Below are 41,845 nucleotides of genomic sequence, written 5' to 3' on the forward strand. Positions count from 1 at the left end.
GCGCGGGAGCCGGGGCCGGCGCGGCGACGCGCTTACGGACAGCGGCCTTCGCAGCGGGCTGCTTCGCGGCAGGCTTCTTGACCGGGGCCTTCTTGGCCGCGGGCTTCTTGACGGCGACCGGCTTCTTCGCGGCCGTCTTGCTGACGGCGGCCTTCCTCGAGGCGGTCTTCTTGGGCGCGGCCGCCTTCGCGGCGGGCTTGCGGGCAGCGGTCTTCTTCGCGGCGGGCTTCTTGGCAGCCGTCTTCTTCACGGCCGGCTTCTTCGCCGCGGCCTTCTTCGCGGCCGGCGCCTTCGCGGTGGTCTTCTTGGCGACCGGCTTCTTGGCCGCCGTCTTCTTGGCGGCCGGCGCCTTGGCGACGGTCTTCTTGGTCGCCGCGCTCTTGGTCGCGGCGGCCTTGGCGGGCTTCGCGGCGGACTTGGCGGCAGGCTTCTTCGATTTGGCCTTCGGCGCGGCCTTCTTCGCGGTCTTTGCCATGTGGGATGCTCCCGATCTCGACTGGGCTCGACGTTACGGCAACGGAATGGCCAGGATCATCGAACACCGAGAAGAACCGTGCGGGGACGCGGACGACGTCGCGGCGCTCCTGTCGGGCACACCGGATTCGACCATTCCGCGATGCTCCATGGCCATCGGCGCTGAACCCCGATCGTCCGACCGAGGCGACTGCTCGGTGTGCGCGACCGGGAGTGCGAAGCCCGCGGCGATCCGTGGATCCTGGGAAGGAGCCGACCTCGTCGGCAGATGACCGCATCGGGCGCGTTCTTCTCGATAGTCACGATCTTGCGCTCGCGCAACCGATTCGCCAACCGAGCCGCACGCTTTTCATGTCATGTCGGACGTGAGCTGACGGCAGCGCGCGCTCCATCTTTCACGACGACACCGCGCTTGCAACGCCTTTCGTGCGACGTCTCGCCCGCTCCGTCGCGTTCGCGACCATCACGTCCGCGGCGATGCGTCGCCGTCGCCGATGGCGGCGAGCGCCGCCGGGCGCGGGCCGCCGGTCGCCCAGTCGACGAGCGTGACCGGATGCACGACCGGGATCGCCGTCGCGCCCGCGAGCTGCGTGATGCAGCCGATGTTGCCGGCCGCGATGACGTCCGGCGCGAGCCCCTCGAGGGCGGCGATCTTGCGATCGCGCAGACGGTCCGACAGGTCGGGCTGGAGGATGTTGTAGGTGCCGGCCGAGCCGCAGCACAGGTGCCCCTCGGGCACGTCGCGCATCGTGAAGCCGAGCCGTGCCAGCACCTCCTTGGGCTGCCGCACGACCTTCTGGCCGTGCTGCAGCGAGCACGGCGCCTGATAGGCGACCGTGAGGGCCGGCACCGGCGCCCGCTTCATGTCGACCAGACCGTGCAGCACCTCCGACACGTCGCGCACCTTGGCGGCGACCCGCGCCGCCGTGTCGGCGAAGGCCGGGTCGGTGCGCAGCATGAAGCCGTAGTCCTTCATCGTGGTGCCGCAGCCGGACGCGGTCGAGACGATCGCGTCCAACCCCGCGCCGTCGAGCTCCGCCGCGAAGGCCGTCACGTTGGCGCGCGCCGCGGCGAGCGCGTGATCCTCGTCGCCCATGTGATGCGTGACCGAGCCGCAGCAGCCCTCGCCGGCCGGCAGCACCACGTCGTAGCCGTGCCGGGTCAGCACCCGGACGGCGGCGGCGTTGATGTCGGGCGACAGCACCCGCTGGACGCAGCCGGACAGGAGCCCGACGCGGCCGCGCCGCGGCCCCTCCGCCGGAAACACCCGGCCCGACGGCGTCGGTGCCGGCAGCAGGCGCGCCGGCGCGAGCCGCAGCATGGCGGCGAGCCGCGAAAACCCGGCGCGGGCGAGCAGCGGCGCCAGCGGCTTGCCGAGCGTCGCGGCGGCACTCGCCAGGCGGAACAGCCGCGGGTTCGGAATGCTGCGGGCGAGCAGCATGCGGAGCAGCCGGTCGTGCCACGGCCGCCGATAGGTCTCGGCGATGTGGGTGCGGGCGTGGTCGACGAGGTGCATGTAGTGCACGCCCGACGGGCAGGTGGTCATGCAGGAGAGGCACGAGAGGCAGCGATCGATGTGCTTCGCCTCCTCGGGCCCCGCCGGCCGGTCGGCCTCCAGCATGTCCTTGATCAGGTAGATGCGGCCGCGCGGGCTATCGAGCTCGTCGCCGAGCAGCACATAGGTCGGGCAGGTCGCCGTGCAGAAGCCGCAATGGACGCAGGCCCGCAGGATCTTGTCGGCCTCGGCGATGGCCGGGTCGGCCAGTTGGGCGAGAGAGAACTCGGTCCTCATGACGCGCTCACACCCCCGCCCACATCCGCCCGGGGCACAGCACGCCGCGGGGATCGAAGCTCTCCTTGACCCGCCTGGTCAGCACCGCGAGCGGTCCCGGCTGCGGCTCGAACACGTCGACCACGGCGCGCACCGCCGCGGGCGCACGGATCAAGGTCGCGTGGCCGCCGCAGCGCGCCGTCGCGGCCCGCACGGCCGCCGCACCCGCGTCGGCCGACGGCGCGACCGCCGCCCACACCAGACCGCCGGCCCAGTCGAGCAGCACCTCGGCCTCGGTCGCGGCGGCGATCAGGGCGGCGACCTCGGCGCCGCGCGACGGCGCCGTCGAGATGCGCCACACCGGCCGGTCAGTGTCCGGTGAACCGGAGGAGCGGAACGGCGTGACGTCTCGCACGGTCGTCCAGAGCGCGCGCGAGGCGTCGACGGCGAGACATTCGCAGGCCCCGTGCGCGGCGAGGAGACGCAAGAGTCCGTCGCGGCGATGGGCCACCGAAGGTCCGACTCCTTCCAGCCGGAGCGCCGTGACGGCGCGACCGTCCGGCAGGCCGGCGACGCCGGTGCGCCCCGCGACGCCGGCCGGCAGATGCGCGGCGGCCGACACCTCGAAGGGCGAGCCCATCGCGGCCGCCATGGCGGCGACGGCCGCCTCGGGCGACAGCCCGAGGACCAGCACGCTCGCCTCGGTCTCAGCCCGCGGCAGGGTCTTGATGGTCACGTCGGTCAGCGCCGCGAGCGTGCCGAACGAGCCGGCCATCAACTTGGAGAGGTCGTAGCCGGTGACGTTCTTCACCACCCGGCCGCCGGCCTTGAACGTCTCGCCGCGCCCCGACACGGCGGCGAAGCCGAGGAAATGGTCGCGCGCCGCCCCGGCCTTGATGCGTCGCGGGCCGGACAGGTTCGTCGCCAGAACACCGCCGAGCGAGCCAGCGCCGGGCTCGCCGCCGAGCAGCGCCGAAAAGTCCATCGGCTCGAAGGCGAGTTCCTGATTGTTCTCGGCGACCAGCGTCTGCACGGCGGCGATGGGGGTTCCGGCGCGGGCCGAGAGCACCAGCTCCTTCGGCTCGTAGAGCGTGATGCCGGCGAGGCCGGACAGGTCGAGGGTGGCGTCGGTCTGGGCCGGCCGCCCGAGCGCGCGCTTGGAGCCGCGCCCGACCACCTCGAGCGTCTTGCCGGCCGACACGGCCCAGCGCACGGCCTCCTCGGCCTCGGCGGCATCGCGGGGAGCGAGGGGGGCGGTCATGGTGCTTCCACCTTCATCGATTCCGGCGGGCGCTCGATTCCGGCGTCCGTCATGGCCGGGCTTGTCCCGGCCATCCACGTCCTTGTCCGGGGCGCGCGTACAAGCAGGCGGCATCCGCCCGCATCGTGGATGCCCGGCACGAGGCCGGGCATGACGCCGAATGTCAGGGCCGACGCCGAGAACATCACGGTGGGCATCAGAACCTCGGGATGTCGGGGAACGGCAGCTTGCCGCCGGAGACGTGCATGCGGCCGAGCTCGGCGCAGCTGGACAGCTCCGGAAACACCTTGCCGGGGTTGAGCAGGCCCTTCTGGTCGAAGGCACATTTGAGCCGCTGCTGGTGGTCGAGATCGACCGTGGAGAACATGGTCGGCATCAGGTCGCGCTTCTCGACGCCGACGCCGTGCTCGCCGGTCAGGACCCCGCCGACCTCGACGCAAAGGCGCAGGATGTCGGCCCCGAACGCCTCGGCCCTCGCGAGCTCGCCGGCATCGTTGGCGTCGTAGAGGATCAGCGGGTGGAGGTTGCCGTCGCCGGCGTGGAACACGTTGGCGCAGCGCAGCCCGTACTTTTCCGACAGCTCGCGGGTGCGCTGCAGGACATAGGGGAGCTTGGCGCGCGGGATCGTGCCGTCCATGCAGTAGTAGTCGGGCGAGATGCGGCCGACCGCCGGGAACGCCGCCTTGCGGCCCGCCCAGAACAGGAGCCGCTCCTCCTCCGACGCCGACACCCGTACCGTGACGGCGCCGCAGTCGCGGGCGATGCCCGACACGGTCTCGACCAGGTGGTCGCACTCGGCCCGCGGCCCGTCGAGCTCGACGATCAGGATCGCCTCGACGTCGAGCGGGTAGCCGGCGTGGACGAACTCCTCCACGGCCGCGGTGGCGAGCCGGTCCATCATCTCCATGCCGCCCGGGATGATCCCGGCCGCGATGATCTTGCCGACACAGTCGCCGGCCGCCTCCGGGGTCTCGAAGCCGATGAGCAACGCGCGCGCCGTCTCCGGCTTCTGCAGGATGCGCACCGTGACCTCCGTCACCACACCCAGAAGTCCTTCGGAGCCGGTCACGACGCCCAAGAGGTCGTAGCCGCCGGCGTCGAGATGGGCGCCGCCGAGCCGCACCACCTCGCCGGTCATCAGCACCATCTCGCAGCCGAGCACGTTGTTGGTGGTGAGGCCGTATTTGAGGCAGTGCACGCCGCCCGAGTTCTCGGCGATGTTGCCGCCGATCGTGCAGGCGATCTGCGAGGACGGGTCGGGCGCGTAATAGAAGCCGGCGTGCTCGACCGCCTTGGTGATGGCGAGGTTGGTGACGCCCGGCTCGACCACGGCGACGCGGTCGGAAAAGTCGATCCGCCGGACCTTGCTGAACTTGCCCATGCCGAGCAGCACGCCGTCGCCGAGCGGCAGGGCGCCGCCCGACAGCGAGGTGCCGGCGCCGCGCGGCACCACCTTGACGCCGTTGTCGAAGCAGAAGCGCAGCACCTGCGAGACCTGCTCGGTGGTGCTCGGCAGGACGACGACGAGGGGGAGCTGGCGATAGGCGGTGAGCCCGTCCGATTCGTAGGGCCGCATCTCGCGCTCGGTCGCGATCACGCCCTCGCCCGGCACGATGCGCCGGAGCGCCGCGACGATCTCGTCGCGCCGCGCGAGCACGGCCGCGTCGGGCGCCGGCATCCGCACGCTCATGGGGATCCTCCCGGTGATCCTTGTTCTCGTTGCATCCACTCTACAGCCAATTGACCGGCGGCGAACAGGACCGGCATGATCGCACCGGCCGCGCCCTGGCGCCGGCCGTGCAGTCTTCCGATCTCGTGTCTCGCCCGGCACCGGACCTCATCGGCCGTCCCGGGCACCCGTTCATTCAGGAGTAGAACTTTGGAAATCCGTTCGATCATGGTGGCGATGGCCGCCTCCGCGGCCCTCGTCGCGGCGACCACGGTGGCGCCGGCCCAGGAGGCCCCGAAGGCCTTCGCCCAGTGCAAGGCGTGCCACAAGGTGGAGGCCGGCAAGAACGGCGTCGGTCCGTCGCTGTTCGGCATCTACGGCAGCAAGCTCGGCCAGGTGGCCGGCTTCAAGTATTCCGACGCCCACCTGAAGTTTTCCCAGCAGACCGTCGACGAGGCGTTCCTGACCAAGTACCTGGCCGACCCCAAGGGCACCATCCCGGGCAACAAGATGGTCTTCGCGGGCCTGAAGAACCCGGACGACGTCAACGCGGTGATCGCCTATCTCAAGACCGTGAAGTAATGCGACGAGGCTGCCGCGGCCGGCGCCGACCGGTGCCGGCCGCGGCGCCACGCGATCGAGGGGCGCGCCGCCGCCGCGCGGGTGACGCTCCGAACGCGAGCGCCGCCACGGCCCTCGGAGGCGCCCAGCCCCCGATTGATGGTCGCGGCGTGCCGTCCTAGGCTCGGGGGCGAAGGGCTTTGACCCCCGTCAACACCGGCCCCTGCCCGCCTTCTAGCATCGACCCCTGCAACGAGAGGACGCCGGCCGGCCGGGACCGGTCCGCGCGTCACGGGAGTGAAGCATGATCAAGGACATCGTCGTGAACCTCGCGCTCGTCGGCGACCGCGATCCGGCCGCGAGCTACGCGATCTCGATCGGGCGCGCCTTCGGGGCGCACGTCACCGGCGTGGTGTTCGTCTACGACCCGGTGATCTCGCCGAGCATCATGGACGGGGTCTCGGCCGAGTGGATCGACGCCCAGCGCGACGAGAGCCGCACCATCGCCCAGACCGCGATCGAGCGATTCGAGCGGGCCGCCGAGCTCGCCGGCGTCCAGTCCGGCCACCGGGTGATCGAGGCGACGCTCGGCGGCGCCACCGACATGTTCGGCCGCATCGCGCGGCGCTTCGACCTCGCCGTCGTGGGCCAGCGCGAGCCCGACCGGATGTCGCCGGCCGACCTGTTCGCCGAGGGCGCGCTGTTCGAGTCCGGCCGGCCGGTCGTTATGGTGCCCTACATCCAGAAGGCCGGCCTCGCACTCGACCGCGTGCTGATGTGCTGGGACGGCAGCCGCACGGCGGCCCGCGCGATGGGCGACGCCCTGCCCTTCCTGTCGCGCGCCGCCCAGGTCGACGTGGTGATCGTCGCGACCGGGCGCTCGAAGAGCGACGAGATCCCCGGCGCCGATGTCGGCCACCATCTCGCCCGCCACGGCATCAAAGTTGACGTCAAGCGCATCGTCGCCGAGGACGTCGACGTGCCGAACACGATCCTGTCCTATGCGGCCGACGTCTCGGCCGATCTCATGGTGATGGGCGGCTACGGCCACTCGCGGCTGCGCGAGTTCGTGCTCGGCGGCGCGACGCGCGGCATCCTCGGCTCGATGACCGTGCCGGTGCTGATGTCGCATTGAGGCCGACGCGCCCTGCGCCGGTCGCGATCCTCGTGCCCCGGACGAGGCCCGTCAGGCCGCAGGCCTGATGGGCCGAAGAGTCGGGGCCCAGGGCCGCGGGTTCCGCGCCGGCTCTAAAACGAATGCCCGGCCGCGAGGCCGGGCATGGCGGTCGGTGCGGGCAAACGCGCTCAGTGCACCGTGTGGCGGCGCGGCGGCAGGACGGCCTGGTCGAGGGCGAGGCCGTCGAGGCGCTCGGCATAGGGGCAGAAGGCGGGCGCCCGGCTGACCGCGACCGGTGCGCGGGCCAGCCAGTCGCTGCACAGCTCGGCCGAGCGGCAGGCCTGGCAGGAACGGATGACGCTGCCCAGCGCGCGGCCGAAATAGCTGTCGACCTCCTCGTCGCACTCGATCCCCAACCGTTCCATCATCTCGCCGATGTTGGCGGAAAATCGGTCGAATCTGTCGAAATCGCGCATTGTCGTCTCCGCGGCGCGGCATCGTCCGGCCGGCACCGTGGGGATACTGGATTGTCCGGACTCGACCGTCCTTGATCTTTGGCAACCGGGTTTTTGATCTGCAGCAAACGCCCTGCCGTCACCCGCTGCGGTATCCCGGGACGGAGGGCTCAGGCGGCGTCCTCGGCCGGCCACGGCGCCTGGACCACGAGGCCGCGGGCGCGCGCATCGACCACGCCGAGCGCCCGCAGCACCAGGAGCACCACGGCCTGGACGGCGTCGCGCTGCTTCGCCGGATCCGCGTCGACCGAGGCGGCCGGGCCGATCAGCGCCTCGACGAGCGCGCCGAGAATCGCGTCGGCGGCGATGCGCACGTCCTGCTCGGGCAGCCGTCCGGTGGCGATCGCGGTCTTGATGCAGCCCTCGATCACGCCCGTGATGGCGCGCCGGCAGGCGAGCCGCTGCGCCTCGATCTCCGGCTCGACCGGCTCGGCCAGCACGGCGAAGACGAGGCGGCGCTGGCGCAGCGCCCGGCCGGCGAAGCTCGTCACCGCGGCGGCGAGCCCGGAGAGCGGCCCCGGCGCGGCGCCGGCCGCCTTGGCCATGGCGGCGACCTCCTGCTCGCTCACCTGCTCCAGCAGCGCGGCGACGAGATCGGCCTTGGCCGGGAAGTAGCGATAGACCGTGCCGGCCGCGATGCCGGCGCGCTCGGCGACCGGCACGATCTGCACGCCGGCCAGCCCCTGAGCGCTGGCGACGGCGCGGGCCGAGGCGAGAATGTCGTCGCGCCGGGCGGCGAGGCGCTCGATGACCCGTTCGGTGCGGCGGTAAGGCATGGTGTCGGGTCTCGGCGATGATTTTTCGTAAACAAGATATGAGTCGAGATTCAGACCCTGCCGCGCCGCGCCCCGTCATGCAAGCGAAACCGCGCCGCCCGCCACCGTCGCCGGGATGGCACCGAGACGGTGGCGGGCCGGCCGAGAGCCCGCGGCTATGCGCCCTGCGCCGCCAGCGCCTTTGCGCGGATGCCCGCGAGCGTCGCGGTCGGCGTGATCGCCTCCGGGTCGATCTTCAGGTGCAGGATCGCCGGCAGCCCGGAGTCTTGCGCGGCCCGGAAGGCCGGGGCGAAATCTGCCGTCGTCGCGACCGTCGCGCCGAATCCGCCGAACGCCCGCGCATAGGCGGCGAAGTCGGGATTCTTCAACGTCGTCGCCGAGACACGGCCCGGATACTCGCGCTCCTGATGCATCCGGATGGTGCCGTAGATGCCGTTGTCGCAGACCAGCACGATCACCGGCAGGCCGTACTGGACGGCAGTGGCGAGCTCCTGCCCGTTCATCAGGAAATCGCCGTCGCCGTTGATCGAGACGACGGTGCGGTCCGGATGCAGCCGCTTCATCGCGACGGCGGCCGGCACCGCGTAGCCCATCGAGCCCGAGATCGGCGCCACCTGGGTGGCGAAGCGGCGGAACCGGTAGAAGCGGTGAATCCAGCCCGCATAGTTGCCGGCCCCGTTGGTGACGAACGAGTCGGGCGGCAGATTGTCCCGCAGCCACAGCATCACCTGGCCGAGATTGACGCCGCCCGGCACCTCGGTCGGCGTCTCGGACCAGGCGATGTAATCGGCATGCGCGGTCGCGGCGGCGCCGGCCCACGGCACACGATCGAGCGGCGCGAGCCCGGCCGCGGCCGTCGCGAAGGCCACCGGCGTCGCGTTGATGGCGAGATGCGGCCGATAGACCTTGCCGAGCTCCTGCACGCCCGGATGGACGTGCACGAAGCTCATCTGCGGACCCGGGATGTCGATCAGCTCGTAGCCCTGCGACGGCAGCTCGCCGAGCCGCCCGCCGACCAGCAGCACCAGGTCGGCATCCTTCACCCGCGCCAGCAGCTTCGGGTTCGGCCCGATGCCGAGATCGCCGGCGTAGCAGGGATGCAGCGCGTCGAAGAGATGGGCGCGGCGGAACGTGGTGGCGACCGGCAGGTCGAAGCGCGACGCGAAGTCGGCGATCGCCCGGCAGCCCTCGTCGGTCCACCGGCTGCCGCCGAGCAGCATCACGGGGCGCTGCGCGCCCGCGAGCATCTCGCGCAGCCGCGCGAGGTCGGCGGCACCGGCTGCGATGTCGACGGGCGCGAAGGCCGGTGCCGGCGGCGCCTCGATGCGCTCGACCAGCACGTCCTGCGGCAGCGCCACGACCACGGGGCCGGGCCGGCCCGCGGTCGCCTCGTAGAAGGCGCGCGAGACGAGCTCCGGCATGCGGGCCGGATCCGTGATCTCGACCACCCACTTCGCCATGCCGCCGAACATCGCCCGGTAGTCGACCTCCTGGAACGCCTCGCGCTCCTTCTGATCGCGCCCGACCTGGCCGATGAACAGGATCATCGGGCTCGAGTCCTGCTGGGCGATGTGGATGCCGGGCGAGGCGTTGGTGGCGCCGGGACCACGCGTCACGAAGCACACGCCGGGCCGCCCCGTCGTCTTGCCGACCGCCTCGGCCATCATGGCGGCGCCGCCCTCCTGCCGGCACACCGTGACGGCGATGTCGCGATCGTGGAAGGCGTCGAGCACGGCGAGATAGCTCTCGCCGGGAACACAGAACACGTGCTGCACGTCGTTGACGACGAGCTGGTCGACCAGCGCTTCGGCGGCCGTGCGCAGATTGCCTTGCGGACGCATGAATTGACTTTCCCGGGATGGGGGCGACGGAGGCCCGGCACGCCCCGCGGGCGCGCGAGGCGATCTTCGCGGCCGGCGCGGAGCTGTCAACGGCTCCTGTAAGCCGTGTGTAAGTCGCTGCAGCTAATACGTCTTTCGATGCGGCCTTCCGGTCACGTCGATGTGGATTCGCGACGCGACCGACGGTCGCCCTGACGACCGGCCGGTTAATTCGTAGTAAAGACCCGCCGAGGCGTGCGGCACGCGAAGAACACGTCGCATCGAACCGGATGCGCGGCCGCACGCCCGGGGTGTCGGACGAGAGTGCAGGACGAGATGGTTGCAACGACGAGGCGGCGCGCCGCGGGCGCGGACGAGCGGCCGATCCGCCGGGGACGGCTCGGGCCGATGCTCGGCCTGACGGCGCTCGCGCTGGTGCTCACGGCGGCGGGCCCGACGCATGCCGACACGCTGCAGGCGGCGCTGGTGCGCGCCTATCAGACCAATCCGGTCCTCAATGCCGAGCGGGCCCGCCAGCGCGGCACCGACGAGGACGTGTCGATCGCGTTGTCGGGCTATCGGCCACAGATCGCGGCGGCACTCAGCCCGAGCCTGATCGCGTTGCGCAACCTGACCCCGGCCGGCGACACCCAGCGGGCGACGCTGCGCGGCTATACGGCGCAGGTCACCATCAACCAAGTGCTGTTCAACGGCTTCCGTACCGGCAATCAGGTCCGCCAGGCCGAATCGCAGGTGCAGTCCGGCCGCGAGGCACTGCGCGGCGTCGAGCAGTCGGTGCTGCTCGACGCCGTCACGGCCTACATGAGCGTGGTCGCCAACCAGTCGCTGGTCGAGGCGCAGCGCGCCAACGTCACGTTTCTGCGCGAGACACTCGGCACCACCCGCAAGCGGCTCGACGCCGGCGACGTGACGCCGACCGACGTCGCCCAGGCCGAGGCGCGGCTCGCCCGCGGCAACGCCGATCTCAATTCCGCCGAGGTCAATCTGGCGATCGCCCAGGCGACCTACGAGCAGGTGATCGGCGCACCGCCCGGCCGCCTCGCCGCGGCCGAGCCGATCGACCGGCTGCTGCCGCGCGGCCGCGCCGAGGCGGTCTCACTCGCCCGCCGCGAGAACCCGGCCGTCAAGGGCGCCCAGTTCGACATCGACGTCTCGCAATACGCGATCAAGATCGCCGAGGGCGCGCTCTACCCGACGCTGACCGCGCAGGCCGGCTTGCAGAGCAACCGCAACACCGACACGACGCTCGGCTCGAAAGGAACCGACCAGGCCTTCCTGACCGGCAGCCTGCAGGTGCCGATCTACGACGGCGGGCAGGCGGCCGCCCAGGTGCGTCAGTCGAAGGAGGTGCTGACCCAGGCCCGAATCGTGCTCGACCGTGTTCGTACTCAGACCGACACGGCCGCCGTGGCGGCATGGGTGACGCACGAGGGCGCCAAGATCGCGGTGTCGGCTGCCGAGGCCGAGGTGCGGGCCGGCACCATCGCGCTGCAGGGCGTGCAGCGCGAGGCGCAGGCCGGCCAGCGCACCACGCTCGAGGTGCTGAACTCGCAGCAGGATCTGACCCAGGCACGCTCGCGCCTGATCCTGGCGCAGCGCGACCGCGTCGTCGCCTCCTACACGCTCCTGTCGACCATCGGCCGCCTCGACCACAAGACGCTGGCGCTGGCGACGCCGAGCTACGAGCCGCAGGTGCATTATCAGCAGGTGCGCGACGCCTGGCACGGCCTGAGAACGCCGGACGGGAAGTAGCAAGGGCCGTCGTGCCGGGGGCGCGCCGGAGCTTGCGCCCGGACGGCCCGCTGCTTTCTCAATGCGCCGGGGTCGGCGCCGGCGTCGCGCCCGGCAGCGCCTCGCGTGGCTTCACCTCCGGCATCACCAGGCGCGAGAGACTCGGGATCACCAGCAGGCTGCAGATCGGCGAGAGCAGCATGCCGCCGACGATCACGGCGGCGAGCGGCTGCTGCACCTGGGCGCCGATGCCGGTCGAGATCGCCGCCGGCACTAGGCCGATGCAGGCCGAGAAGCCGGTCATGAAGATCTGCCGCATGCGGGTCTCGGCGGCGCCGACGATCGCCTCTTCGGTCCCCTGCCCCTGCTCGAGCGCGCGGCGGATGTAGGAGACCAGCAGGATGCCGTCCATCGCGGAAACGCCGAACAGCGAGATGAAGCCGACCGCCGCGGACACCGAGGCATTCAGTCCGGCGACGTAGAGCCCGATGATGCCGCCGGCGACCGCGAACGGGATGCCGGACAGCGCCAGGAGGCTGTCGCGCACGCTGTTGAACAGGCTGTAGAGCAGCATCAGGATCATCAGCAGGCTGAGCGGAATGATCAGCGCGAGCCGCGCCTTCGCCTCCTGCAGGGCGCCGAACTCGCCCGACCACTCCATCTTGTAGCCGCCCGGCAGCGGCACCTTCTCGGCGATCTTCTCCTGTGCCTCCTCGACCGTCGAGCCGAGGTCGCGGCCGCGCACCGAGTACTTGAGCGGCACGAAGCGCTGGCTGTTCTCGCGGTAGATGTAGGCGGCGCCGGTGACGAGCTTGACCTCGCCCAGCTCGCCGAGCGGCACGTAGGAGGTCGGCAGCTTGGGATCGGCGTTCGGCAGCGCCACCGGGATCGAGCGGATGGCGTCGACATTGGCGCGATACTCGGGCGCGAGCCGCACCGTCAGGGCGAAGTTCATCTCGCCCTCGTAGACGCGCGCTACCTGCTGGCCGCCGATCGCCGCCTGCACGACGGCGTTGATGTCGGCGATCGAGAAGCCGTAGCGGGCCGCCTTGGCGCGATCGATCCTGATGATCAGGTTGGGCTGGCCGAGCAGGCTGAAGGCGGCCGGATCGGTGACGCCCGGCACCTTGCCGATCTCCGACTTCACGCTGCGCGACAGCCGCTCGAGCTCGACCAGATCACGTCCGAAGATCTTGATCGAGTTCTCGCCCTTCACGCCCGAGACGGCTTCCTCGATGTTGTCCTGGATGTACTGCGAGAAGTTGAAGTCGATGCCGACGAACTCGCGGTTGAGCCGCTCGGACAGCGCCTTGACCAGGTCCTCCTTGGTCATGCCCTTCGGCCACTCCTCGAACGGCTTCAGCGGCACGAAGAACTCGGCCAGGAACGAGCCGTCCGGATCGGTGCCGTCGTCGCCGCGGCCCTGCTCGGAGAACACGGTGCGGACCGGCGGATAGCTCCTGATCACGTCGCGGATGCGCGCCACCGTGTCGATGCCGGCCTCGAGCGTGATGGTCGGCGGCATCATGGCGCGGACCCAGAGATTGCCCTCCTCGAGCTTGGGCAGGAACTCGGTGCCGAGCCGCATGCCGGCGACGCTGCACAGCGCCAGGAACGCGACCGCCACCGTGACGGCGATTCGGTAGTGGCGGACGGCGCGCGGCAGGATCGCCATGTAGACGGTGCGCAAACCGCGCACCAGGAGGGTCTCGACCTCGGCGACCCGCTCCGGCAGCAGGATCGAGGAGAGCACCGGCGTCACCGTGAAGGTGGCGATCACGGCGCCGAGCAGCGCATAGGTGTAGGTGCGCGCCATCGGGCCGAAGATCTGGCCCTCGACGCCCCGCATGGTGAACAGCGGGATGAAGGCCGCGATGGTGATCAGCACCGAGAACAGGATCGCCTTGTCGACCTCGACGGCGGCAACCAGCACGCGGTGCAGCTTGTCGCCGAGCCGCTGGCTGGTCCCCGAGGCGGACGGCACCGACGGATGATGGTGGGCGAGATGCCGGTAGATGTTCTCCAGCATGATCACCGTCGCGTCGATGATGATGCCGAGATCGATGGCGCCGACCGACAGGAGGTTGGCGGATTCGCCCTGCAGCACCGTGATGATGACGGCGAGGAACAGCGCCACGGGAATCGTGCCGGCGACGATCAGGGCGCAGCGCAGGTTGCCGAGGAACACCCACTGGATCAGGAAGATCAGCGCGATGCCGAACAGCATGTTGTGTAGCACCGTGTTCACGGTCACGGCGACGAGGTCGCCGCGGTCGTAGAACGGCACGATCTTGACCCCGGGCGGGAGACTCCCGTCGGTGTTGATCTTCTCCACCGCCTCGCGCACCCGCTTCACCACGTCCATGGTGCGCTCGAACTTCTGCATCAGCACGATGCCGGTGACGACGTCGGTCTTGTCGTCACGTCCCGCCATGCCCAGTCGTGGCGTGAAGCCGATCTGGACGTTGGCGACGTCGGAGAGCATCACGGGCGCGCCGCCCTGCTGGGTCAGCACGATGTTGCGGATGTCGTCGAGCGAGGTGGCGACGCCGATGCCGCGCACGTTCACCTGCTGCTCGCCCATCGCGATGGTGCGGCCGCCGACGTTCGAGTTGCCGGCCGAGATGGCCTGGATGATCTGCGGCATGGTGATGCCGTGCGCCATCATCCGCACCATGTCGATCTCGGCCTGGATCTCCTTGGTCTTGCCGCCCAGCACCAGCACGTCGGAGACGCCGGGCACGATGCGCAGCCGCCGCTCCACCACCCAGTCCTGCAGGGTCTTGAGCTCCATCACGCTCATGCCGGGCGGGCCGACCAGCTCGTAGCGGAAGATCTCGCTGATGGTGCCGGCCGGCGAGATCACCGGCTGCACGCCCTCCGGCAGCTCGGCGTCCTTGAGCCGGTTGAGCGCCTGCTGGCGCACGAAGTGATAGTCGCGGCCGTACTCGAACTGCAGGCGGATGAAGGAGAGCGCGTAGACCGTGTTGGAGCGGATGAACTTCAGTCCCGGCGTGCTCGCCACCGCCACCTCGATGGGAATGGTGACGTAGCGCTCCATCTCCTCGGGGGACTGGCCGGGGCGCTGCGCGATGATCTCGATGATCGGCGGCGCCGGATCCGGATAGGCCTCGATGTTGAGGTTGAGGAAGGCGACGAAGCCGATGCCCAGGAACGCCGCATAGGCGATCATCACCAGGGGCCGGCGCGAGAGACAGAACGCGATGAGTTGCCGCAACATGGGACCGCCGAATCCGTTCAGTGCTGTGAGGACGGAGGCCGCCCTGCAGTCCGCTCATCCCCGCAAAGGCGGGGACGCGCAGAGTCGTTGTCCAGATGAGCCACCGACGCCGCTCTCGCCTATTGCTGCCACTCGTTCTCGACGAAGATGGCGCCGACCGTCACGACGCGGTCGCCGACCGCGACGCCATCCTTGATCTCGAAGCGGCCGTCCTGCTCCATGCCGAGCGTCACGGTGCGGCGCTCGAAGATCATCGGCTCGGTCTCGATCCACACCACGTCGCGGCTGCCCTCGCGGATCACCGAGCGCACCGGCACCGAGGGCGCGACGCGCCCCTGCCCGGTCTCGATCGTCACGGCGGCGAACATCTCGGCCTTCAGGGCGCCGTCCGGATTGGGCAGCACGGCCCGCACCACCACCCGGTGGGTGACGGCGTCCGACACCGCGCCGATGACGGCGACCTTCGCCCGGAAGATGCGGCCGGGCAGCGCCGAGATCTTCACGTCGACCCGGTCGCCGACCCGCACGGCGGCGAGGTCCGCCTCCGGCACCAGCGCCTTGAGCCACAGGGTCGAGAGATCGCTGATCGCGTAGAGCGGCTCGGAGAGCTCGCCGCGCACGTGCTGGCCGACCGCCACCTTGCGGGCCGTCACGGTGCCGGCGATCGGAGCCTTGATGATCACGCTGCGGCTGGTGGCGCGGCGCACCGCCAGCTCGGCGATCTCCTCGTCGCTGCGGCCGATGATGCGCAGCCGTTGGCGCGACGCCTCCACGGCCGTCTCGGCCGCCCGGGCGTCGCTCTCGGCGGCGACCAGCGTCGCCTGCGCCTGCTGCCAGTCCTTCAGCGCCCCGGCCTTCTGCTCGTAGAGGGAGCGGGCGCGGGTCTCGGCCGTGCGGGCGAGCTCGAGCTGCGCCTTCGCCTTGGCGAGCGCGCCGATCGCGGCCACGTAGTCGTTCTGCGGCGGCAGCACGTCGACGCTGTCGAGTTCGACCAGCGGCGCGCCGGGCTCGACCCGCTCGCCGAGCTTGGCGATCAGCCGCGCCACCCGGCCCGAGAAGGGCGACGAGACGACCGTGGTCGCGTCCTCGTCATAGGCGACCTGGCCGATCGCCAGCTTGCGGACCCGGAAGTCGCGCGGCTCGATCCGCTCGACGACGATCTGGTGCTCCTGGTCGGGCGTCACCCGGACCCGGTTGCCGTCCTTGCTCGGCACGAAGGCCGACGCGGCGACGGGCACCAGAACGAGCGCGATGGCGACGAGGAGACGAGGGGCCATAAGGACGCGACGGATCGTGCGGCCCTGGGCCCCCGCCTTCGCGGGGGCGAACGGAGACGAGGTCTGGTTCATCGCGATCGAAAACCGTCCTAGCGTCCGCTCGCGATGCGATCGATCAGCAGGCTGCCGCCGGCGACGATGCGCTCGCCCGGCTTCAGGCCGTCGACGATCTCGACGATGCGACGGTCCGTCATGCCGGTGCCGACGCGGCGCAGCTCGATCCCCTTGTCGTCGCGCACCACCCAGACCTTGGCGACGTTGCCCTCGACGACCAGCGCCTCGCGCGGCACGCCGGCCGCCAGCACGGTGCCGTCGGTGTCGATGGTGACGCTCGCCAGCATCTCCGGCTTGAGGTCGCCGCCGGTGTTGTCGACCGTGGCGCGCACCATCAGGCGGCGGCTGCCGGCGTCGATCTCGGACGCGACATAGTCGACGACACCGTGGAAGTGGCGGTCCGGCCAAGCCGGGACCGTGAAGGTCAGCGGCTGGCCGACCCGGATGGCGGAGGCCTCGGTCTCGCGCACATGGGCGACGAGCCGCACCTTGGACAGATCCGCGACGACCAGGACGGGCTCGCCGGAGGAGCCGACGTATTGACCGGGGCCGATCTTGCGCTGCACCACCGTGCCGGCGAGCGGCGCCGGGATCGGCATGTCGGGATCGATGCGGCCGCCGGCGGCGAGATCCGCCACCGTCTCCTCGGCGGCGCCGAGCCGGCGCAGCCGATCGCGCGCGACGTCGAGCGCGGTCTCGGCGGAGGCGAGGTCGCTCGTCGCGGCGGCGAGGGCCGCCTGCGCCTGCTGCACCTCCTTGAGCGGCACCGCCTTGGCGTCGAAGAGGTCGCGGCTGCGCTTGTCGGTGATGCGGGCGAAATCGGCGGCGGCGCGGGCTTTGGCCAAGCCCGTGACGGCGGCGACGAAGTCGTTCTGCGCCTGCACCATGTCGGTCGCCTCGACGACGAACAGGGTCTGGCCGCGCACGATCGGGTCGCCCGCCTTGACGAGGATCCGGTTCACCCGCCCCGCATAGGGCGAGACCACCGGCGTCGCATGGTCCTCGTCGATCTGGATCTTGCCCTCGGTGACGTGCTGGCACCGGAAGGCGTGCTCGGCGACGGGCTGGACCGCCACCGTGCTCCATTCGCTGTCCTTGGGCCGATAGAAGCCGCTGCGCTGCGGTTTTCCATGCGGCGCCGCGTCGGCGGCGGCGGTCGTCGCCGGAGCTCCGGGGAGCTTGCCGCGGCCAGCGAGCGTCCAGGTGGCGCCGGCTCCGGCCGCCACCACCAGCAACGCCCCGATCACGACGATGCGCCCGCGCCAACCGAAACGTCCCGCCATGTCAAACGTCCTCCACCGATCCGATCACGACCCGGACGGCGCGGCCGGGCCGCGCGGACGGCGCACTCTGCAGGGAGACGATGTCATGGCAGATCCGTGCTGTCGGGGGTGCGAGCGTCTGTTGTTCTCGGTCGATGTGCCCCGCCGGTCGTGCCGGGCCGTCAGGATCGGATCGACGACGGACTCTCGCATTTCCCGCTTACAGCAACCTTACAACCGCTCCATGCAACGCCGTTCCGCCCGCGAGTCATGGGCATTTTTCGCGAGCGATCAGGGCTTGTCCGCGCCGTGGCACGCGATTGCGCAGCGCACAGCGCCATCGATCTGAACAGATGTTCAGACCCCCGCGCGGAAGACCGTTCTGCGAAACACGCCGCGATCACCGGCGCCCGATCGCCGAGCTGATCAGAACTGCCACAGGGACCGGACGCCGGTGACGAGAGCGTTCCGGCTGGCGTTCCCGGCCGGGTGCCACACCCGGGTCAGCACCGGCTGCACCACCCAGCCCGGAACGATCTGGGCCGTGTAGTTGAGCTCGAGATTGGCCTCGAAGTCGCGCACCACGCCGGGCACGCCCGTGACCGCGATCACGTCGCGATCGAAGGCGCGCAGCGCATCGGAGAACTTTGCATAGATGGCACTCGCGCCGAACTTGTCGCCGGGCCGGCCCGGCACCAGGCCGGCGAACACGATGCCGCCGTCGACGTAGAAATCGATCGGGCTGCGGTCGGCGGGGCTCGCCGAGACGCGGCCGAACAGCGAGACCCCGCTGTCCCAGGCGCCGCCCTTCGGGCGCCAGAGCTGCTGCTCGGCGACCGCGTAGACGCCCCAGTCGCCGCGATGCTTCAGCGCCACGCCGGAGCCGTTCGACGCGGCGAGCAGGGCGAAGTCGGCGGAGAGGCGCAGGTCGTCGAAGCGGCCCGTATGGGCCCAGCCGCCGAGCTTCAGTCCACGGGCGAGGCCGGTGTCCCGCGCGCCGTGGTTCCAGGTCATCTGCACCTCGCCGATGAACAGCGGCGGATCCTGGATCCGGAAGTTCAGGCCGTAGCGATTGCGGATCTGTTCGTCGGCGGGCGGCGGCGGGCCGGCCGGATCGCCGTTGAACATCGCGACCAGCACGGCGAGCCATTCGGTCGGCTCGACCTTCACCCGGAGGCCGGGCGTGGCGAGCGGATAGGCCGGGCCGCCGCTCGGCTGGTTCAGTGCCGTGATGGTCGGCCAGTCGCTCTGCAGGAACATGAAGCTGAGCGACGAGTAGAAGAACTCGACGTCGGCGGCGAGCTGGCCGACCCGCAGGCTCGCCTTGTCGTCGAAGAAGGTCTGCTGCAGCCACAACTCGGCCAGCCGCGTCGTCGGCACCGCCTCGATCGCCGCGATGGTGTTGACGCCGCCGACATAGCCGCGCCGGATCTGGCCCGTGTTGTGGATCTGGTAGCCGTCCGTGTAGAACGTCAGGCCGTGCCAGCCGGTCAGCGGCTCGAAATCGTATGTGACCTGCAGCTCGAGCTTGCCCTGGTCCACGGTGCCCGTGCGCCGTCCGCCCTTGACGTTGGAGAGCACGTCGTTGGTGTAGATCAGGTTGAAGGTCAGCCCCTTGGAGGCGAGCCAGGCGCGCCCCCCGGTGGGATCGCCGTTGGCGGGCAGGCTGGTGGCGATCGACGGCGCGGTCCAGCCGCCCGGGGTCGGGCCCTGCTGAGCCACCGCGTCGCTCCGGAACGCCATCGCACCGACGAGCAGCAATGGCGCGACGAGCCGCAGCACGAGCCGTCCATCCCGGCGACGCTCCCGCCCGCACTTCGCCGACAGACCGCTCGCGACCGGCACTCCCGCCTCTCCCCGCCATCACGTTCGTCGACCGACGAATCCCCAATCTCGGGATAGAGCGAGTTTATGACAAATGAGCAAATCTCGATCCACCCGCGACGGCCGGCGCCGGTGCGGCCGTCTTTCCGCGGGGGAGTGTGGATTTCGGGCCGCGATCGGGCCGTCCGGCGGTGCGTGTCGCCTTCCCGCCGTCAGCTTCGTATCAGCGGCGCCGGGCCATGACGTGGCGGGTACCAACCTGGATAGCCGCTCATGCCTGTGTCGCACCGTCCGCCCCTGACGCCCGCGTTCGGCCGCCCGTTCCGTCGGCCGTCCGGGGGAACGGGCGGGCACCCGCGCGGCGCGCTCCGGCTCGCCGGCGTCGTCCTCGCCCTCGTGGTCTTGGGACTCGGGGCTGACCCGGCCCGCGCCGCCGAGGCGCTCGCCGTCACGGCCGCGCAGGCCGAGCGGGTGGGCATCGAGACCGCCCGCATCGAGGAACGGCCGGCGACCGCGGGCCTGCGCTTCCCGGCCCGGGTGATCGTCCCGCCCAACCGCAGCCGCGTCCTCAACGCGCCGCTCGGTGGCCGCATCGAGACCATGACGGCGACCCTCGACCAGGCGGTCCGCGCCGGCACGGTGCTGGCCGAGTTGCAGAGCCCGGCGCTCGCCAAGGCGCAGGCCGACTTCCTCGTCGCCAACGGCAAGGAGCAGCTCCTGCGCGAGACCTTCGAGCGCGAGCAGTCGCTGTCGCCCTACGGCGCCGTGCCGCGCAAGCAGGTGGTCCAGACCGGCAGCGAGTACGCCCAGGCCCGTGCCACCACGGCCGAGCACCGGCAGGCCCTGCGCCACTACGGCATGAGCGAGGCCGCGATCGACCGGCTCGTCGCCGGCCAGACGCTCGATCCGCGCCTCATCGTGACGGCGCCCGTCGAGGGTACCGTGATCGAGACCATGGCGGCGCCGGGCCAGACCGTCGAGGCGCTGGCGCCGCTCTATCGCCTCGCCCAGCTCGATCCGCTGTGGATCGAGATCCAGGTGCCGGCCGGACGCGCCGAGAAGATCGCGGTCGACGCCGCGGTGACGATCGAGGGGTTCGACGTCGCCGGCCGGGTGGTGTCGATCGGCACGACCGTCGACCCGACCTCGCAGACCGTCGCGGTGCGGGCGGAATGCAGCCGCGCCTGCAGCCGGTTGCGACCCGGCCTCGTGGTCGAGGCCGTCATCGTGCCGGCCAACGGCAGCGCGGCCGAGTGGCGGGTCCGCAACGGCGCCGTCGTCCGCCGCGGCGACGACGCCTTCGTGTTCGTGCAGACCGACGACGGCTTCGTCCCGATGCCCGTGACGGTGCACGAGGAGATGCCGGACTTCGCCGTGGTGAGCGGCGACTTCCATGGCGGCGAGCGTGTCGTCGTGCGGGGCATCGCCGCGCTCAAGGGCACGTGGCAGGGCCTCGGAGGGGTCGACTGATGCTCGACCGTCTGGTGGAGTTCTCGCTGGCGCACCGCCTGCTCGTCGTGCTCGCCACGCTGCTGCTGGTCGGCGCCGGCGCCTGGGCGTTCGCCCAGCTCCCGATCGATGCGTTTCCGGACGTCTCGCCCGTTCAGGTCAAGATCATCGCCAAGGCACCCGGGATGACACCCGAGGAGGTGGAGACGCGCGTCACCGCACCGCTCGAGCTCGAACTGCTCGGTATCCCCAACAAGAAGATCCTGCGCTCGGTCACCAAATACGCGCTGGCCGACGTGACGATCGACTTCGAGGACGGCGTCGACATCTACTGGGCCCGCAACCAGGTCGCCGAGCGCCTCGCCGGCGTCGTCAAGGACATGCCGCCCGGCGTCACGGCGGGGCTCGCGCCGATCACTACGCCGCTCGGCGAGATGTTCATGTTCACGATCGAGGGCGGCACGCTGTCGCTCGCCGAGCGTCGCACCCTGCTCGACTGGACGATCCGCCCCGCGCTGCGCACCCTGCCGGGGGTCGCCGACGTGAACTCGCTCGGTGGCTACGTGCGCTCCTTCGAGGTCGTGCCCGACAATCTGGCGATGGCGGCCCGGGGGGTGTCGGTCGAGATGCTGCGGAAGGCGATCGAGGCCAACAACCGCAGCGGCGGCGCCGGCCGTCTGGCCGACGGCGAGGAGGTACTGCTCGTGCGGGTCGACGGCGGAGTCAAGGCGCTCGACGACCTGCGCACCATCGTGGTCACGGTGCGGGACGGCAAGCCGGTGCGAGTCGGCGATCTCGCCGAGGTGCGGATCGGCAGCATCACGCGCTACGGCGCCGTCACCCGTGACGGCGCCGACGAGGCCGTGCAGGGCCTGGTGCTGGGACTGCGCGGCGCCAACGCCCGTGACGTCGTCGGCAACGTCCGGAAAAAGCTCGCCGAGCTCGCCCCGACGCTGCCGCCCGGCGTGACCCTGCGGATCTTCTACGATCGCGGCGATCTCGTCTCGCGTGCCGTGGGGACGGTGTCGCGCTCGCTGATAGAGGCGATCGTGCTGGTCGTCGTGCTGCTGGTGCTGTTCCTCGGCGACTGGCGCGCCGCCCTCGTCGTCTCGGTGACGCTGCCGCTGTCGGCGCTCGCGACCTTCGTCCTGATGCGGCAGGTCGGCATGTCGGCCAACCTGATGAGTCTCGGCGGGCTGGCGATCGCCATCGGGATGCTGATCGACGCCTCGGTCGTCGTGGTCGAGAACATCGTGGCGCATCTGGCGCACGACCGGCACCACGGCCGCGTGCCGTTCCTGCACCGAATCTTCCACGCCATGCAGGAGGTCGCCGTGCCGGTGACGTCCGGCATCGCCGTGATCGTCATCGTGTTCCTTCCGCTCCTGTCGCTCCAGGGTCTGGAGGGCAAGCTGTTCATCCCGGTGGCGCTGGCCATCGTGTTCGCGCTCACCAGCTCGCTCTTGATCGCGCTGACCGCGATTCCCGTACTCGCCTCGCTGCTGCTGAAGCCCGGCGGCCACGGCGACACCTGGCTGGTGCGCCGCATCGGCGCCGCTTACGCCCCGTTGCTCGACTTCGCGCTCCGCCGCGAGAAGACCGTGCTGGCCGTCGCCGTCGTCGCCTTCGTCGCCACCGGTTTTGCCTACGCCCAGCTCGGTAAGACCTTCATGCCGGTGATGGAGGAAGGCTCGCCGATCGTCAGCGTCGAGAAGCTGCCGTCGATCGGCCTGGAGCAGAGCCTCGCGCTCGACCTCCGCATCCAGAAGGCGATCATGACGGACGTGCCGGAGGTGACCGGCATCGTCGCCCGCACCGGATCGGACGAGCTCGGCCTCGATCCGATGGGCCTCAACCAGACCGACACCTATCTGTTGTTGAAGCCGCCGGAGGACTGGCGCCGGCCCGGCGACAAGGAGTGGCTGATCGGCGAGCTGCGCAAGGCGCTCGCCCAGCTCCCCGGCATCGGCTTCAGCTTCACCCAGCCGATCGAGATGCGGGTGCAGGAGATGATCATCGGGGCGCGCGGCGACGTCGTCGTGAAGATCTTCGGCCCCGAGATCGACACCCTCAACCACCTCGCCGAGGAGATCACCGGCGTGCTGCGCGGCGTCGCCGGCAGCCAGGACGTGCGCACCACGCTCAACACCGGCAGCCAGTATCTGGGCGCCCGCATCGACCGGCTGCGGGCCGGACGGCTCGGCCTCGACGTCGACGGCCTGACCGAGGCGCTGCGCACCCAGATCGAGGGCAAGACGCTCGGCGTCGTCGTCGAGGACGGCCGGCGCACGCCCGTGCTGCTGCGCGGCACCGATTCGCTGCGCGAGCAGCCCGCCCGCTTCGCCGATCTCAGCCTGGTCCTCGACGACGGCAAGGCGGTGCCGCTCACCAGCGTGGCGAAGCTCAAGCGGGTCGACGGGCCAGTGAAGATCGACCGCGAGAACGGCCGCCGTCTCGCGCTGGTACAGAGCAATGTCGGCGGGCGCGATCTCGTCGGCTTCGTCGACGAGGCGAAGCAGACCGTCGCCGACAAGGTGCCGCTGCCGGACGGCTACACGCTCGTCTGGGGCGGCCAGTTCGAGAACCAGCAGCGCGCCGCCGCCCGGCTCGCCATCGTGGTGCCGCTCGCGCTGGTGCTGATCTTCCTGTTGCTGTTCGCCACCTTCGTCTCGGTGCGCCAGGCGCTGCTGGTGTTCGTCAACATCCCGTTCGCGCTGGTCGGCGGCGTGTTCAGCCTGCTCGTCTCGGGCGAGTACCTGTCGGTGCCGGCGTCGATCGGCTTCATCGCGCTGCTCGGCATCGCGGTCCTCAACGGGCTCGTGCTGGTGTCGTGCTTCAACCAGCTCCGCGACGAGGGTCTGCCCGTCGCGGAGATCGTCGTCACCGGGGCGCGCCGCCGGCTGCGGCCGATCCTGCTGACCGCCAGCATCACGGCCTTCGGGCTGGTGCCGCTGCTGTTCGCCCAGGGCCCGGGATCCGACGTGCAGCGGCCGCTCGCCATCGTGGTGATCGGCGGGTTGGTCAGCTCGACCGCCCTCACCCTGCTGATCCTGCCGATCCTCTATCGCCGCTTCGGCCTGCCGAAGGTGTCGCCGGCATGACCCTGACGTCGCTCGTCCTCCAGATCCCGGCCGCCCTGGAGGAAGCCGTGATCGACGTGATGCTCGATCACGAGGCGGCCGCGCGGGCCGGCTTCGTGTCGCGCGACGTGCGGTTCCACGGCGACGCCGCCATCTATCACAGCGTCATCGAGCAGATCCGCGGCCACACGCGCGTCGTCGAGATCACCGTGACGCTGCCGGAGCCGGCGATCCGCGAGCTCCTGGCGACGCTCGCGGCGGAGCTGCCCGGGCGCGGGCTCGCCTGGAAGATCGTGCCGATCATCGAGACCGGCACGATCTGATCAGAAGTGCGACGTCAGGCGCAACAGAATCTGGTTCTTCTCGTAATTGGTGAGATCGAGCGATCGCGGATCGCCGACCGCCTTGCCGGCGACCTGATAGTTCCAGGTGCCGGACAGGCCGATCGTCTTGGACAGCATCATGTGGAAGGTCGGGCCGACATAGAGCGCCTCGCCTTTGAAGTCGGAGAGGCCGAGCGTCCCGTAGGAGCGCAGATACCGGGTCTCGATGCCGATCAGGGTGAGCGGCCGGAACTGATACGACAGCGCGCCGTGGATCGCCCACTCGGAATCACGCTCCCAGTCGCGGGTGCCGAGCTCGCGCGAGGTGCCGCCCGACCAGCCGACATTGACGGCCCCGAATAGTTTGTCCTTGACGATCTCCTTGTCCATCAGGAGCGAGAGCACCGTGCCCCACGCCTCGGTGCGCCGTCCCGAGGTCGGATCGACGCCGGCCCAGCCGGGCTCGAGGTTGACCGTGAGGCCGAACGGGTCCCTGTGCCGGTCGAGCACCTTGTAGCGCATCTCGACGGACGCCTCGTGGAGATTCGCCTCGCTCAGATTGTCGAGACCCTCGACGCCGCGGATTCGGTGCGAGCCGAACGTGAAGCCCGGCGCCACCCGGAAGTTGTCCGTCACCGTGTACTTGAAGTGGGTGTGGGTGGCGGTCGAGAAATAGGTCCCGTAGCGCTTGGCGATGCCCGAGAAGGTCTCGAGCTCCATCTCGAAGTCACCCTTCTCGCCGATGTCGGAGCCCATCGTGATGCCGAAGATGTGCTCGGTATCGAGGCCGTCGCCGTGAGACGGCTCGGAGGCGCCGGCCGGACCGCCGAGCGCGACGGTCGCTCCGAACAGGACGGCAGCGAGCAGGCTGCGCCGAGGCGACGAGAAACGCGCGACCGCGCGACGATCCGGTGTCATGACAAACCCCCTTTGGCCACCCCCGCGGCCGCAATGGCCGCACCGTGCAGTTGCAAGTCGTTCGCGTCAAGTAAGTTTGACAACGAATTCAATATGTTAGAACAGTTCGAAACTGCACTTCACGCTCTCTCGCAAGCCCTTGCGAGGCATTGTTGCCGAACCGCAACGCCGCCTGAATGTTTGGCCGCGGCGCATCAGCCCGCCTCGACCGGGCGGGCGCGGCGCGCCAGCACGCCGTGGCGGGGCGCGAACAGGAAGGCGAGCCCGAACAGGGCGGCCTGCGTCAGCACGATGCAGGCACCGGGGGCGCCGTCGATGTGGAAGCTCGCCAGCGTGCCGACCACGGCCGAGGTCACGGCGCTCGCGGTGGCGATCGCGAGCATGCGGCCGAACCGGTCGGTGAGCAGATAGGCGGTGGCGCCCGGCGCGATCAGCATGGCGATCACCAGGATGATGCCGACCGCCTTCAGCGCCGCGACGATGGTGAGGGCGAGCAGCACCAGGAGGCCGTAGTGCAAGAGGCGCACCGGCAGTCCGATGGTCCGGGCGTGGCCCGGATCGAAGCAGTAGAGGAGGAGGTCGCGGCGGAACGCCAGCACGACGAGAAGCGTGCCGCCGGCCACCACGGCGGTCTCGATCACGTCTTGCGCCGTCACGCCGAGCACGTTGCCGAACAGGATGTGATCGAGATGCTGGTCGGTGTCGACCCAGGTGAACAGCACCAGCCCGAGGCCGAACATGCCGGAGAACACGATGCCCATCACGGTGTCCTCCTTCACCCGGCTGTTCTCCTTCAGGTAGCCGGTGAGGAGCGCGCAACCGAGCCCGGCCGCGAAGGCGCCGAGCGCGAGCGGCAGGCCGGCGACGTGGGCGAGCACGATGCCGGGCAGCACGGCGTGGGAGATCGCGTCGCCCATCAGCGACCAGCCCTTGAGCACCAGGAAGCACGACAGCACCGCGCAGACCGCACCGACCAGCACGGCGACAACGAGCGCCCGTTGCATGAACGGGTAGGCGAGCGGGCCGGAGATCCAGTCGAGGAGCATGCTCACGACACCGCCTCCAGGGTCGCGGCGCGGCGGCGGCGCGCGGCCAAGAGGCCGTGCTTCGGCGCGAGCACGAAGGCGGCGAGGAAGACGAGCGTCTGCAGCGTGACGATGACGCCGCCCGTCGCCCCGTCGAGGAAGTAGCTGAGATAGGCGCCGACCGCGCTGGTCGTCACGCCGAGCGCGACGCTGATCGCGATCAGCCGGCCGAACCGGTCGGTGAGCAGATAGGCGGTGGCGCCCGGCGTCACCACCATGGCGATGACCAGGCAGGCGCCGACCGCCTGCAGGGCCGCCACCGTGCAGGCGCTGAGCAGGGTGAAGAACACGATCTTCAGCGCGCCGACCCGGATGCCGATCGAGCGGGCATGCGCCTCGTCGAAGAACGTCACCATCATGTCCTTCCAGACGACCGCCATCACGAGAAGCGAAACGCCGGCGATGATCACGATCTGCACCACGTCCTCGTCGGCGATGGCGAGGATGTTGCCGAGCACGATGGTCTGGATGCTCACCGCGGTCGGCCGCAGCGAGGCGATCAGGAGGCCTGCCGCGAACAGCGTGGTGAAGACGAGGCCGATGACGGCATCCTCGCGCAGCCGCGACTTCTGCCGCACCACCACCATGGCGAGCGAGGCGAGGAGGCCGGCCGCGAAGGCGCCGGCCGCGAAGGGCGCCCCGACGATCGCCGCGACCGCGACGCCCGGGACGATCGAGTGCCCCAGCGCGTCGCCCATCAGCGACCAGCCCTTGAGCATCAGATAGCTGGAGAGGACCGCGCAGGTGCCGCCGACGAGTGCGCTGACCCACATGGCCTTGCGCATGTACTCGTAGCCGAACGGGACGAGCAGCTCGGCGACAAGCGTGTCCATGTCAGCCCCGGGTCTCGGAGTCGTCGCGGGCGCTGTCGCCGTAGAACACCAGCGGCCGCTCGTCGTCGGTCAGCACAGTCAGGCTGCGGCGCTCGGCGTCCTCGTGCAGGGCAGGGCCGCCCAGGCTGAAGTTCCGCAGCGCGCCCCCGAACGTGCGCTCGAGATTCGCGCGGGTGAACACGGCCGCGGTCGGTCCGGCGGCCAGCACGGTGCGGTCGAGCAGCACGACCTGATCACAATAGTCCGGGACGCTGCCGAGATCGTGGGTCGACACCAGCATCACCTGGCCGGCGTCGCGCAGCTCGCGCAGGAGCGCGACGATCGCCGCCTCGGTGGTCACGTCGACTCCCGTGAACGGCTCGTCGAGCAGGATGATGCGGCCCTCCTGGGCGAGCGCACGGGCGAGGAAGACGCGCTTCTTCTGCCCGCCCGAGAGCTCGCCGATCTGGCGCTTGCGGAACGCCGTCATGCCGACCCGCTCCAGCGCTTCGTCGACCTTGCGGCGGTCCTCGCGCGAGGCGATGCGGAACAGGTTCATGTGGCCGTAGCGGCCCATCATCACCACGTCCTCGACCAGGACCGGAAAATTCCAGTCGACGTCCTCGCTCTGCGGCACATAGGCGACGATGTTCCGCTTCAGCGCCGTCTCGACCGGCAGGCCGGCGAGCCGCACCCGGCCGACGGAGGGCCGCACGAAGCCCATGATCGCCTTGAACAGCGTCGACTTGCCGGAGCCGTTGACACCGACCAGCGCGCAGATGGTGCCGGGATCGAGCGCGAAGGAGGCGTCGCGCACCGCCGTCAGCCCGTTCGGATAGGTGACCGAGACGCGGTCGACCAGGATGCCGTCCCGGCCCGCCACCGTGGTCGGCATCTCTGACGCCGCCACGATCGTGCGCGGAGCCGTCATCGGGGCATGCATGTGCGGACCCCGATCATTGCCCGAACCCCTTGGCGATGGTTTCGACCGTGACCTTCAGGAGATCCAGATAGGTCGGCACCGGCCCGCCGGCGGCGCTCAGCGAGTCGACATAGAGGACGCCGCCGTAGCGCGCCCCGGTCTCGCGGGCGACCTGCCTGGCCGGCTTGTCCGAGATGGTGCTCTCCGAGAAGACGACCGGGATCTTGTCGGCACGCACGAGGTCGATGACCTTGCGGACCTGGCGCGGCGTGCCCTGCTCGTCGGCGTTGATGGGCCACAGATAGGCCTCGCGCAGCCCATAGTCGCGCGCCAGATACGAGAACGCGCCCTCGCTCGTCACCAGCCAGCGCTGCTGCTCGGGTATCGCGGCGAGCCGCGCCCGCAGCGGGGCGTCGAGCGCCTTGATCTGCTCCGCATAGGCCGTAGCATTGCGGGCATAGGCCTCGGCATTGGCCGGATCGCGCGCCGCGAGCGCCTTGCGGATGTTCTCGACATAGACGAGCGCATTGGTCGGCGACATCCAGGCATGCGGGTTGGGCTTGCCCGTGTAGGGCCCCTCGCGGATGCCGAGCGGGGTTATGCCCTCGGTGACGACGACGCTCGGCACCTCGCGCACATTCGCGAGGAACTTCTCGAACCAGCGCTCGAGGTTGAAGCCGTTCCACAGGACGAGGTCGGCGCCCTGCGCCCGCACGATGTCCTGCGGGGTGGGCTGATAGTCGTGGATCTCGGCGCCCGGCTTGGTGATCGACTCGACCACGGCGCGGTCGCCGGCGACGTTCTTGGCGATGTCGGCGATCACCGTGAAGGTGGTGACGACCTTCAGGGGCGTGCCGGCCGGGCGATCCGGCCCGGCCATGCGCGGCTGGACTTGCGCCGCGGCCGAGCCGACGGAAAACGTCATCGCGACCAGGGCCGCGAGCCAAAGACGGTGCGCCAGCCGGCGGCCGGTCGTCATCCTGCTTGTCCTCCCGCGGCATTCCCCGCCGCCAGTCCGCAATTGCGAATTATTTGCAAAACAAGATGGGGCCGTCGAGCGCGGCTGTCAACACGCGTTGCAAACGGTTTGCAGGTAGGGCAGCGGCAGGGTGTCGCGGGGAAGTCGCCGGATAACGCGCGCCGCGGCGTGTCCCGGACGCGGGGCATCTCACCGCGAGCCTGGGCCCAAGGCGATTCAGAGAAGCTCGGCTCTGATGTTCTGGTCACGGCTTCCGCTCGTTCCCGCGCAGGCGGGAGCCCAGGGGCGTCACGACGTGTGGCTCTGGATCCCCGCCTTCGCGGGGATGAGCGGAGTGTGGGGCACGCGCTCGGGTGGGCGGGCCTACTCGGCCGGCACCGGCCGCGCCGCGTCGCCCGGGCCGGCCGCCCGGCCGCCGTCGCGTCCCGCCTGGCCCTTGCCCCACCAGCGGCGGTGCAGGCGGTCGAGCAGCAGATAGATCACCGGCGTCGTGTAGAGGGTGAGCACCTGCGACACGACGAGCCCGCCCATGATGGTGATGCCGAGCGGGCGGCGCAGCTCCGAGCCGGGGCCGGTGGCGAGCACCAGCGGCAGCGCGCCGAGCAGCGCCGCGAACGTGGTCATCAGGATCGGCCGGAACCGCACCACGCAGGCCTCGTGCACGGCCTGCGCCGGGGTGAGCCCGCGCGAGCGCTCGGCCTCCAGGGCGAAGTCGACCAGCATGATGCCGTTCTTCTTGACGATGCCGATCAAGAGGATGATCCCGATGAAGGCGATCACGGTCAGCTCGGCCTTGAACATGTTGAGGGCCAGGAGCGCGCCGAGCCCGGCCGAGGGCAGCGTCGAGATGATGGTCAGCGGGTGGGCGAGGCTCTCGTAGAGCACGCCGAGCACGATGTAGACGGCGAGCAGCGCGGCGAGCAGCAGGAGCGGCTGGGCGCCGGCGCTCTGGGCGAAGTTCTTGGCGTCGCCGGCGAAGTCGGTGCGGATCGAGTCGGGCAGGTGCATCTCGTCGACCGCCTTGCGGATCTCCGCCGTGGCGGTGGCGAGCGGCATGTCTCCGGTCAGGTTGTACGTGATGGTGACGGCCGGGAACGGCCCCTGGTGATTGATGACGAGCGGTGCGAGCCCGCGCTCGAAGCGCGCCACCGCCGAGAGCGGCACCTGCGTGCCCTTGCTGGCCTGCACGTAGACGCGGTCGAGGTCGGACGGGTCGCGCTGCCAGCGCGGATCGATCTCCAGCACCACCCGGTACTGGTTGCGCTGGGTGAAGATGGTCGAGACCTGACGCTGCGAGAAGGCGTTGTTGAGCGCGTCGCTGATCTCCTGCACGTCGACGCCGAGGCGCGCCGCGGCGACGCGGTCGATCACCACGTCGGCCTGCAGGCCGCCCTGCTCGCGGTCGGTCGACACGTCGATGACGCCCGGCACCTTGCCGATGCGCTCCTGCACCTTCGGCACCCAGGCCTGCAGCTCGTCGAAGTTCGGGCTCCACAACGTGAACTGATACTGCGAGCGGCTGGAGCGCCCGCCGACCCGCACGTCGGACGCCGGGAACATGAAGACGCGCACGCCCGGGATGCCCATCAGCTTGCCGCGCAGGCGATCGACGACGCGCTGCGCCGTCACGCCGCGCTCGGCGAGCGGCTTCAGGCTGATGAACAGCCGGCCGTTGTTGACCGAACCGCTCCAGCCGGAGCCGCCGACCGACGAGCCGACGCCCGACACGGCCGGGTCAGACAGCACGATCTCGGTCGCCCGCTGCTGGAGCTGCAGCATCTCCTGATACGAGACGTCGGTCGCCGCGACCACGCCGCCGAAGATCAGGTTGGTGTCGTCCTGCGGGATGAAGCCCTTCGGCGTGACGACGTAGAGATAGACGGTCAGCCCGATGGTGAGGAGGAGCGACAGCACCGCCATGAAGCGATGGCGCAGCACCACGTCGAGGCTCTTGGCATAGGCCCGCACCAGGGCGCCGAGGACGCCGTCGACGATCCGGTCGAACCGCCCGCTGTGTCCCGGCGCGCGCTTGACGAAATGCGCGCAGATCATCGGAGTGACCGACAGCGACACGACGGTCGACACCACGATGGCGGCGGCGAGCGTCATCGAGAACTCGCGCAGGAACCGCCCGACGATGCCGCCCATGAACAGGATCGGGATGAAGGCGGCGATCAGCGACAGGCTGATCGAGATCACCGTGAAGCCGATCTGGCGGGCGCCCTCGCGCGCCGCCTGCAGCGGCGTCAGCCCCTTCTCCAGGTTGCGGAAGGCGTTCTCGATCATCACGATGGCGTCGTCGACGACGAAGCCGACCGAGACGATCAGGGCCATCAGCGAGAGATTGTTGATCGAGTAGCCGAGCGCCCACATCACGGCGCAGGTTCCGGCGAGCGACAGCGGCACCGTGATGCCGGCCGCGACCGTCGCGGCGCCTTGGCGCAGGAACACGTAGACGACCAGCATCACCAGCACGATGGTCGCCGCGAGCGTGAACTTCATGTGCTGCACGCTCGCCCGGATCGTCTCGGTGCGATCGGTCAGGACCGAGATCTCGAGATCGGCCGGGATCCAGCGCTGCAGCTCGGGGATCAGCGCCCGGATGCGGTCCACCATCGTGATCACGTTGGCGTCGGCCTGCTTGGTGATGATCAGCAGCACCGAGGGGTCGCGGTTGAACCAGGCGGCCGAGCGGCTGTTGCGGGTGCTCTCGTCGACGGTGGCGATCGCGCCGAGCCGCACCACGGCGCCGTCCCTCGCCCGGACCACGATGTTCTCGTAGTCACGCACCGCGCGGAGCTGGCCGTTGGTGCCGATCGTTTCGCCGAGCCGGTCGCCGTCGAAGGTGCCGAGCGGGCCGGTCGCGTTGGCGTCGACGATCGCCTTGCGCACGTCCTCCAGGGCCAGCCCCATGGCGGCGATCGCGCCGGGATCGACCCGCACCCTTATCGCCGGCTGCTCGGCGCCCGAGACCGACACCTCGGCGACGCCGTCGACCTGGGCGATGCGCTGGGCGATCACCGTGTCGGCGACGTCGTAGACGGCGCTCGGCCGCATCGTCTTGGAGGTGAGCGCCAGGATGAGGGCGGGCGCCGCCGCCGGGTTCATCTTGCGGAAGGTCGGCCGCGCCGGCAGGTCGCCGGGCAGATCCGAGAGCGCCGCGTTGATGGCGGCCTGGACGTCGCGCGCCGCCCCGTCGACGTTCCGCGACAGGTCGAACTGGGCGACGATCGAGGTCGAGCCGAGCGACGAGGTCGAGGTCAGCTCGGTGACGCCGGGGATCTCGCCGATGCGCCGCTCCAGTGGCGCCGCGACGGTCGCCGCCATGATCGCCGGGTCGGCGCCGGGCCGGCTCGCCGACACCCGGATGGTCGGCAGATCGACGGCCGGCAGGCTCGCCACCGGCAAGTTGTCGTAGGCGACGAGACCGACGAGGAACAGCCCGATGGCGAGCAGCGTCGTCGCGATCGGTCGTGCGATGAACGGGCCGGAGAAGTTCATGGCGGGGCCCTCTTACCCTCTCCCTGAGGGAGAGGGTCGGGGCGCGCCCCAGGCGCGCACCGGGGTGAGGGTTTACGGCGCCGATGGAGGCCTCCGCACCCCCTCACCCGGATCTCGCGCGACCGCGCGAGATCCGACCTCTCCCCGCTGGGGAGAGGTGAACCAAGGGCCGCGCCCGCGTGCCGCTGCGTCATCACCCTACTCCGCCGGCCGGGGGAGCGCGGGGCCGGCGATGCGGGCGCGCAGGCGTTCCATCCAGAGGTAGATCACGGGCGTCGTGTAGAGCGTCAGGACCTGGCTCAGCAGCAAGCCGCCGATGATGGTGATGCCGAGCGGGAAGCGCAGCTCCGAGCCGGTGCCGCTCTCCACCGCCAGCGGCAGCGCGCCGAACAGCGCCGCGAGCGTCGTCATCATGATCGGGCGGAAACGCAAGAGGCACGCCTTCACGATGGCATCGCGCGGCGACAAGCCCTCGCCGCGCTCGGCCTCGAGGGCGAAGTCGATCATCATGATGGCGTTCTTCTTGACGATGCCCATCAGCAGGATGATGCCGATCAGCGCGATGACCGAGAGATCCTGCCCGAACAGCATCAGCGCCAGCAGCGCGCCGACGCCGGCCGAGGGCAGCGTCGAGAGGATGGTCAGCGGGTGGATGTAGCTCTCGTAGAGCACGCCCAGCACGATGTAGATCGCCACGACCGCCGCGAGGATCAGCCACGGCTCGCCGGCGAGCGACTTGGAGAACTCCGCCGCGTCGCCCGAATAGCTGCCGGTGATCGAGGCCGGCATGCCGATCGCCTGCTCGGCCACCGTGACGGCGGCGACCGCATCCGACAGCGAGGCGCCGGCGGCGAGGTTGAAGCTGATGGTGGCGGCCGGGAACTGCGCCTCGTGCATGATGGCGAGCGGCGCCGTGGTGCGTTCCAGCGTCGCCACCGCCGAGAGCGGCACCAGGTTCGTGGAGATCGACGGCGCCGTCGAGGTCGCCGAGGTCGAGCTCGTGACCGACGTCGTCGCCGCGGACGAACCGACGGGCAGGAAAAGCTTGGAGAGCGTCGACGGGTCGGTCTGGTACTCGGGCTTGGCCTCGAGGATCACCCGGTACTGGTTGGCCTGACCGTAGATGGTCGAGATCTGGCGCTGGCCGAAGGCGTCGTAGAGCGTGTCGTTGATCGACTGCATCGGCACGCCGAGCCGGCCGGCCGCCTCGCGATCGATGCGCACGAACAGCCGCAGGCCGCCGTCCTGCGCCTCGGAGGCGACGTCCTGCACGCGGTGGTCCTGGCGGAGCTGCGCGACCAGCTTGTCGGCCCAGCTCGACACGTCGGCCGAGTCGACGCCGGTCAGTGTGTACTGGTACTGGGCGCGGCTCGCCCGCGTGCCGATCTGGATGTCCTGCACGGGCTGGAAGTAGACGACGACGCCGGGGATCGGCGCGACCTCGCGCTTCAGCCGGTCGACGATGGTGTCGACGAAATCGCTCCGCTCGCCGCGCGGCTTCAGCATCACGGCGACCCGTCCGGCGTTCGGGGTCGGGTTCATGGTCGAGACGCCGACCACCGAGACGACGCCGGTGACGTCGCCGTCGCGGCGGATCGCCGTCACGACCTGATTTTGCAGGCGCTGCATCTCGGCGAACGACACCTCGGGCCCGGCCTCGACGACGGCCGTGATCATGCTGGTGTCCTGCAGCGGCAGGAAGCCCTTGGGGATCACGATGTAGAGCCACACCGTGGCGGCGAGCGTGATCGCCGTGACGACGAGCGTCGCCACCTGCCTCTCCAGCACCCAGTCGAGGCTCCTGCGGTAGCCCTCGATGCTCGCCTCGACGACGCGATTGAAGGCCCGCCCGACCACGCCCCCGCCCGTGCCGGTGTCGCTGCGGCGCAGGAGCCGCGCGCACATCATCGGGGTGAGCGTCAGCGACACCACGGCCGAGACCACCACGGCGATGGTGAGCGTCAGCGCGAACTCGCGGAACATGCGCCCGACGATCCCGGTCATGAACAACAGCGGGATGAACACGGCGATCAGCGACACGGTCAGCGAGATCACGGTGAAGCCGATTTCGCGCGCGCCGTCGAGCGCCGCCTGCAACGGGTCCTCGCCGTCCTCGACGTGGCGGACGATGTTCTCGATCATCACGATGGCGTCGTCGATGACGAAGCCGGTGCCGATGGTCAGGGCCATCAGCGAGAGATTGTTGAGGCTGAAGCCGCAGAACCACATCACCCCGAAGGTGGCGACCAGCGACAAGGGCAGCGCGACGCCGGCGATCACGGTCGCCCGCACGCTGCGCAGGAACAGGAGCACCACCAGCACGACGAGCCCGATGGCGAGCACCAGCGTGAACTGCACGTCGCGCACCGAGGCGCGGATCGTGTCGGTGCGGTCCGACACCACCTGGAGGTCGACGCCGACCGGCATGGCGGTGCGCAGCCGCGGCAGCTCGGCCATGATGCGGCGGACCGTCTCGATCACGTTGGCGCCGGGCTGACGCTGGATGTCGATGACGACGGCGGGCTTGCCGTCGTACCAGCCGCCGACCTTGCTGTTCTCAAGCCCGTCGACGACGTCGGCGACGTCGCGCAGCAGCACCGGCGCGCCGTTGCGCCAGGCGATGATCTGGGCCCGGTAGGCTTCGGCCGCCTCGAGCTGGTCGTTCGCCGCGATCGTGTAGGACTGGTGCGCCCCGTCGAGCGAACCCTTCGGCCCCGCCACGTTGGCGTTGATGATGGTCGCGCGCAGGTCCTCCAGCGCGATGCCGTAGGCGGCGAGCCGCGCGAGATCGGCCTGGATGCGCACCGCGGGCTTGAGATTGCCCTGCACCGAGACGCGGCCGACGCCGCTCACCTCGGAGAGCCGCTGGGCGATCATGGTGTCGGCGAGGTCGCTCATCTGCCGCAGCGGGATGGTCGGCGAGGTGAGCGCGATGGTGACGATCGGCGCGTCGGCCGGGTTCACCTTCGAATAGGCCGGCGGGTAAGGCAGGTTGCGCGGCAGCGTCGAGCCGGCCGCGTTGATGGCCGACTGCACGTCCTGGGCGGCGGCGTCGATGTCGCGGTTCAGGTCGAACTGCAGGGTGATCTGGCTGACCCCGTAGGAGCTCGACGACACCATCTGGTCGAGCGCCGGGATCTGGCCGAACTGGCGCTCCAGCGGCGCCGTCACCAGAGCCGCCATGGTGTCGGCCGAAGCGCCGGGCAGCCGCGTCGTCACCTGCACGGTCGGAAAGTCGACCTGCGGCAACGAGGCGACCGGCAACAGCCAGTAGCCGAGCAGGCCGCCGAGCATCACGGCGAAGCCGAGCAGCGAGGTGGCGATCGGCCGCCGGATGAACGGCGCGGAGACGCTCATCGCACCGTGCTCCCGCCGGCTCCCTCGGTCCGCCGCGGCCGCTCCTCCGGCCGGGTCTCGGCACCCTGGCCCGCGCCGGGACCACCGGCCTGCGGTGCCGCACCCTCGGGGCGACGGCGTCCGCCGGGCGGTCCCCCTGCGGGCGGCCCGCCAGCAGGCGCACCAGCAGCCGGCGCCGCACCGCCCTCGGCCGGCGTCACGGTGACGCGCTTGCCGTCGGCGAGCTGCGAGAAGCCCGTCGTCACGACGCGATCGCCGGCCGCGACACCGCTGGCGATCACCGCGGTCGTGTCGTCCTGCTGCGTCACCGTGACGGGCGTCACGGCCACCGTGTCGCCGGGCTTCACCACATAGGCGAAGGTGCCGTTCGGGCCGCGTTGGACCGCGGCGGTCGGCACCGTCACGACCTGCTTCAGGGTGTCGACCAGCAGCTTGATGTTGACGAACTGGCCCGGCCAGAGCTGCAGGTCGGCGTTCGGGAACTCGGCGCGCAGCTTGACGGTGCCGGTGGTGGAATCCACCTGGTTGTCGATCACCTGGAGAAAGCCGCGGTCGAGCACGGTGCGATTGTCGGTGCCGAGGGCGAGCGTCTCCAGCCGGCCGCCGGCGAACGCCTTGTTGACGGCGGCGAGCTGCTGCTGCGGCAGCGTGAAGATCACCGAGATCGGTCGCACCTGGGTGATCACGACGATGCCGGTGGTGTCGGTCGCCTTCACCAGATTACCGACGTCGACGAGCCGGATGCCGGTGCGGCCCGAGATCGGCGCCACCACCTTGGTGTAGTCGAGATAGGCCTTGGTGTTGTCGATCGCGGCCTGGTCGGCGTTCACCTGCGCCTCGAGCTGGGCCACGGTGGCGCGCTGGGTGTCGGCCTGCTGCTTGGTCGCGGCGTTCGACTGGGCGAGCCGGATGTAGCGCTCGAGGTCGAGCCGCGCATTGGCGAGCTGCGCCTCGTCCTGCGCCTTCTTGGCGACCGCCTGATCATGCTGCGCCTGATAGATGGTCGGGTCGATCTCGGCGAGCACGAAGCCGCGCTCGACGTCCTGGCCCTCCTTGAAGTTGAGCTTCAGGAGCTTGCCGTCGACCTGGCTGCGCACCGTGACGATGTTGAGGGCGCGCGTCGTGCCGACCCCGTCGTAGTAGACCGGCACGTCCGCCGTCTTGGCGGTCGCCGCCAGCACCGGCACGGCCATGTCGCGGCCCATGCGGCCGCCCGGGCCGCCGCCCCGCATCATGCCGGGCGGGCCGGGCGGCGCGCCTTCGCCGCCGCCGGGCTTGAAGCCGGACTGCGTCACGATCAGCCAGGTGACGCCCGCCATCACGGCGAGCGTGATCAGATAGCCGAGAACCGTGCGACCGCGGCGGCGCGGTCGCGGCGGCGGCGGTGACGATGCCGCGCCGTCGGTCCTCTCGTCGGTTGCGCTCTTCACGCGCGGTTGCCTCCGATGCGCGGCGGCCAGCCGCCGCCCAGCGCTTGGTACAGGCTCACGGCGGCCAGCATCCGGGCCAGGCGCACCTGGACGAGCGTGTCCTGTGCCGTGAACAGGGTCTGCTGCGTGTTGAGCACCGTCACGTAGTCGACGATGCCCTCGCGCAGCCGCGATTCCGAGATGTCGAACGCCTCGCGCGCGGCCCGCACGGCCTGCGCCTGCAGGCGCTCGCGCTCGGTCTGCTGGCGCAGCGCGATCAGGGCGCGCTCGACGTCGGCGAAGCCGTTGATCACCGACTGCCGATAGGTCTGCAACAGCTCGAGCTGGCGCCCCTGGGTCTGCTCGAGCTGACCCTGCAGGTTGCCGCCGTCGAAGATCGGCTGCGTGATCGACGCGGTCGCCGTGTAGAACCAGGCGCCGGGACCGAACAGGCTCGCGAGCGCGGCGCTCTGCACGCCGTTCTGCGCCGTGAGGCCGATCGACGGGAAGAAGCTCGCCCGTGCCGCCTCGACCGAATGATTGGCGGAGACGAGGCTCGCCTCGGCGGCGCGGATGTCGGGGCGCTGGTTGATCAGGTCGGACGGCAGGCCGGGCGGGATGCGCGGCACCGCGACCGTGTCGAGCGAGCCGCCCTTGACGGCGAAGTGCTCGGGCGTACGGCCGACCAGCACGGCGAGCGTCGCGGCGTTCTGCCTTATGGTGATCTCGTAGGCCGGCAGGTTGGCCCTGACCGTCGCGGCGAGCGACTCCTGCTGCGAGACGTCGAGGCTGTTGGCCGTGCCGGCGGCGAAGCGCTCCTTGATCAGGCCGAGGATCCTGGTGGCAGCGGCGAGGTTGTTCTTGGCGATGCGCAGCCGATCCTGCGCGGCGAGGAGCTGGAAGTAGTTGGACCCGACATTCGCCATCGCGGTGAGGGCGACGGTGTCGCGGTTGAACCGCGTCGCCACCGCGTTCTCCTGCGCGGCGAGCAGGGTCGCTTTGTTCTTGCCCCAGAAGTCGAGCTCGTAGCTCGCCGTCAGATAGGTCGAGTAGGACGAGCGCTCGCTGGCGATGCCCGCCGAGGACGAGGCGGCCGAGGTGCGGGTGCGGGTCGCCTGCCCGTTGCCGGAGAGGTTCGGCAGCAGGGCCGAGCCGCTGATCCGGGCCTGCGCGTCGGCTTGTAGGATGCGGGCGACGGCGGCCGCGATGTCGAGGTTGGAGGTCTGCGCCTCCTCCATCAGCACGGTCAGCTCGCCCGACTTGAAGCCGCGCCACCAGTCGAGCGCCGGGCCGATCTCGGCGGCGCCGCGACCCTCCTTGTACTGGTGCGGGATGTCGAGGGCGAGCTCGGGCTTCTCGGTGTCGACGAAGCAGCCGCCGAGCAGCGGCGCGAGGGCGAGTGCACCGGCGAAGGTGCGGGCGAGCGCGACGGCACGCCCGGCCCGTCCGGAGCCGGGCCGTCCGGTGTCGATCTCGTCGCTGAGGTCCATGTTACGCATCGTTATCGTGGAGCGGCCCGGCCGAGGAGATCGGCTCCGGCGCCCATTGAACTGCTGCCCGTGTCGACTGTCCGGGTCGGCTCCGTTCCGGGCGATACTAGAGCCGATGGCCGGCAAGACCGTCATTACAATTACGACAGGGGCGCGGCCGTCCTTCGGAGGGCGGCGATTTGCCCGTCCGGCGTTGCCGGCGGGCGACACGCGGCCCGGTTGGGTCGCGCGTCGAACGCGAAGACTGTGTCGCGTGTGTTTCGCCGCCGCGCCGCCGCCCGAATGTGCCGGACCGCACGACCGGACCGATGCGCGCCGGCCGCAACGCAATATGGCCGAGCGAGGCCCGGCCATATCGCGAGACGGCGTGTCGATCGCGCAAACGACTCGGGGGCGCGCAGACGACCCGGAGCCGCGAGCGGGCGCTCAGTCCTCGTCGAGCTCGCCGATGTGATGCTGCGAGTAGAGTTCGACGCCGATCTTGGCGACGAGATCGAGCTGGGTCTCCAGGAAGTCAATGTGGCCTTCCTCGTCCGCCATCAGTTCCTCGAACAGGTCGCGCGACGGGAAGTCCTTGACCGTGTTGCAGTAGGCGGCGGCCTCCTGATACAGCGCGCGAGCGCCCTGCTCGGCGGCGAGGTCGGCTTCGAGAATCTCCTTCACGGACTGGCCGATCTGCAGGGGATCGAGCACCTGGAGGTTCGGGAAGCCCTCGAGGAAGAGAATACGGTCGACGAACTTGTCGGCGTGCTCCATCTCCTCGATGGATTCCTTGCGCCACTTCTTGGCGAGATCCTTGAAGCCCCAGTTGTCGAGCATCCGATAATGGAGCCAATACTGATTGATCGCCGTCAGCTCGCTGCGTAATCCCTTGTTCAGGTATTCGATGACTTTGGCGTCGCCCTTCATCCTGCGTGCTCCATTCGTGGCGGCCGAACCGCTGCCTGGCGGACCGGCGCCATGCCGCGCGTCGCGCTCCTTTGCGCGGTTCTAAACTGGTGGAACCGGGCCCTCAAAGCAAGGGCGCGAACGGCTTGAAAATCACCATCTTAATACCGGGAGTAGGTCGCCCGAAAAGCCGCCGAACGGTCAGTCAGCCGCCCCGTGGACCGGGTGGGGATGGGCGAGCTGGGCATGGCCCGACCGTGCGGCCGGGAGACGATCGGCGGTCCCGTGCGACGCGGGCTCGGCGCGCCGGACCGGGTGATCGTGCTCGTGCGCCGCCTCGACCGGAGCATGCGCATGCGGGTGCGCATGGTCGTGGTGGTGATCGTGCCCGTGGTCGTGGTCGTGGTGATGATGCCCGTGGTGATGAGGCCCGTGATCGTGCCCCTCCTCACCATGCGGGTGAGTGTGGGCCTCGTGGGCCGGGCAGCAGGCGCACTGGTTGCCGCAGGACAGCAGCGCCTGGTCCATGATCTTGCGGATCGTGCGCGCGCAGCGGCCGCATTGGGCGCTGCAGCCGAGACAGCCATAGACCTGGCTGGTGAGCCGCGTGCCGCGCTCCGCGACGACGTCGCGGATCTGGTGGTCCGACAGGACATTGCAGGAGCAGACGATCATGGCGGACGCGGCTTCCGGTACGGATGGTTCAGCGAACGCGGGCTCGCTCATTGAAATAGGGCAACTAGGACTTGATTGCAAAAGAAAAAGACTCTTTGAAATCGTTCTAATTCATGTGTTGTCCAGAAATATTCCAGTCTACAGAGCCGATTTCGAACCATCCCTACTCAATTTTTCTGCCGAGAAAGACTCCAATCTACACGTCTAACCGCCCCCGCGGTTGGCGCTTTCACATGAGATTGTCAGGAACTCGCCAAACGAAAACTGTTGCGAGACGTCCGGGAGCCCCGCGCCCGGCCGAATCCTGCAAACGCGTCGCAATTTCGTCTGATGGTTGTCTTGAAGCGGACGCGCCGCCGGCGCCGCCGCGACGCTCCGGTCGAATACGTAACCGCTGTCGCAGCAAGGATTTTTACGCACGGCGCCGAGCCACCGCGAGGAGCAGCAGGAGCGCCAGCGGGGTGGCGATGTCGGTGACGAGGATCGGCCCGGCATTGCCCGGCGCCAGGTTGCCGGCCGTCACGATGTCGCGGACATGGCCGACCGCCGCCCCGCCCAGGAAGGCCGTCATCATGAGGGCGACGGCGAGCCGCGCCTCGTATCCTCGGAACGCCGCATAAAGCCCGGCGAGCCCGATGCCGAGATTGGCGACGCCGACCTCGTACTGGAACGGGCTCGGCGTCCAGCCGATCGACGCCGCCGCCTGGGCCGGGAACGCGATGTGGCCGAGCGCCGCCCACAGCCCCATCAGGCCGACCGGAAACACGAGAATCCACCGCAGGAGGACATCGGCGGCGACGTCGGCGTGCAGCGGCCGCGGTCGGCGCAGCAGTACCACGGCGGCGACCACGAGCGCGGCGAGCCAGCTCGCCACCGGAACGATCGAGACCATGCAGGCTCCTTTCGAACGATTGTCTCGGAGGCGGGCTCTGTCCGGTCCAACAGGTCGCGCGCCGACCGGTCGACGCGGGTCGGCTCAGCGCAGGCCGAATCGGACCGGCAGCGTGAAGGACTGCGGCCGTCCGCCGGGCGGCGGCGGGAACGGCGAGGCGCGCCGCACCACCGCGACGCTCTCCTGGTCGAGATCGGCATGGCCGCTGCCCTGGGCGAGCGCCACGCCGGTCACCCGGCCGCCGCCGTCGAGGGTGAAGCGTACCCGGGCGATGCCGCCGCGCGCCTGCGCCCGCGCCTCGCCCGGATACTGCTTGAAGCGGGCGAGATGGGCGAGGACGAGGCCCGGATAGTTCGACTGCGCATCGGAGCGGCCGACCCCGATGCCGCTCGACCCGGCCGACGCGGCGACGGCCGCGACGCGGCTCTCCCTGGCCGCCGGGGCGTCCTGGCGGCGAGGTTTCGTCGCCCGCTCGGCCGGCTTGCGCGGCGCTTCGGCGCGGCGGGCCGCCGGCTTCGGGGCCGGAGGATCGGGCGGACGGACCACGGGCTCCGGGCTCGCGACGGTGTCGACGGCCGGCGCCGGGGTGGCGAGGACCGGCTCGGCCGCCGGCGGCACGTCGCGGGCGACGGTCGGGTCCGGCGGGGTCGTTGACGCCGTCGGGACCTCGGCCGGCTCCGGAGGGGCCGTG

Annotated in this window: 30 protein-coding genes and 1 pseudogene; 6 read left to right on the plus strand and 25 right to left on the minus strand. The window is 70.3% G+C overall.

All coding sequences use genetic code 11. From position 1 onward, the window contains the following. The 5 genes from CCR97_RS18630 to CCR97_RS18650 all read right to left on the minus strand — a co-directional run. The coding region (locus tag CCR97_RS18630; protein ID WP_201159752.1) for a histone H1-like repetitive region-containing protein at positions 1-475 on the minus strand (475 nt) is incomplete at its 3' end. Positions 476-937: 462 nt separating this feature from the next. Then, entirely contained in the window at positions 938-2,266 is a 1,329-nt protein-coding gene (gene glcF / locus CCR97_RS18635) for a glycolate oxidase subunit GlcF (protein WP_111360058.1), read from the minus strand. Positions 2,267-2,273: 7 nt separating this feature from the next. Further along, positions 2,274-3,506 (minus strand): FAD-binding protein, encoded by a 1,233-nt coding sequence (locus CCR97_RS18640; protein ID WP_201159753.1) that lies wholly within the window; start codon positions 3,504-3,506, stop codon positions 2,274-2,276. Next, positions 3,503-3,703, minus strand: a complete 201-nt coding sequence (locus CCR97_RS18645) for a hypothetical protein (protein ID WP_111355635.1) — start codon at positions 3,701-3,703, stop codon at positions 3,503-3,505. The genes CCR97_RS18640 and CCR97_RS18645 overlap by 4 nt, the downstream gene beginning before the upstream one ends. Beyond that, positions 3,703-5,196, minus strand: a complete 1,494-nt coding sequence (locus CCR97_RS18650) for an FAD-linked oxidase C-terminal domain-containing protein (RefSeq protein ID WP_111355634.1) — start codon at positions 5,194-5,196, stop codon at positions 3,703-3,705. The genes CCR97_RS18645 and CCR97_RS18650 overlap by 1 nt, the downstream gene beginning before the upstream one ends. Before the next feature lie 189 nt (positions 5,197-5,385). Here CCR97_RS18650 and CCR97_RS18655 point away from each other — a divergent pair, with 189 nt between their 5' ends. Beyond that, positions 5,386-5,757 (plus strand): c-type cytochrome, encoded by a 372-nt coding sequence (locus CCR97_RS18655; protein ID WP_244670551.1) that lies wholly within the window; start codon positions 5,386-5,388, stop codon positions 5,755-5,757. 283 nt (positions 5,758-6,040) lie between these two features. Continuing rightward, positions 6,041-6,871, plus strand: coding sequence for a universal stress protein (locus CCR97_RS18660; protein WP_111355632.1), 831 nt, complete (start codon positions 6,041-6,043; stop codon positions 6,869-6,871). Between the two features lie 170 nt (positions 6,872-7,041). Here CCR97_RS18660 and CCR97_RS18665 read toward each other — a convergent pair whose 3' ends face one another. The 3 genes from CCR97_RS18665 to CCR97_RS18675 all read right to left on the minus strand — a co-directional run bounded on the left by CCR97_RS18665 (position 7,042) and on the right by CCR97_RS18675 (position 9,985). After that, a complete protein-coding gene (locus CCR97_RS18665; protein WP_111355631.1) occupies positions 7,042-7,329 on the minus strand; it encodes a DUF6455 family protein in 288 nt (95 codons plus the stop codon). A 149-nt stretch (positions 7,330-7,478) separates the two neighbouring features. Further along, positions 7,479-8,144 carry a TetR/AcrR family transcriptional regulator gene (locus CCR97_RS18670; protein WP_111355630.1) on the minus strand — a complete coding sequence of 222 codons (666 nt, stop codon included), beginning with the start codon at positions 8,142-8,144 and terminating at the stop codon, positions 7,479-7,481. A 155-nt stretch (positions 8,145-8,299) separates the two neighbouring features. Next, complete coding sequence (locus CCR97_RS18675) at positions 8,300-9,985, minus strand: thiamine pyrophosphate-binding protein (RefSeq protein ID WP_111355629.1); 1,686 nt, start codon at positions 9,983-9,985, stop codon at positions 8,300-8,302. Positions 9,986-10,372: 387 nt separating this feature from the next. Here CCR97_RS18675 and CCR97_RS18680 point away from each other — a divergent pair, with 387 nt between their 5' ends. Further along, positions 10,373-11,737, plus strand: coding sequence for a TolC family outer membrane protein (locus CCR97_RS18680; protein ID WP_111355628.1), 1,365 nt, complete (start codon positions 10,373-10,375; stop codon positions 11,735-11,737). Between the two features lie 58 nt (positions 11,738-11,795). Here CCR97_RS18680 and CCR97_RS18685 read toward each other — a convergent pair whose 3' ends face one another. The 4 genes from CCR97_RS18685 to CCR97_RS18700 all read right to left on the minus strand — a co-directional run bounded on the left by CCR97_RS18685 (position 11,796) and on the right by CCR97_RS18700 (position 19,395). Next, positions 11,796-14,957: an efflux RND transporter permease subunit gene (locus CCR97_RS18685; RefSeq protein WP_111355627.1), complete on the minus strand. Its 3,162-nt coding sequence runs from the start codon at positions 14,955-14,957 to the stop codon at positions 11,796-11,798. Positions 14,958-15,076: 119 nt separating this feature from the next. Continuing rightward, positions 15,077-16,234: an efflux RND transporter periplasmic adaptor subunit gene (locus CCR97_RS18690; RefSeq protein ID WP_170145695.1), complete on the minus strand. Its 1,158-nt coding sequence runs from the start codon at positions 16,232-16,234 to the stop codon at positions 15,077-15,079. An 89-nt stretch (positions 16,235-16,323) separates the two neighbouring features. Then, on the minus strand, positions 16,324-17,571 hold the full coding sequence (locus CCR97_RS18695) for an efflux RND transporter periplasmic adaptor subunit (RefSeq protein ID WP_111355625.1): 1,248 nt from the start codon (positions 17,569-17,571) through the stop codon (positions 16,324-16,326). 405 nt (positions 17,572-17,976) lie between these two features. Further along, positions 17,977-19,395 carry a carbohydrate porin gene (locus CCR97_RS18700; RefSeq protein WP_201159754.1) on the minus strand — a complete coding sequence of 473 codons (1,419 nt, stop codon included), beginning with the start codon at positions 19,393-19,395 and terminating at the stop codon, positions 17,977-17,979. 252 nt (positions 19,396-19,647) lie between these two features. Here CCR97_RS18700 and CCR97_RS18705 point away from each other — a divergent pair, with 252 nt between their 5' ends. From CCR97_RS18705 to CCR97_RS18715, 3 genes are read left to right on the plus strand one after another with little or no spacing between them, the layout of a single operon-like run. Then, positions 19,648-20,844, plus strand: a complete 1,197-nt coding sequence (locus tag CCR97_RS18705) for an efflux RND transporter periplasmic adaptor subunit (RefSeq protein WP_111355623.1) — start codon at positions 19,648-19,650, stop codon at positions 20,842-20,844. Next, entirely contained in the window at positions 20,844-23,924 is a 3,081-nt protein-coding gene (locus tag CCR97_RS18710) for an efflux RND transporter permease subunit (protein ID WP_111355622.1), read from the plus strand. Before CCR97_RS18705 ends, CCR97_RS18710 begins: the two co-directional genes overlap by 1 nt. After that, on the plus strand, positions 23,921-24,226 hold the full coding sequence (locus CCR97_RS18715) for a DUF3240 family protein (RefSeq protein ID WP_111355621.1): 306 nt from the start codon (positions 23,921-23,923) through the stop codon (positions 24,224-24,226). Before CCR97_RS18710 ends, CCR97_RS18715 begins: the two co-directional genes overlap by 4 nt. Here CCR97_RS18715 and CCR97_RS18720 read toward each other — a convergent pair whose 3' ends face one another. The 13 genes and pseudogenes from CCR97_RS18720 to CCR97_RS18780 form a co-directional block, all read right to left on the minus strand. Continuing rightward, positions 24,227-25,144 (minus strand): hypothetical protein, encoded by a 918-nt coding sequence (locus CCR97_RS18720; protein WP_111355620.1) that lies wholly within the window; start codon positions 25,142-25,144, stop codon positions 24,227-24,229. Between the two features lie 194 nt (positions 25,145-25,338). After that, positions 25,339-26,190: a metal ABC transporter permease gene (locus CCR97_RS18725; protein WP_111355619.1), complete on the minus strand. Its 852-nt coding sequence runs from the start codon at positions 26,188-26,190 to the stop codon at positions 25,339-25,341. Between the two features lie 2 nt (positions 26,191-26,192). Beyond that, on the minus strand, positions 26,193-27,062 hold the full coding sequence (locus CCR97_RS18730; protein WP_111355618.1) for a metal ABC transporter permease: 870 nt from the start codon (positions 27,060-27,062) through the stop codon (positions 26,193-26,195). Between the two features lies 1 nt (position 27,063). Then, positions 27,064-27,936, minus strand: coding sequence for a manganese/iron ABC transporter ATP-binding protein (locus CCR97_RS18735; RefSeq protein ID WP_146618650.1), 873 nt, complete (start codon positions 27,934-27,936; stop codon positions 27,064-27,066). A gap of 61 nt (positions 27,937-27,997) precedes the next feature. Then, positions 27,998-28,843, minus strand: coding sequence for a metal ABC transporter substrate-binding protein (locus tag CCR97_RS18740; protein ID WP_244670553.1), 846 nt, complete (start codon positions 28,841-28,843; stop codon positions 27,998-28,000). A 462-nt stretch (positions 28,844-29,305) separates the two neighbouring features. Further along, on the minus strand, positions 29,306-32,443 hold the full coding sequence (locus CCR97_RS18745) for an efflux RND transporter permease subunit (protein ID WP_111355615.1): 3,138 nt from the start codon (positions 32,441-32,443) through the stop codon (positions 29,306-29,308). A 198-nt stretch (positions 32,444-32,641) separates the two neighbouring features. Then, complete coding sequence (locus CCR97_RS18750; RefSeq protein ID WP_111359743.1) at positions 32,642-35,800, minus strand: efflux RND transporter permease subunit; 3,159 nt, start codon at positions 35,798-35,800, stop codon at positions 32,642-32,644. After that, entirely contained in the window at positions 35,797-37,230 is a 1,434-nt protein-coding gene (locus CCR97_RS18755; RefSeq protein ID WP_338049105.1) for an efflux RND transporter periplasmic adaptor subunit, read from the minus strand. The genes CCR97_RS18750 and CCR97_RS18755 overlap by 4 nt, the downstream gene beginning before the upstream one ends. Then, complete coding sequence (locus tag CCR97_RS18760) at positions 37,227-38,699, minus strand: efflux transporter outer membrane subunit (RefSeq protein WP_111359798.1); 1,473 nt, start codon at positions 38,697-38,699, stop codon at positions 37,227-37,229. The genes CCR97_RS18755 and CCR97_RS18760 overlap by 4 nt, the downstream gene beginning before the upstream one ends. A 426-nt stretch (positions 38,700-39,125) precedes the next feature. Continuing rightward, on the minus strand, positions 39,126-39,608 hold the full coding sequence (gene bfr / locus CCR97_RS18765; RefSeq protein WP_111359799.1) for a bacterioferritin: 483 nt from the start codon (positions 39,606-39,608) through the stop codon (positions 39,126-39,128). A gap of 423 nt (positions 39,609-40,031) precedes the next feature. Continuing rightward, positions 40,032-40,262: pseudogene (locus CCR97_RS32335) on the minus strand ((2Fe-2S)-binding protein); the annotation flags it as partial. Between the two features lie 412 nt (positions 40,263-40,674). Beyond that, complete coding sequence (locus tag CCR97_RS18775) at positions 40,675-41,154, minus strand: DUF6790 family protein (RefSeq protein ID WP_111359801.1); 480 nt, start codon at positions 41,152-41,154, stop codon at positions 40,675-40,677. 84 nt (positions 41,155-41,238) lie between these two features. Then, positions 41,239-41,845, minus strand: a 607-nt coding sequence (locus CCR97_RS18780) for a TonB family protein (protein ID WP_201159755.1), incomplete at its 5' end; no start/stop codon positions are given.

The sequence above is a fragment of the Rhodoplanes elegans genome, from assembly GCF_016653355.1.
Classification (GTDB): domain Bacteria; phylum Pseudomonadota; class Alphaproteobacteria; order Rhizobiales; family Xanthobacteraceae; genus Rhodoplanes; species Rhodoplanes elegans.

Excerpts from the sequence above, each read along its gene's own strand:
- glcF (WP_111360058.1), bottom strand. The coding sequence starts at position 2,266 with ATGAGGACCGAGTTCTCTCTCGCCCAACTGGCCGACCCGGCCATCGCC.
- CCR97_RS18640 (WP_201159753.1), bottom strand. The coding sequence starts at position 3,506 with ATGACCGCCCCCCTCGCTCCCCGCGATGCCGCCGAGGCCGAGGAGGCC.
- CCR97_RS18645 (WP_111355635.1), bottom strand. The coding sequence starts at position 3,703 with ATGCCCACCGTGATGTTCTCGGCGTCGGCCCTGACATTCGGCGTCATG.
- CCR97_RS18650 (WP_111355634.1), bottom strand. The coding sequence starts at position 5,196 with ATGAGCGTGCGGATGCCGGCGCCCGACGCGGCCGTGCTCGCGCGGCGC.
- CCR97_RS18660 (WP_111355632.1), top strand. The coding sequence starts at position 6,041 with ATGATCAAGGACATCGTCGTGAACCTCGCGCTCGTCGGCGACCGCGAT.
- CCR97_RS18665 (WP_111355631.1), bottom strand. The coding sequence starts at position 7,329 with ATGCGCGATTTCGACAGATTCGACCGATTTTCCGCCAACATCGGCGAG.
- CCR97_RS18670 (WP_111355630.1), bottom strand. The coding sequence starts at position 8,144 with ATGCCTTACCGCCGCACCGAACGGGTCATCGAGCGCCTCGCCGCCCGG.
- CCR97_RS18675 (WP_111355629.1), bottom strand. The coding sequence starts at position 9,985 with ATGCGTCCGCAAGGCAATCTGCGCACGGCCGCCGAAGCGCTGGTCGAC.
- CCR97_RS18680 (WP_111355628.1), top strand. The coding sequence starts at position 10,373 with ATGCTCGGCCTGACGGCGCTCGCGCTGGTGCTCACGGCGGCGGGCCCG.
- CCR97_RS18685 (WP_111355627.1), bottom strand. The coding sequence starts at position 14,957 with ATGTTGCGGCAACTCATCGCGTTCTGTCTCTCGCGCCGGCCCCTGGTG.
- CCR97_RS18690 (WP_170145695.1), bottom strand. The coding sequence starts at position 16,234 with ATGGCCCCTCGTCTCCTCGTCGCCATCGCGCTCGTTCTGGTGCCCGTC.
- CCR97_RS18695 (WP_111355625.1), bottom strand. The coding sequence starts at position 17,571 with ATGGCGGGACGTTTCGGTTGGCGCGGGCGCATCGTCGTGATCGGGGCG.
- CCR97_RS18705 (WP_111355623.1), top strand. The coding sequence starts at position 19,648 with ATGCCTGTGTCGCACCGTCCGCCCCTGACGCCCGCGTTCGGCCGCCCG.
- CCR97_RS18710 (WP_111355622.1), top strand. The coding sequence starts at position 20,844 with ATGCTCGACCGTCTGGTGGAGTTCTCGCTGGCGCACCGCCTGCTCGTC.
- CCR97_RS18715 (WP_111355621.1), top strand. The coding sequence starts at position 23,921 with ATGACCCTGACGTCGCTCGTCCTCCAGATCCCGGCCGCCCTGGAGGAA.
- CCR97_RS18720 (WP_111355620.1), bottom strand. The coding sequence starts at position 25,144 with ATGACACCGGATCGTCGCGCGGTCGCGCGTTTCTCGTCGCCTCGGCGC.
- CCR97_RS18725 (WP_111355619.1), bottom strand. The coding sequence starts at position 26,190 with ATGCTCCTCGACTGGATCTCCGGCCCGCTCGCCTACCCGTTCATGCAA.
- CCR97_RS18730 (WP_111355618.1), bottom strand. The coding sequence starts at position 27,062 with ATGGACACGCTTGTCGCCGAGCTGCTCGTCCCGTTCGGCTACGAGTAC.
- CCR97_RS18735 (WP_146618650.1), bottom strand. The coding sequence starts at position 27,936 with ATGCCGACCACGGTGGCGGGCCGGGACGGCATCCTGGTCGACCGCGTC.
- CCR97_RS18740 (WP_244670553.1), bottom strand. The coding sequence starts at position 28,843 with ATGGCCGGGCCGGATCGCCCGGCCGGCACGCCCCTGAAGGTCGTCACC.
- CCR97_RS18745 (WP_111355615.1), bottom strand. The coding sequence starts at position 32,443 with ATGAACTTCTCCGGCCCGTTCATCGCACGACCGATCGCGACGACGCTG.
- CCR97_RS18750 (WP_111359743.1), bottom strand. The coding sequence starts at position 35,800 with ATGAGCGTCTCCGCGCCGTTCATCCGGCGGCCGATCGCCACCTCGCTG.
- CCR97_RS18760 (WP_111359798.1), bottom strand. The coding sequence starts at position 38,699 with ATGGACCTCAGCGACGAGATCGACACCGGACGGCCCGGCTCCGGACGG.
- bfr (WP_111359799.1), bottom strand. The coding sequence starts at position 39,608 with ATGAAGGGCGACGCCAAAGTCATCGAATACCTGAACAAGGGATTACGC.
- CCR97_RS18775 (WP_111359801.1), bottom strand. The coding sequence starts at position 41,154 with ATGGTCTCGATCGTTCCGGTGGCGAGCTGGCTCGCCGCGCTCGTGGTC.